The sequence below is a fragment of the Paenarthrobacter sp. NPDC057981 genome (assembly GCF_042886835.1).
Classification (GTDB): Bacteria; Actinomycetota; Actinomycetes; order Actinomycetales; family Micrococcaceae; genus Arthrobacter.
Genome location: NZ_JBHVQI010000024.1, coordinates 1 through 55926 on the forward strand (window position 1 = coordinate 1; position 55926 = coordinate 55926).

General features: G+C 63.3%; 56 protein-coding genes (1 of these 56 only partly in view). 32 read left to right on the plus strand and 24 right to left on the minus strand.

From position 1 onward, the window contains the following. The first annotated feature begins 286 nt into the window (after positions 1-286). The 4 genes from ACFVSI_RS17770 (at position 287) to ACFVSI_RS17785 (ending at position 6084) form a co-directional block, all read left to right on the plus strand. Positions 287-1645, plus strand: coding sequence for an MFS transporter (locus ACFVSI_RS17770; protein ID WP_387826479.1), 1359 nt, complete (start codon positions 287-289; stop codon positions 1643-1645). Positions 1646-1676: 31 nt separating this feature from the next. Then, positions 1677-2933 carry an aminopeptidase P family protein gene (locus ACFVSI_RS17775; RefSeq protein WP_387826481.1) on the plus strand — a complete coding sequence of 419 codons (1257 nt, stop codon included), beginning with the start codon at positions 1677-1679 and terminating at the stop codon, positions 2931-2933. A gap of 86 nt (positions 2934-3019) precedes the next feature. Then, the gene (locus tag ACFVSI_RS17780) at positions 3020-3823 is read left to right on the plus strand and encodes an IclR family transcriptional regulator (protein WP_387826483.1); all 804 of its coding nucleotides are present in this window, start codon (positions 3020-3022) and stop codon (positions 3821-3823) included. A 212-nt stretch (positions 3824-4035) separates the two neighbouring features. After that, positions 4036-6084, plus strand: coding sequence for a glycosyl hydrolase family 28 protein (locus ACFVSI_RS17785; protein WP_387826485.1), 2049 nt, complete (start codon positions 4036-4038; stop codon positions 6082-6084). A 147-nt stretch (positions 6085-6231) separates the two neighbouring features. Here the strand turns inward: ACFVSI_RS17785 and ACFVSI_RS17790 are convergent, their stop codons facing one another. Beyond that, positions 6232-6711 carry a DUF4383 domain-containing protein gene (locus ACFVSI_RS17790; protein ID WP_262276368.1) on the minus strand — a complete coding sequence of 160 codons (480 nt, stop codon included), beginning with the start codon at positions 6709-6711 and terminating at the stop codon, positions 6232-6234. 156 nt (positions 6712-6867) lie between these two features. Here ACFVSI_RS17790 and ACFVSI_RS17795 point away from each other — a divergent pair, with 156 nt between their 5' ends. From ACFVSI_RS17795 to ACFVSI_RS17805, 3 genes are all read left to right on the plus strand, one after another. Then, entirely contained in the window at positions 6868-7839 is a 972-nt protein-coding gene (locus tag ACFVSI_RS17795; protein ID WP_387826487.1) for a hypothetical protein, read from the plus strand. Positions 7840-7932: 93 nt separating this feature from the next. After that, the gene (locus ACFVSI_RS17800) at positions 7933-8298 is read left to right on the plus strand and encodes an ArsR/SmtB family transcription factor (RefSeq protein ID WP_387826489.1); all 366 of its coding nucleotides are present in this window, start codon (positions 7933-7935) and stop codon (positions 8296-8298) included. Continuing rightward, positions 8295-8762 carry an SRPBCC family protein gene (locus ACFVSI_RS17805; RefSeq protein WP_387826492.1) on the plus strand — a complete coding sequence of 156 codons (468 nt, stop codon included), beginning with the start codon at positions 8295-8297 and terminating at the stop codon, positions 8760-8762. The genes ACFVSI_RS17800 and ACFVSI_RS17805 overlap by 4 nt, the downstream gene beginning before the upstream one ends. Here ACFVSI_RS17805 and ACFVSI_RS17810 read toward each other — a convergent pair. Then, positions 8759-9400 (minus strand): LysE family translocator, encoded by a 642-nt coding sequence (locus ACFVSI_RS17810; protein ID WP_387826495.1) that lies wholly within the window; start codon positions 9398-9400, stop codon positions 8759-8761. The genes ACFVSI_RS17805 and ACFVSI_RS17810 overlap by 4 nt on opposite strands. Positions 9401-9502: 102 nt before the next feature. Here ACFVSI_RS17810 and ACFVSI_RS17815 point away from each other — a divergent pair, with 102 nt between their 5' ends. Beyond that, positions 9503-9958, plus strand: a complete 456-nt coding sequence (locus tag ACFVSI_RS17815) for an Lrp/AsnC family transcriptional regulator (protein WP_144662223.1) — start codon at positions 9503-9505, stop codon at positions 9956-9958. Here the strand turns inward: ACFVSI_RS17815 and ACFVSI_RS17820 are convergent. From ACFVSI_RS17820 to ACFVSI_RS17830, 3 genes are all read right to left on the minus strand, one after another. Next, a complete protein-coding gene (locus tag ACFVSI_RS17820; protein ID WP_387826498.1) occupies positions 9955-10581 on the minus strand; it encodes a hypothetical protein in 627 nt (208 codons plus the stop codon). The genes ACFVSI_RS17815 and ACFVSI_RS17820 overlap by 4 nt on opposite strands. Further along, positions 10578-12056, minus strand: coding sequence for a WXG100 family type VII secretion target (locus tag ACFVSI_RS17825; protein WP_387826501.1), 1479 nt, complete (start codon positions 12054-12056; stop codon positions 10578-10580). The genes ACFVSI_RS17820 and ACFVSI_RS17825 overlap by 4 nt, the downstream gene beginning before the upstream one ends. A gap of 94 nt (positions 12057-12150) precedes the next feature. Then, entirely contained in the window at positions 12151-12609 is a 459-nt protein-coding gene (locus tag ACFVSI_RS17830) for an Lrp/AsnC family transcriptional regulator (RefSeq protein WP_387826642.1), read from the minus strand. Positions 12610-13002: 393 nt separating this feature from the next. Here ACFVSI_RS17830 and gluQRS point away from each other — a divergent pair, with 393 nt between their 5' ends. Further along, positions 13003-13890 (plus strand): tRNA glutamyl-Q(34) synthetase GluQRS, encoded by an 888-nt coding sequence (gluQRS, locus tag ACFVSI_RS17835; RefSeq protein ID WP_387826503.1) that lies wholly within the window; start codon positions 13003-13005, stop codon positions 13888-13890. A 25-nt stretch (positions 13891-13915) separates the two neighbouring features. Then, the gene (locus ACFVSI_RS17840; protein WP_387826506.1) at positions 13916-15034 is read left to right on the plus strand and encodes a serine hydrolase domain-containing protein; all 1119 of its coding nucleotides are present in this window, start codon (positions 13916-13918) and stop codon (positions 15032-15034) included. 13 nt (positions 15035-15047) lie between these two features. On the opposite strand, the gene ACFVSI_RS17845 is transcribed toward ACFVSI_RS17840, so the two are convergent. Then, positions 15048-15674 (minus strand): TetR/AcrR family transcriptional regulator, encoded by a 627-nt coding sequence (locus tag ACFVSI_RS17845; RefSeq protein ID WP_387826509.1) that lies wholly within the window; start codon positions 15672-15674, stop codon positions 15048-15050. Positions 15675-15775: 101 nt separating this feature from the next. Between ACFVSI_RS17845 and ACFVSI_RS17850 the strand changes: the two genes are divergently transcribed. Both ACFVSI_RS17850 and ACFVSI_RS17855 read left to right on the plus strand, forming a co-directional pair. Beyond that, positions 15776-16567, plus strand: coding sequence for an SDR family NAD(P)-dependent oxidoreductase (locus ACFVSI_RS17850; RefSeq protein WP_387826512.1), 792 nt, complete (start codon positions 15776-15778; stop codon positions 16565-16567). 80 nt (positions 16568-16647) lie between these two features. After that, positions 16648-17184 carry an HD domain-containing protein gene (locus tag ACFVSI_RS17855; protein WP_387826515.1) on the plus strand — a complete coding sequence of 179 codons (537 nt, stop codon included), beginning with the start codon at positions 16648-16650 and terminating at the stop codon, positions 17182-17184. An 86-nt stretch (positions 17185-17270) separates the two neighbouring features. Here ACFVSI_RS17855 and ACFVSI_RS17860 read toward each other — a convergent pair whose 3' ends face one another. Continuing rightward, positions 17271-18515, minus strand: a complete 1245-nt coding sequence (locus ACFVSI_RS17860; RefSeq protein WP_387826518.1) for a low temperature requirement protein A — start codon at positions 18513-18515, stop codon at positions 17271-17273. A gap of 115 nt (positions 18516-18630) precedes the next feature. Continuing rightward, the gene (locus tag ACFVSI_RS17865) at positions 18631-19938 is read right to left on the minus strand and encodes an ATP-binding protein (protein WP_387826521.1); all 1308 of its coding nucleotides are present in this window, start codon (positions 19936-19938) and stop codon (positions 18631-18633) included. A 161-nt stretch (positions 19939-20099) separates the two neighbouring features. Here ACFVSI_RS17865 and ACFVSI_RS17870 point away from each other — a divergent pair, with 161 nt between their 5' ends. After that, a complete protein-coding gene (locus tag ACFVSI_RS17870) occupies positions 20100-21257 on the plus strand; it encodes an FG-GAP repeat domain-containing protein (protein ID WP_387826524.1) in 1158 nt (385 codons plus the stop codon). A gap of 26 nt (positions 21258-21283) precedes the next feature. On the opposite strand, the gene ACFVSI_RS17875 is transcribed toward ACFVSI_RS17870, so the two are convergent. Both ACFVSI_RS17875 and ACFVSI_RS17880 read right to left on the minus strand, forming a co-directional pair. Further along, positions 21284-22036 (minus strand): SDR family NAD(P)-dependent oxidoreductase, encoded by a 753-nt coding sequence (locus ACFVSI_RS17875; RefSeq protein WP_387826527.1) that lies wholly within the window; start codon positions 22034-22036, stop codon positions 21284-21286. 9 nt (positions 22037-22045) lie between these two features. Further along, positions 22046-22957 (minus strand): fumarylacetoacetate hydrolase family protein, encoded by a 912-nt coding sequence (locus ACFVSI_RS17880; RefSeq protein ID WP_387826530.1) that lies wholly within the window; start codon positions 22955-22957, stop codon positions 22046-22048. Positions 22958-23096: 139 nt separating this feature from the next. Here ACFVSI_RS17880 and ACFVSI_RS17885 point away from each other — a divergent pair, with 139 nt between their 5' ends. Genes ACFVSI_RS17885 through ACFVSI_RS17905 form a run of 5 tightly spaced genes read left to right on the plus strand, consistent with a single transcriptional unit; the run spans position 23097 to position 27824 of the window. After that, positions 23097-24401 carry an L-fuconate dehydratase gene (locus ACFVSI_RS17885; protein ID WP_387826533.1) on the plus strand — a complete coding sequence of 435 codons (1305 nt, stop codon included), beginning with the start codon at positions 23097-23099 and terminating at the stop codon, positions 24399-24401. Further along, positions 24398-25705 (plus strand): alpha-L-fucosidase, encoded by a 1308-nt coding sequence (locus ACFVSI_RS17890; RefSeq protein ID WP_387826536.1) that lies wholly within the window; start codon positions 24398-24400, stop codon positions 25703-25705. The genes ACFVSI_RS17885 and ACFVSI_RS17890 overlap by 4 nt, the downstream gene beginning before the upstream one ends. Beyond that, the gene (locus ACFVSI_RS17895) at positions 25698-26012 is read left to right on the plus strand and encodes an L-rhamnose mutarotase (RefSeq protein WP_387826539.1); all 315 of its coding nucleotides are present in this window, start codon (positions 25698-25700) and stop codon (positions 26010-26012) included. Before ACFVSI_RS17890 ends, ACFVSI_RS17895 begins: the two co-directional genes overlap by 8 nt. Then, positions 25997-26962: an aldo/keto reductase gene (locus tag ACFVSI_RS17900; RefSeq protein ID WP_387826542.1), complete on the plus strand. Its 966-nt coding sequence runs from the start codon at positions 25997-25999 to the stop codon at positions 26960-26962. The genes ACFVSI_RS17895 and ACFVSI_RS17900 overlap by 16 nt, the downstream gene beginning before the upstream one ends. Continuing rightward, complete coding sequence (locus tag ACFVSI_RS17905; protein ID WP_387826545.1) at positions 26955-27824, plus strand: amidohydrolase family protein; 870 nt, start codon at positions 26955-26957, stop codon at positions 27822-27824. Before ACFVSI_RS17900 ends, ACFVSI_RS17905 begins: the two co-directional genes overlap by 8 nt. 13 nt (positions 27825-27837) lie before the next feature. Here ACFVSI_RS17905 and ACFVSI_RS17910 read toward each other — a convergent pair whose 3' ends face one another. The 5 genes from ACFVSI_RS17910 to ACFVSI_RS17930 all read right to left on the minus strand — a co-directional run bounded on the left by ACFVSI_RS17910 (position 27838) and on the right by ACFVSI_RS17930 (position 33571). Beyond that, positions 27838-28509 carry a FadR/GntR family transcriptional regulator gene (locus ACFVSI_RS17910; protein ID WP_306845341.1) on the minus strand — a complete coding sequence of 224 codons (672 nt, stop codon included), beginning with the start codon at positions 28507-28509 and terminating at the stop codon, positions 27838-27840. Between the two features lie 195 nt (positions 28510-28704). Further along, positions 28705-30216: an amino acid permease gene (locus tag ACFVSI_RS17915; RefSeq protein WP_387826548.1), complete on the minus strand. Its 1512-nt coding sequence runs from the start codon at positions 30214-30216 to the stop codon at positions 28705-28707. A gap of 144 nt (positions 30217-30360) precedes the next feature. Next, entirely contained in the window at positions 30361-31776 is a 1416-nt protein-coding gene (gene aspA, locus ACFVSI_RS17920; protein ID WP_387826551.1) for an aspartate ammonia-lyase, read from the minus strand. Continuing rightward, positions 31773-32846 (minus strand): asparaginase, encoded by a 1074-nt coding sequence (locus ACFVSI_RS17925; protein WP_387826554.1) that lies wholly within the window; start codon positions 32844-32846, stop codon positions 31773-31775. The genes aspA and ACFVSI_RS17925 overlap by 4 nt, the downstream gene beginning before the upstream one ends. Next, positions 32843-33571 carry a FadR/GntR family transcriptional regulator gene (locus ACFVSI_RS17930; protein WP_144662263.1) on the minus strand — a complete coding sequence of 243 codons (729 nt, stop codon included), beginning with the start codon at positions 33569-33571 and terminating at the stop codon, positions 32843-32845. The genes ACFVSI_RS17925 and ACFVSI_RS17930 overlap by 4 nt, the downstream gene beginning before the upstream one ends. Positions 33572-33664: 93 nt before the next feature. On the opposite strand from ACFVSI_RS17930, the gene ACFVSI_RS17935 reads away from it, so the two are divergent. The 3 genes from ACFVSI_RS17935 to ACFVSI_RS17945 all read left to right on the plus strand — a co-directional run bounded on the left by ACFVSI_RS17935 (position 33665) and on the right by ACFVSI_RS17945 (position 35362). Beyond that, positions 33665-34171, plus strand: coding sequence for a hypothetical protein (locus tag ACFVSI_RS17935; protein ID WP_387826556.1), 507 nt, complete (start codon positions 33665-33667; stop codon positions 34169-34171). Between the two features lie 69 nt (positions 34172-34240). Further along, positions 34241-34843 (plus strand): hypothetical protein, encoded by a 603-nt coding sequence (locus ACFVSI_RS17940; RefSeq protein ID WP_387826559.1) that lies wholly within the window; start codon positions 34241-34243, stop codon positions 34841-34843. A 27-nt stretch (positions 34844-34870) separates the two neighbouring features. Further along, positions 34871-35362 (plus strand): DUF3817 domain-containing protein, encoded by a 492-nt coding sequence (locus ACFVSI_RS17945; protein WP_387826561.1) that lies wholly within the window; start codon positions 34871-34873, stop codon positions 35360-35362. A gap of 335 nt (positions 35363-35697) precedes the next feature. Here ACFVSI_RS17945 and ACFVSI_RS17950 read toward each other — a convergent pair whose 3' ends face one another. Together ACFVSI_RS17950 and ACFVSI_RS17955 are read right to left on the minus strand one after the other, a co-directional pair. Then, entirely contained in the window at positions 35698-36312 is a 615-nt protein-coding gene (locus ACFVSI_RS17950) for a hypothetical protein (RefSeq protein ID WP_387826564.1), read from the minus strand. A gap of 334 nt (positions 36313-36646) precedes the next feature. Continuing rightward, positions 36647-37159, minus strand: coding sequence for a DUF6318 family protein (locus tag ACFVSI_RS17955; protein ID WP_387826567.1), 513 nt, complete (start codon positions 37157-37159; stop codon positions 36647-36649). Between ACFVSI_RS17955 and ACFVSI_RS17960 the strand changes: the two genes are divergently transcribed. Continuing rightward, positions 37119-37355, plus strand: coding sequence for a hypothetical protein (locus ACFVSI_RS17960; protein ID WP_387826645.1), 237 nt, complete (start codon positions 37119-37121; stop codon positions 37353-37355). The genes ACFVSI_RS17955 and ACFVSI_RS17960 overlap by 41 nt on opposite strands. Before the next feature lie 169 nt (positions 37356-37524). On the opposite strand, the gene ACFVSI_RS17965 is transcribed toward ACFVSI_RS17960, so the two are convergent. The 3 genes from ACFVSI_RS17965 to ACFVSI_RS17975 form a co-directional block, all read right to left on the minus strand. Then, complete coding sequence (locus ACFVSI_RS17965; protein ID WP_387826570.1) at positions 37525-37902, minus strand: RNA-binding S4 domain-containing protein; 378 nt, start codon at positions 37900-37902, stop codon at positions 37525-37527. A 172-nt stretch (positions 37903-38074) separates the two neighbouring features. Beyond that, positions 38075-39178, minus strand: a complete 1104-nt coding sequence (locus tag ACFVSI_RS17970; protein WP_387826573.1) for a sulfite oxidase — start codon at positions 39176-39178, stop codon at positions 38075-38077. Positions 39179-39340: 162 nt separating this feature from the next. Further along, entirely contained in the window at positions 39341-40375 is a 1035-nt protein-coding gene (locus ACFVSI_RS17975) for an aldo/keto reductase (RefSeq protein WP_387826575.1), read from the minus strand. A 278-nt stretch (positions 40376-40653) separates the two neighbouring features. Here ACFVSI_RS17975 and ACFVSI_RS17980 point away from each other — a divergent pair, with 278 nt between their 5' ends. Beyond that, positions 40654-41145, plus strand: coding sequence for a flavin reductase family protein (locus tag ACFVSI_RS17980; protein WP_144662274.1), 492 nt, complete (start codon positions 40654-40656; stop codon positions 41143-41145). 17 nt (positions 41146-41162) lie between these two features. Here the strand turns inward: ACFVSI_RS17980 and ACFVSI_RS17985 are convergent, their stop codons facing one another. Continuing rightward, a complete protein-coding gene (locus ACFVSI_RS17985; protein WP_387826578.1) occupies positions 41163-42029 on the minus strand; it encodes a hypothetical protein in 867 nt (288 codons plus the stop codon). A gap of 184 nt (positions 42030-42213) precedes the next feature. Between ACFVSI_RS17985 and ACFVSI_RS17990 the strand changes: the two genes are divergently transcribed. Further along, complete coding sequence (locus ACFVSI_RS17990) at positions 42214-42621, plus strand: YchJ family protein (protein ID WP_387826581.1); 408 nt, start codon at positions 42214-42216, stop codon at positions 42619-42621. A gap of 1 nt (position 42622) precedes the next feature. On the opposite strand, the gene ACFVSI_RS17995 is transcribed toward ACFVSI_RS17990, so the two are convergent. Both ACFVSI_RS17995 and ACFVSI_RS18000 read right to left on the minus strand, forming a co-directional pair. After that, positions 42623-44587, minus strand: a complete 1965-nt coding sequence (locus ACFVSI_RS17995; RefSeq protein WP_387826584.1) for an acyl-CoA dehydrogenase family protein — start codon at positions 44585-44587, stop codon at positions 42623-42625. Positions 44588-44651: 64 nt separating this feature from the next. After that, a complete protein-coding gene (locus ACFVSI_RS18000) occupies positions 44652-44954 on the minus strand; it encodes a hypothetical protein (RefSeq protein ID WP_387826588.1) in 303 nt (100 codons plus the stop codon). A 291-nt stretch (positions 44955-45245) separates the two neighbouring features. Here ACFVSI_RS18000 and ACFVSI_RS18005 point away from each other — a divergent pair, with 291 nt between their 5' ends. Genes ACFVSI_RS18005 through ACFVSI_RS18015 form a run of 3 tightly spaced genes read left to right on the plus strand, consistent with a single transcriptional unit; the run spans position 45246 to position 51017 of the window. Then, positions 45246-46703 carry a DUF3375 family protein gene (locus tag ACFVSI_RS18005; RefSeq protein WP_387826591.1) on the plus strand — a complete coding sequence of 486 codons (1458 nt, stop codon included), beginning with the start codon at positions 45246-45248 and terminating at the stop codon, positions 46701-46703. After that, entirely contained in the window at positions 46696-47559 is an 864-nt protein-coding gene (locus ACFVSI_RS18010) for a DUF4194 domain-containing protein (RefSeq protein WP_387826594.1), read from the plus strand. The genes ACFVSI_RS18005 and ACFVSI_RS18010 overlap by 8 nt, the downstream gene beginning before the upstream one ends. Continuing rightward, the gene (locus ACFVSI_RS18015; RefSeq protein ID WP_387826596.1) at positions 47556-51017 is read left to right on the plus strand and encodes an ATP-binding protein; all 3462 of its coding nucleotides are present in this window, start codon (positions 47556-47558) and stop codon (positions 51015-51017) included. Before ACFVSI_RS18010 ends, ACFVSI_RS18015 begins: the two co-directional genes overlap by 4 nt. 73 nt (positions 51018-51090) lie before the next feature. Here the strand turns inward: ACFVSI_RS18015 and ACFVSI_RS18020 are convergent, their stop codons facing one another. Next, entirely contained in the window at positions 51091-51582 is a 492-nt protein-coding gene (locus ACFVSI_RS18020) for an FBP domain-containing protein (RefSeq protein ID WP_387826599.1), read from the minus strand. Between ACFVSI_RS18020 and ACFVSI_RS18025 the strand changes: the two genes are divergently transcribed. The 5 genes from ACFVSI_RS18025 to ACFVSI_RS18045 all read left to right on the plus strand — a co-directional run. Next, the gene (locus ACFVSI_RS18025) at positions 51581-51964 is read left to right on the plus strand and encodes a hypothetical protein (RefSeq protein WP_387826602.1); all 384 of its coding nucleotides are present in this window, start codon (positions 51581-51583) and stop codon (positions 51962-51964) included. The two genes, ACFVSI_RS18020 and ACFVSI_RS18025, sit on opposite strands and share 2 nt — an antisense overlap. 56 nt (positions 51965-52020) lie before the next feature. Further along, on the plus strand, positions 52021-53091 hold the full coding sequence (locus ACFVSI_RS18030; protein WP_387826605.1) for an iron-siderophore ABC transporter substrate-binding protein: 1071 nt from the start codon (positions 52021-52023) through the stop codon (positions 53089-53091). Between the two features lie 5 nt (positions 53092-53096). Further along, on the plus strand, positions 53097-54215 hold the full coding sequence (locus ACFVSI_RS18035; RefSeq protein WP_387826608.1) for a FecCD family ABC transporter permease: 1119 nt from the start codon (positions 53097-53099) through the stop codon (positions 54213-54215). A 65-nt stretch (positions 54216-54280) separates the two neighbouring features. Continuing rightward, entirely contained in the window at positions 54281-55336 is a 1056-nt protein-coding gene (locus ACFVSI_RS18040; RefSeq protein ID WP_387826611.1) for a FecCD family ABC transporter permease, read from the plus strand. Between the two features lies 1 nt (position 55337). Beyond that, on the plus strand, positions 55338-55926 hold the 5' portion of the coding sequence (locus ACFVSI_RS18045; protein WP_387826613.1) for an ABC transporter ATP-binding protein. Its footprint extends 236 nt past the window's final position; 589 of the gene's 825 nt are visible here — the first part of the coding sequence; its start codon is at positions 55338-55340; its stop codon lies beyond the right edge, outside the window.

Genomic DNA, 55926 nt, shown 5'->3' on the forward strand with positions numbered 1-55926 from the left:
ACCCAGGCCGGGTGCCGACGTCGGGCTTTTTTGCTTTGCGTGACTGAGCGTTGGGTTGAAGGTCGGGAGATGTGAGTGAGGGTGGAGGTCATTTGGGCGTTGGTCGCAACCTTGAATCGTTGACTGCAACGAGAAGTCACTTTCAGCCATGGGTCGTTCTCACCGTGGCATTGCCCGCCTCGAGCCAGCCGCACTGACAAATGACCTCTTGACCGTGATCCACCACACACGTAGTCTGATGCAACAGCGTTGCGTTGAATGCAACCCAAATGATTTTGGTGGACACATGAGCAATGAATCCTCTGTGGCAGCCGAGCAAGGCATTTCACCCGCCTCCGGCCACAACCACACCCCCAGCCCCAAGAACACGGTCAGCAAGAACACTCGACGGCGAGTTGTCACTGCCAGCTTTATCGGCAATTTCGTCGAATGGTTCGACTACGCCGTATATGGATACTTGGCTGGCATTATCTCCTCAGTTTTCTTCCCCGAGTCCGACCGCCAAACGGCACTCCTGGCGACCTTCGGTGTCTTCGCCATCAGTTTCTTCGTGAGGCCACTCGGCGGTTTCATCTGGGGCCACATCGGTGACAGGATCGGACGCAAACAGGCGTTGTCCTTGTCCATCCTCCTGATGTCAGTTGCCACGTTCTGCATCGCGCTGATTCCGGGCTACGCAACGATCGGCGTCATGGCGCCCATCCTGCTCCTGCTCGTCAGGGTGGTCCAGGGCTTCTCGGCGGCCGGCGAATATGCAGGTGCGTCCGCGTTCCTTGTGGAGTACGCGCCGGCCAATCGGCGCGGACTCTATGCCGCCGTCGTGCCAGCAAGTACCGCAGCGGGACTGCTGCTGGGCTCCTTGCTTGCCGCCCTGCTGAGTTCAGTCCTGACCGCTGAGCAGCTGAACGAATGGGGCTGGCGCCTGCCCTTCCTGCTCGCAGCACCCATGGGTCTGATCGGCCGCTATATCCGGACCAAGCTTGAGGACACGCCTGCTTTCCGCGAACTGGCGGAGAAGGACACTGCTGTCAAAGCGCCCGCCTTTGCCATGTTCAGGACTTACCGAAAGCAACTCATCATCGCCACGGGTGCTGTGTTGCTGAACGCCGTGGGCTTCTACGTCATCCTCAGCTACATGCCGACGTACCTTTCGGAAGAGCTGGGCTTCGGAGCCGCGGAGTCATTCCTGGCCACCACCATTGCTCTGGCGAGCTACATCGGTTTCATCTTCTTGACCGGTATTGCCTCGGACAGATTCGGCCGCAAGCGCATGCTCCTCACCGCGTCCGTCCTGTTCGTGCTGCTGACTGTGCCGGCTTTCATGCTCTTGGATACGGGAAACTTCCTCGTGATCGTGCTGGTGCAGATCCTGCTGGGCGGGATGCTCACTCTCAACGACGGCACCCTGCCGAGCTTCCTCGCCGAACTCTTTCCCACCAAGGTCCGCTACACCGGCTTTGCCGTGAGCTTCAACCTCTCCAACGCCCTGTTCGGTGGTACCGCCCCGTTCATGGCAACACTCCTGATTGGCATGACCCACAACCAGCTGGCCCCTGGCTGGTACCTCGTGGCTGCCTCCCTGGTTTCCCTCGTCGCAGTCCTCTTCGCAGCAGAAACGTCAAAGAAGCCGCTGCAGCAGGACTGAGAAACAACCACACCCATTGAAAGGAATCACCATGACCATCACCCAAAACGAGTCCGTCAACGACGTCGCCAAGCTCGAGCGCACCAAGGTCCTCAACAACGGCGAAAAGGTCTCATTGACCTTCTCCGATACCGAGTTCGAACGCCGTCTCGCAGGCCTCCGCAGCATCATGGCCGAGAAAGACCTCGACGCCGTCATCCTCACCAGCTACCACTCCATCAAGTACTACTCCGACTTCCTCTTCACCTACTTCGGCCGCTCGTACGGCATGGTGGTCACCAAGGACGACACGGTCACCATCACGGCAAATATCGACGCCGGTATGCCTTGGCGCCGCAGCTACGGCGAGAACCTCGTATACACGGACTGGCGCCGTGACAACTACATCCACGCCATCCAGGAAGTCCTGCGGACCCGCGGCATCAACCCGCGCCGCATCGGCGTCGAAGATGATTCTCTGCCATTGGATAACCGCAACAAAATCCAGGCGGCCTTCTCCGGAGCAACGCTGGTTGACGTTGCCCAAACGGCAATGCGGCAGCGGATGATCAAGTCGGAGGAGGAGATCGCGGTCATCAAACACGGCGCCCGCATCGGTGACCTCGGCGGCGAAGCCATCCGCAACGCCATTACCGCCGGGATTACGGAGTACGAGGTAGCGCTGATCGGCACCGAAGCCATGGTCCACGAAATCGCGCGTACGTTCCCGGATTCCGAAATCCGTGACACCTGGGTGTGGTTCCAGTCCGGGATCAACACCGACGGCGCCCACAACTGGGCCACCACCCGCAAGATCCAGGAACTCGACATCCTGTCCCTGAACTGCTTCCCGATGACCAGTGGTTACTACACCGCGCTTGAGCGCACCCTGTTTTACGGTGAACCCGACGCCCGTTCTCTTGAGCTGTGGAACATCAACGTTGAGGTCCACAAGCGTGGGCTGGAGCTCATCAAGCCCGGCGCCGTGTGCAAGGACATCGCCGCGGAGCTCAACGAGATCTACATCAGCCATGGACTGCTGGCCAACCGGACCTTCGGCTACGGCCACTCGTTCGGAGTGCTCAGCCACTACTACGGCCGCGAAGCCGGCCTGGAACTGCGCGAAGACATCGATACTGTCCTTGAGCCGGGCATGGTGGTGTCCATGGAACCTATGATCACTGTGCTGGACGGCCAGCCGGGTGCGGGCGGCTACCGCGAGCACGACATCCTGGTGGTGGGCGACGACGGCGCGGAGAACATCACCAAGTTCCCGTTCGGCCCTGAGTACAACATCATCGGAGCGTAAGTGATGCGGCCGGTGGGCGCAGTGCACGGCGTCCACCGGTTCCAGCGCCGCAACGCCAGCAGCCCGCAGCGAAATATAGTGAACCCATGACTCCCTCCGAATCCAGCGACGCTCCAAATAACGGTGACAACAAGAGCACCTCGGTCATCGTGAACGCCATTGCCGTGCTGCGTAGCTTCTCTGCGGACGAACCCCTCCTTGGAGTCACGGAAATCGCAGGCCGCATTGGTCTCCACAAGAGCACCGTCTCGCGGATTTTGGCCACTTTGGAGCAAGAGGGTTTGGTGGAGCGCGACGTCGATTCGCGCAGGTTCCGCTTGGGGCTGGGCATGATCGCAATGTCGGGCCCCCTCCTGGCGGAACTCGATGAGCGGCGGGTTGCCTACCCCGTTTTGCAGGAGTTGACCGAACGCACCGGCGAGACCAGCGCGCTCATGGTGTGGAACGGCGTCGAATCCATGTGTGTGGAGCAGATCCCCAGCCGACACCAGGTCAAGCATCTTGCTCCGCTCGGGGCCCGATACAGGGAAGCGCTGAGCTCCTCCGTGCAGGTTTTTCTGGCAGCCGAAGACCCGGAACGGGTCCGTCACCTGCTCCGTGGCGGGTCCATCACGTTGCCTGGGCTGGATGAAGCTTCTGTGGAGACGTACCTTGACCGGCTCAAGGAAAGCGCGGCACGCGGATGGGCCGTGAACTTCGGTGAAACGTCCATCGAAGAGGTTGGTGTTGCCTCCCCGGTGTACGACCACCGTGGAAACATCGCGGCGTCAGTCTTGATCCCGGCTCCAAAGTTCCGCGTTTCGCAGGAAGTCCTGGCCGGCCTCGGCGAGGCTTGCGCGGCGGCGGCGGCCAAGGTCACGACCCGCCTGGGTGGCCGCACCCCTCAGTAGGCGGGGCATCGCTTCGTCGAGATGCCAGTTAATGGCAATCCCGCGCCCCCACATTGTCATTAATTGCCAAGTCGGCGGGTGCGGTTCTTGACCGCGCCCACTCCTTCCTAGGGTGATCTCAGAAAACGTTTTCTTGCCTTTCTCGACACCCACTGGAGAGCTCTGTGCCTCCAAGTACTGGGGTACATCGTTGTGCCCCGGGAAGGATTTCCATGAGATCGACCCGAAGAAAACCGCAATCCCGGCACCGTGTGGCGAGCACCATGCTGGCAGCCGTAGTGGGGATGACGTCTGTTGCCGCCGTCGTACCGCCGGCAAATGCCGCCCCCGCAGGAAAGGGGGACAGCCCGGCGTGCTCCAGTACCAGCATTCTCCTGAGCGGCGGAAGCAGCAGGGTCCCGCAAAACCTGTGCGTTCCGGCGCAGGCGACGGACAGTACCAAGACGCTGCTGGTGTGGAACAAGCCGGACATTTACGACGACGTTGTGGACTACCGCGTCTACCTGAACGGACGCGCTGTGGGAACCGCCGAGGAAAACGCGCGGACGTTCTCGCCTGCCCAGGAATACGTGGCGGCATTCCGCGCCGCCGACCAGGACGGATTCCACGTTCGGACCGTTGCCCACAATTACACCGTGACGGGCTTGTCTCCGCGCACCAGCTACGAGTTCACTGTCACCGCCATCAGGACCGACGGCAGCGAGTCTGCCGCGAGTGGACCCATCACCGTGACCACCACGCCGGTACGCCACGAAGTGAACATCACAGATCCCGCCTACAAGGCTGTGGGCGATGGGACAAGCCTCAACACCAAGGCCATCCAGAAGGCCATCGATACCTGCCGGACGCCTGGCTGTACTGTGGTGGTTCCCGCCGGAACTTTCAAAACCGGTGCGCTCTTCCTGCACTCGGACATGACCCTTGAGCTCCGGGAAGGAGCCCGTTTGCTCGGATCGGACAAGGCGGAGGACTATCCCCTGGACAAGGGCTACTACCTCTATCCAGTCCCCGACCCCCTCCCAACCGAGGCCGAATACCGAAACTACCGGAGGCCGCCGTCGCTCATTAACGTGCTTCCGGACGACAACGGCAGATCCGCCGGAAATCGCGAGCCCGGCGCGGTTGCAAGCAATGTGCGCATCGTCGGCAAAGGCGTGGTGGACGGAAACGGCTGGAAGCGGACCGCCGACGGATCGATAGTCGACGAAGCCGGCAACGAAATACCCCAATATGTGGCCAGTTCCGCAAGCAAAGTCCTGGACGACGGCGTGCTTGCCGCCGATCAGTTCCGCAAAGCCAAGGAAAATCCGGTAGCCCTCACCGGCGTCATCAACAAGCCTGAAACGCTGGATGACTCCGTACTCTACGGGCAGTACCGTTCAAGCCTGATGACCTTCATGGGAGTGAAGAACCTGTACATCGAGGGGGTCACGGCGGACAACCCGGCGTTCCACGGGGTGATGATCCTGGATACCGAAAACAGCACTGTGAACGCGATGCGGCACACCACCTATAACGCCAACAACGGTGACGGGTTGGAGTTCGGGGGTGCCAACAACGGGATCGTCCTGAACAATTTCTTTGACACCGGCGATGATCAGGTCAACTTCGCGGCAGGTCAGGGCAAATATGGAGCCCTCGGCAGGCCGAGTGAGAACGTGTGGATCTTCAACAACTACATGCGCATGGGCCACGGCGGTGTTGCCGTCGGTTCCAACACTGCGGCTTGGGTGCAGCGTGTGCTCGCTGAAGACAACGTCATGTACAAGGTTGAAACGGGAGGCCTCCGGATGAAAAGTACCTCGGACATGGCCGGCGGCGGGCGTGACTTCCTCTTCCGGGACACTGCCATGGCATGCATGGGGAGCAGCGCGTTCATCATGACGCTGAGCTACAACCAGTCGCCGTCGGGATACCTCGCTGCGGATTCGGCCACGTTCAAGGATGTGCGGGTCCGGAACGTTTCGGTGGACGGCAACAATTCGCCCACGTGCGGTATGGCCGTGTCCGACAGCAAGCCGGTCATCGACATCCAGGCAGGTCCCGCGCTCGGCGAAGGAACGGCGACCCTGAGTGCCTTCACCTTCCAGGATGTGGTGTTCCGCAACGTCAACCCGGCCAACATCAAGGGCCTGACGGATTCCTCCTTCGACAACGTGATGTTCCAGAGCGTGCGGAACAACGCCAACCCCTGGCGCTTGGACCAGTACTCCACAGGCAACACTTTTACCAATGTGAGCCCTGCACCGCCCGGGAAGTGACCACGTATTCCTGCGCCGACTTGGCATTTAATGACAATCGCGGGCATCAACATTGTCATTAAATGCCATCTCGGCGGAACGGAACAGAACGGCGGCCGCCCCCGCAAAGGGGCGGCCGCCGTCGTTGTTTCCGCAAATATCGAGGGTTTACATCTTCCTTCGAGTCGCGGCTGTTTCGTCCATGACATCCCTGCCGAGCCAGACGCCGAGGCCGATCATGGCTACGCCAAGGATCAGGTGGAGCCAGTTATCGGCCGTGTTGAACGGGATGAAGTTGGCGCCCGTTCCCTGGTTGATGACCAGGCCGTAGATCCAGAGGACGATGTACACGGCGCCGCCGCCCAGAAGGAACAGGCGGGCCATGCGGTCGTTCCTTGCCATGGCCAATCCGGCCGCGCCGAACAGCAGGTGAACGATGTTGTGGAGTATGGACACTTGGAAGACTCCAAGCAGCATGGCGCCGGATTCATGTCCCGCAAAGGTCATGGCGCCGTAATTGGTGGTGATTCCCGGGATAAAGCCCAGGACGCCTACCAGCAGAAATACTATGCCAACGCCCATGGCGGTGTTGCGAAGTGTCAACCCCATCATGTGGTGGTGTTCGGCAGGGTGCGAAGCGGTGGTCATCAGTCCTCCCTTTCACGCGGTTATGCGGCTCTTCTCCTGGAGAGCCGGCCTGCGGCAAGGGGTGTGGCAAAACCTTGCCGACGCCGCCATAATACTCCTGAAATGCTCCGGATAGCAGGGGATCGGCCCGGTTCAGGAGCCGGTTAGCATGGATTCATGAGCCAAGTGCCGAACGGTCGCGTGCACACCATTTTTCATGATGTCCGGGATCTGACGCCCTTCCGTGAGGGCTACGTCCGGACGCCTGTGCGTGGCCTGGCTGACGGCGTGAATGATGTCCTTTCGGGAGTCCTCAGTGGCCGGGACCATGCACGTTTGTCCGTTGTGGGCAGCGTCCCCAGGCTCAAGATACTGTCCTCGAAGACGGCGAAGGCCATGCACGAGGCCGTCTTCTCCTCCACGGAACCGGATCGCCTCCTCGCCTTCGCGCGGACGAACCCGGGATGGGCCGGGTTGTGCCACATCATGGCCGGGCTGCTGGTCTACAAGCACGGCGGATACTTGCGCGCGTCCGAACTGCTGCAGCGCGGGTTGACTACCAGGATCGACGACGACGCCAGCCAGTTCTCGGCCATGTACCTTGGGCAGGTGGTCACCCGGGTTGAGGTCGCCGAACGCATCGAGGTCCCCGTGCTGTTCAGCGAGGAATCCGTGTTCCTGGCGCTGGCCCATTGTCTCCGGGAAATGGGGATGACCGAGGCCGCCCTTGAAGCTGTGGTGGGTTTGCCGCCGTCGTTGCCTTCTGCCTTGGCCCGCTGCACAGCGGCGTTTTCCCTGGAGCGCCACCGTGACGTGGTGGTGTGGACCGAGGGTCTGCTGAATACCGACGACCTTTCGGCCGCTTTGTTGCTGATCCGGGCGAGGTCGCAGCGTGCCAGGGGTGATTTTGAGTCGGCCCAGACTGCCCTGAAGGAGGTCCTTCGCCGCAGGAAGACCAATCTGGCATTGAAGAATGATGCCCTGACGGACCGGGCTCTCCTGGCCTTGGACCAGGGGCGCCGGACCTTGACGCCACGATCCATGCGGCACGCTCCGCCGGCTGAGCTGGAATCCATGGACGTTATCCGCAAAGACGCCGAAATGCGGCGTCTTTGGGAGAACGACTTCCGGCAACTGGGCGGCGAATAGGGACTATTGTGCTGACCTCGGAAGCGGCGTACGCTCTTAATCAACCAAATCATTGATAAAGGATTTGGTTGATTACGGAAGGTTTGAGGGTAGATGGCACACGACGCTCCAGGTCCTGACACCTTGGACAGAGCCTTCATGGCTCTCGCGGATCCGGTCCGGCGCGCCATCGTTGCCCGGCTCTCCCGGGGGGATGCCACCGTCAACGAGCTCGCGGCACCCTTCGCCATTACCAAGCAGGCAGTCTCCAAGCACATACAGGTCCTGGAGCACGCGGGCCTGGTGACCCGCTCCCGGGACGCCCAGCGCAGGCCCGTCCATCTGGACGCCGCTGCCCTGGAACGCATGACGGCGTGGATTGACCAATACCGCCTGATCGCCGAGTCCCGTTTCAGGAGACTCGACCAACTGCTCGCCACCTCCCAGCAGGAACAAGAAAAGAAAGAGGAACTGAAATGAGCAATCCAACCACCATCACCGCAGATGACGGCGTCCCGTTCGTTGACACGGTCCGGGAATTCGACGCGCCCGTCAGTGCGGTCTTCAAAGCCCACGTTGACCCCGACCTCCTCGGCAAATGGCTGGGGCCGCGCAATGCCACGCTGAACGTCACCAAATACGACGCCACCACGGGCGGCAGCTGGCACTACGAGAGCGGGCACGAAGACGCCATGTTCGGTTTCCGCGGCATCTTCCACACCGTCGAAACCGACGCGCTGATCATCATGACGTTCGAATTCGACGGCGCCCCCAATCAGGTGGGCATCAGCACCACCACCTTCGAGGAAACCGGGGGCCGCACCCGGATCGTGGCCCACGAGGTCTACCCCACTGTGGAAGCGCGCGACATGGCTCTGGCCACCGGCATGAATTATGGAGTAGTGGAGGGATACGAGCGTCTCGACGAGCTGCTTGCCGCTTAGACGTGTGGCAGCAGCGGCAGCAGCTGCTCCGACAACAGCACGGTCCCCAGTCCGATCATGATGATTCCGCTGGTCAGCGTCACAGCCCGCGCGGCACCGGGCCGGGACGCGAGCAGCTTCCTCGACGCCAGGGCAACAGCCGTGTAAACCATGCCGGCAAGCAGGACGAAGGTCAGTCCCAACAGGCCGGACTGGACCGGCACAGGCAGTGCGGCCTCGGGACTGACGAATTGGGGCACCAGGGCGACGAAGAACAGGAGCCCTTTGGGGTTGATGCCGCTGGTGCCCATGCCCTGGAAGAACGTGCGGAGCTGGTTACCGGAATGCACGACGCCGTCTTCCGCACTGAAGCTCGCGCCTCGCCACGAGCGGATGGTGCCGATGCCCAGCCACAGCAGGTACGCCGCGCCGGCGATCGTCAGCCACCCCAGAAGGCCGGGGACGCCGGCGAGGAGCGCGGCCAAGCCAGCGGCCATCAGGAAAGTGTGGATAACGTAACCGCTGCAAAGGCCGGCAACTGCGGGCACGAAACTGCGTTGACGCAAACCGGCTGAAATCGAGTACGCCCAGTCGACGCCGGGTGTGCAGGCCAGCGTGGCTGCCACGATGATGAAGGCGAGGAACAATTGCGGATTCACGATCTCTCCAGGATTGGTTGGTAGGGAAAACTCTAGGGAAATTAAGCCCGTAAGTGTTCGCCTATTTAGCTCTGGGGAGTGCTGGCCGCGTAAGATTATTGCGTGATTGACGGTATTGATAGAAGTATTTTGCGGCACCTCAAAGAGGATGGCCGGATGACTGCCACAGCCTTGGCATCCAAGGTAGGTTTGACGGTGGCTCCCTGCCATCGAAGGCTCCGCGATCTCGAGTCGACCGGGGTCATACGGGGTTACCGCGCGGACATAGATCCGGCGGCGGTGGGGCTCGGGTTCGAAGCGATCGTGTTCGTTACTTTGCGGCAGGTTGACAGGGGAACCATGGCCGCCTTCGAGGCCAGGGTCACGGCCAACCCGAACATCGTCGAGGCCCAGCGTCTCTTTGGTTCACCCGACTACCTGTTGAAGGTCATAGCCGCGGACCTGCCTGCGTACCAGCGCTTCTACGACGACGAACTTGCCGCCCTGCCCGCGGTGGAGCGGCTCACGTCGACATTGGTCATGAAGAACCTGAAGACCAACATCGGGCCGCCGGTTTAGCTGACCGGAGTCACATGGACGATGATGACCTGGGTTTCCTTGGAGCCATCGAAGCGGAGGTCGTAATTGACCTCCAGTCCGGTGCTGGTGCCCGAGGTCAAGGAGTAGTCGCTTTTTGCGGATGAGTCCTTGCTGGTGGAGGAGATCCATCGCTCGGCGTCGTCGGCATCGATACCGTACTTTTCCACTCCGTCACGGATCAGCGCAGCGAAGTCCTCTGCGGAATCCGCCGTGAGGAAGTAGGTGACTTCGGTGAAATCAGGACGGGCATCGGTGGTCTTGAACCGGATGCGGTCTGTTTGCGCGTGGATCTCTCCACTGGGTCCCACAATGGTTAGCTCGATCTTTCCCGAGTCCTGGGTGTTGATCTCCGGGCCGTAGCTGTCGTCGCTTACCCGCACAGCCGATTTCTGCAGCGCCCCGCTGCTCATGTCCAGCTTGGCCCGTTTGTCTGTCCTGATCCGGTCAACACCTGCGGCATCAAGCGTGGAAAATTCCGAGGTAATCACTGTGCTCCCTTGGGACGTTGATGGTGAAGCGGGGACGGGGACCTGGCAGGCCGTGGTGGTGAGGATGCCCGCGCACACGGCTGCCAGTCCCAGGACTCTCATGATCCGGGTCATTGGTGGACCTCCGCGTCGAAGCCGTCCAGGAAACGGTCCATGATGCCCGGAATGTTGTTGGTTGGCCTGTACTGCTCAACGCGGTCGTTGAAATCTGAACCGACGATGTCCCGGGCCTGCTGGGGATTGTTGGCCAGTAGCTCCTGGTATGCCGGGAGGGTGTCCTGCTTGATCAGGGCCCAGCGTTGATCGGCATCGGCAATGTTGCCGTCCGGGAATCCGGTGGTGAAGTCCGTGCGGAACTGCGTTGGGTTGTCCCAGTTGGTGAAGGGGATGTTTTCCGGCCCGGGGCTTTCCACGCTGAACTTGTACGGGAACACTTCGGGGTAGCTCTTTGCTCCGGGAATGGAGGGTTCACCTGCCAGGGTGACCATGTAGGTCACGGCTTCCCCTCCAGGATGGCTGCGCATGGTGTCGTAATCGTCGGCGATGATCTCGTTCTGCTCCCGGTACAGCAGGGCGGTGTTGCCTTCCTTGACCTGCGCCGGGTCGCCGGAATCAATCTGTGCCCACGCCTTTGCGGTAGCTGGGTCGATTGCGCCGGAGTCCCGGAGGCGGTTGATCTCGTCAATGCCGCCGTTCATGTAGGCCTGGTGCTGGCGGGCCTGGTCCAGGAAGATCTCCTTGTTCATGTCCAGCATGGACGTCTCGTAGAACTTGATCTCGGCGTCAGTCATGCCCGCGAGCTGCTCGATCTGGTCGAGTACCGGGATGGGGACATCGGAAGCCGGGTTATCGGCGATCTGCCGGGCCAGATCGCGCAGCATGGCCATGTCCTTGAATCCGCCGGCGAAGGAAGGGCCGATCATGTTCGCCATGCCGGCCCACTGGAGGTCCGGATTGGCAAGAAATGCCTGACCGTAGAAGTCGTAGACCTTCTTGATGGTCTCCCAGTTGTATTCAGTGCCCTTGCTGGTGTCCCAGGTGGAGGGGTCTATGCCCATCTCGCGCATGGCCTGCTGGTTCCAGTAATCGCTGAGGAACTGGGAGTACTCGGGAGATTTCTTCTCGATGAGTCCCGAGTCGGCTGCCGCGTCCATGGCGGCTTTGGCTTCCTGGGGGTGCTCGAGCGCCCACTTCTTGAACTCATCGCTGCGAAGGTACTCCGCGCGTTCTTCGGGAGTCATCCCGTTTAACAAATCCGTGAGCTCCTGGCCGTTTCCGCCGGAACCGGAGCCTCCGGAGCCAGCACCGCCCGCTCCGCCCTGGGTGCTCGCGGCTTCCTGTTCCCCGGCGTTCTGCATCAGACTCCGGGAGGCTGCCTTGATGCCGGAAGCCGCGCTCTGGAGGGCGCGCAGGTGCGAGCTGTTCCAATCGTGACGGAAGCGGTCGCCGTCGTTCCCCCGCCACTGACTGTTGGTGATGGTGCCGGACAGCTGTTGGCCCAAATTCGTGAGACTGTCCGCGTTACGGGCAAGCTCCTTGGCCAACTGCCGCAACTGTGCGACGTCCGCGCCATAGAAGTTACCCGCCACGTTGCCCCCAATGTAGTGTGCCGTTGCCTGCCCCCATCCTAGGCTGGCGCCGCAACCGGGCACATGGGGACAACTTCCCTATGTGCATAAGTGACTACCCGCTGAGCAGGCCCGTGGTCCGGTAGGGAATCACTTCCCGGAGGAACATGCTGGTGGACGTCCGGACAATGCCGGGGCACAAACGGATTTCCTCCGACACGCGGTAGAGATCGTCAGGGCTCTTGGCCACCACCCGGATGATGAGGTCGGTATCCCCGGCGGGGGCGTGGCATTCGAGGACTTCCGGAATCTCGCGAAGGGCTGCGATGGCCTGGTTCAAATGGCTTTGGTCCAGTTCTGCGCTCACTGCCGCAGCCACTCCGCGCCCGAGTGCCGACGGCAGGACGCGGCTGCTGTTGGCCCGCAACGCACCGGACGCCGTCATCCGTTCCAGGCGCGACTGCACAGTCCCGCGTGCCAAGTGCAATTTCTGCGCCAAGACCATGATGGGAACACGGGGATCGTCGTCGAGTGCGGCCAGAATCCGGCGGTCTGTAGCGTCGAGTTCCTGCAAAATGACCACTTCCTGTCCTGTTCTCTAGAGATGAGTAGTCAGATCGACCAATAATTCAGAGGACTATTGCTCCTACTGTACGTCTGCTGCTGAAATAGTGGCAACGAAGCAGGACGAGGCTACCGCCGAGGCCCGCCGGCACCAGGCCCCCGGAACACCACCCGGAGTCCTGCACAGGTTTCCCGCAAGGAAGCAGCCGCTGATTGACTCTTGTTCACAGCATTGTCATTCTGCACTCGCCCGCTGGTCGGGCAGCACAGCAAGAGCCCCTGAGCCACCGGATCGTTGCGGTAGCTGAGGGGCTCTTGTGTTGTCTGCGCCGGCCCACGCCCGGCCGAGCGGCCCGCCACGGCGCCCGGCCGGTGGTCCCGCCTGGGCGCATAGGCTTGGACCATGACTTCCGCCGGGCGATTTGCCCCGAGCCCTTCGGGTGAACTCCACGTTGGCAATCTCCGTACGGCCGTGCTGGCCTGGCTGTTCGCACGTTCCAGCGGCCGCGATTTCCTGCTGCGGGTGGAAGACCTTGACCGAGCCAGATCCGGCGCCGAGGCCGATCAGCTCCGCGACTTGCAGGCCATCGGCGTCATCTGGGATGCCGATGTCGTTCGCCAGACGGAGCGCGCGGGCCTCTACGACGAAGCAATCCAGCGACTGGCGTCGGAAGGGCGCACCTATGAATGCTTCTGCACCCGCAAGGAAATCCAGGAAGCGCCATCGGCCCCACATGCTCCCCAAGGGGCCTACCCGGGCACGTGCCGGCGGCTTTCAGCTGCCGAGCGGGAGATACGGCGTGCTTCGCGTCCAGCATCCGTCCGCCTACGCGCGGACGTCGCCGAGTGGGCTGTTGAGGACCAGTTGCACGGCACTTTTGTGGGGATGGTGGACGACTTTGTGCTGCGTCGAAATGACGGCGTCACCGCCTACAACCTGGCCGTGGTGGTCGACGACGCCGCACAGGGAATCGACCAAGTGGTGCGCGGCGACGACCTCCTCCCGTCCAGCCCGCGACAGGCGTACCTCGCCACGCTTTTGGGCCATCCCGTCCCCGAATACGCGCATGTTCCGTTGGTGGTAAACCACGACGGCGTGAGGCTGGCAAAGCGCGACGGTGCCGTCACGCTGGACGACCTCGCCGCCGTCGGAATTCCTCCCGAGCGGGTGCGGGCCCTGATCCTTGAGTCCCTCGGCTTGCCAGGCGGGACCTTGCAGGAGGCGCTTCCGGCGTTCGACCCGCAGCGGCTCCCCCGGGAGCCTTGGGTGTGGATAACTCCGCGTGCTTGAAAGGTCCACCACGTAGGCTGGCTGGATGCATGCACAGATGGTCGCCCCAGGTTTCGAACCCGTCGCCGAACTTTTTGGCCGTTTCCTGGATCAGGATCCCGAGTACTCGGCCCAAGTGGCTGCGTATCATCGCGGCGTGAAGGTGCTGGACCTGAGCGGTGGTCCGCACATCCGCCCCGACTCGGTGACCGGCGTGTTCTCCTGTTCCAAAGGAATGGCCGGTCTGGTCATGGCCTTGCTGGTGGAGGAAGGGCAACTGGACCTCGACGCCGAGGTGGTCAAGTACTGGCCGGAATTCGGGGTGGAAGGCAAGGCCGCGATCACCGTTGCCCAGCTCCTGTCGCACCAAGCCGGCTTGTTGGGTCCGGAGGGTGGCCTGACGCTGGAAGAGGTTAATGATTCCAGGCTCGCCGCCGCCAAACTCGCCAAACTGGCTCCCTTGTGGAAGCCCGGTGCCTCCTTCGGCTACCACGCCCTCAGCATCGGGATCTTCATGGAGGAGCTGTGCCGGCGGATCACTGGGGCAACCCTTCAAGAGGTTTTCGAGCACCGCATCCGGGCGGTAACCGGCGCGCATTTCTACCTTGGGCTGCCTAAGTCCGAAGAATCCCGTTTCGCACCCTTCCGTTGGGCAGCTGATCCTTCGTGGCCTTGGGTGGACCCGGCCAGTCACTTCGGCCTGGCAGCCAACGCGGCCGTGGGTGACATTCTGGATTTGCCGAATATCCCGGAAGTACGGGCTGCCGGTTTGAGCTCGGCGGCGGGCGTGTCCAGCGCGGATGGTATGGCGAGGATCTATGCAGCCGCGCTCACAGGCCTCGCCGGGGATGCCGACGTCGCACCCCTTCTAACGGAGGAAACCATCCGGACAGTGACTGCCGAGCAGGTCTTCGGCATCGACAGGGTCTTCGGTGAGACGGGTTGCTTTGCCACCGTCTTCATGAAATCGCACTCCCGGATGCCCTTCGGCAGCTACCGCGCCTTCGGGCACGACGGCGCCAGCGCATCCTTGGGGTTTGCCGATCCTGTCTACGAACTCGGCTTCGGTTATGTACCCCAGCAGGCCGAGCCCGGGGGAGTGGGGTGCCGCAACTTCCAGCTGAGCTCAGCCGTGCGGGAGGTCATCGCCGGGCCGGGGGTGTAGCCCGGTAGTTCAGTTACCCGGGCAGTACATCGTGTGCTTGGGCTGCCGGCACGCCCGCAACCATTCCTGCCCACAACGTATCCGTGGTTGCTGCCAAGGCATCATCCACGGGCATTCCTTCCAGGTGCTTGCCTGCAGCGAGGATAGCGGCACCGTGGAGGCTGACGAAGCAGACCATGGCCAAGGTGCCGGGGTCGCCGGGAGCCAGTTCGCCGGCCTCCTGGGCCTCGACGATCATTCCCTGGGCTATCTCGATTCCCTGACCGCCCGTGTTTCGCAGCTCGGCACTTGAATCCGGGTGGTGCTTGGTGGAGTACATGATGCTCAACAGGGCCGGGTGTGCAACCGCAAATCCCACGTACGCCTTCGCGACGCCGATGAACCGCTCCCGCAGGCTGCCCCCGGCCTCCGAAGCGGTCTGGATGCGGCTGTTCATCAACTCGAAGCCAGCCATGGCCAAGGCGTCGATCAACGCCTGCTTGTCCCGGAAGTGCTTGGCCGGTGCCCCATGGCTGACGTTGACATCCCGGGCGAGCTGCCTGAGGGAAAGCCCGTCAACGCCGGCCTCTTCAATGGTGTCCATGGCACGCTCCAGGAGGGCTTCGCGGAGTTTTCCATGGTGGTAGGGCTGCTCGGTCATGCTTCAAGTCTAGAGCAATGTAGGCATTGACAACAATGTAGTCGCTGCCTACCATGTAGACAGCGACTACATCAGTCCCCCACACAACGACGGGAACCATCATGACCATGACCTACTCCGGCACCACCGCGCTCATCACGGGAGCAAGTTCCGGGCTCGGCGCCGAGTTCGCGCAGCGCTTCGCCGCCCGTGGCTCCAACCTTGTCCTGGTTGCCAGGCGGGTGGATCGCCTGGAAGACCTGGCACAGCAACTGCGAAGCGAATATGGCGTCACGGTGACGGTGCTCCCGATGGACCTCGGTCGACCAGGCGTGGGGGCGGAGCTTTTCAATGAACTATCCGTACGCGGCATCGCCGTGGACACCCTGATCAACAACGCAGGCTTCGGTACCCATGGGCCCTTGGTGGAGGAAGATCCGGCGGTCATAGCCTCCGAAATCTCGCTCAATGTTGCTGCCCTGGTTGATATCACCCGGGCTTTCCTGCCCGCAATGCTCACGTCCGGCAAGGGCGCGCTGGTGAATGTGGCCAGTACGGCGGCATTCCAGCCGATCCCCGGCATGGCTGTCTACGGCGCAACCAAGGCCTTCGTCCTGAGCTTCACCGAGGCCGTAGCCCACGAAACCAAGGACTCAGGGCTCAACGTCCTGGCACTGTGCCCGGGGGCTACCAAAACGGAGTTCTTCGACGTACTGGGGAGCCAGTCGGCGGCGGTCGGCCCCATGCAGACCTCGGCCCAGGTGGTGGAGACGGCCCTCAAGGCGCTCGACCGCAAGGTAACGCCCGGCAGCGTCGTCTCAGGATGGATGAACCGGGTGGCCGCAGGATTCGCCCAGCGTTTACCTCGGGCAGTTACCGTGGCAATCGCCGCGCGCGCCGTTCAGGATTGGTAGACGGTACATCCTTACCGCTGACGACGGATAGCCTGAGTAAGGGGTCACCCCGAAAATCCGTTGCCGAGTCGGAGGCCAGAATGACTGAACCACGTTTCACAGTAGAGACTGCCCAGGTTCTGGCGGAGGTGGCCCACAACCGCCAGAAGGACAAACTCAAGCGGCCGTATCGGGAGCACGTCCTCGCCGTAGGTGACGCCTTGGCCGACTTTGACGACGACATCCGGATTGCGGGCTACCTCCACGACATCGCCGAAGACACGCCCATCACCCGGCAGGCGCTGCTGGAGATGGGCGTTTCCGAGCGCGCCCTCGCCATTGTCGAGCGCGTCACCCGCCGCTTCCACGACGATCCTGATGATTACGACGCCGGCATCCGGTACGTCGCGGAGGACCACGACGCCACGTTGGTCAAGATCGCCGACAATGCCCACAATTCCCTGCCCGAACGCGTCCAGGCGCTCGCGGAGAAGTGGCCGGACAAGCCGCCGGTAACGCGGTACGCCGATGCCCGCCCGGTGCTCTACGTAGCCGTTCCCAAGGAAGAGGTCCGGATGATCCTGCAACGGATCAACCCGCACCTGCTCGCGGAGCTCGACGACATCGTTCCCGAGTAGTTGTTCCGGAGTAGTTGTAAGGCCCGATCTGCGTGACCCAGGGAAGATTCAGGGCGCAAAGCGGGCCCCGCAACTTTGGGTTGAGTTTAGCCAGCCGCGGTTTCCAGCCGGCGGAGCGCCGCAGCCCGGCCCTTGTGTCCGCGCCGTTCGTCGTAAGCAATGGAGAGGCCCAGGACCAGCATCATTTCCAGCATGCAGAGGGGCACGGATGCTCCCGCAGCGGCCATGGCGATACTTGCGGCCAAGCCGAGCACCACAACGGTGGTGCTCCACAGCAGCTCGCGGTCCGGGTTGAGCATGATGCTGTAGAGCGTAGTGAGGGAGACCTTGAAGAGAATGATGGGGATGGCGATTGAGGCCACGGCTGCTGCCCCACTGATGCTGGCCTCATGGTCGATGTAGTACGCGGCAATGTGGAGTCCGGCGCCGGTGGCAGCGATGGCGGCGAAGATGAACATGTGCCCGTAGCCGAACACCCATGAGCGGTGCCGTTGGAGATGGAGCGCGGGCCCTGCCGGCAGGATGAAGTAGATCCACCACATGGCGAAGGCCAAGCCTGTCCCGCTGAAGCCCACCAGTGCGGCATCCAGGGTCCAGCCGTGCAGGGCAACAATCGCCCGGAGAGTCTCAATGGCGCCGATCAGGCACTCACCCAGGGCAATGATGGCAAGGAGCCCGTACCGCTCGGCAATATGGTGTGCATGCCACGGCGTCCGGGCTTTGCGTTCGGCGAGCCCGGGAACTGACATCTCCAGGACGAACAGCGGTGCTGCCAATAAGAAAGTAGTGAGCACATCCGTCTCGATCACCAACGCGGCCACCCAGCCCAGCTGTACCAAGGCAAGATACTTGGCGTAACGCAGGCACGTCTCCCGGCGTTCGGGATCCTGGCGTGCAGCGCGCAGCCATTGGAAGACCAACGCGACGCGCATGATGATGTAGCCGATGAGGATGGCCACGTTGTTGACATGGTCGCCCTCCACCAGGGAGTGGAACATCGGCTCGATGCCCATCGCGAGGATGAGGACGCCCACCATCTGGACCATGGTGACCACGCGGAACACCCAGTCGTCGGTGTCGTAGGCGCTCGCGAACCACGTGAAGTTCACCCAAGCCCAGATCACCGCAAACATGGCGTAGCAGAATCCAAGCAAGCCCGGTCCAACGTGGGCTTCGGCCACGGCGTGGGCGAACTGGTTGCCTGCCACACCGAAGGCGATAACGAAAGTCAGGTCGAAGAACAGCTCAAGCGGGGTGGCGGTGCGGTGTTTCTCGTGGGGATCGCGCCCGCCCATCCGGGAGAGGGCATGGCGGAGGGGGTTCGTGGACATGGCTCAAAGATTACCGTTGCCGGCGATCCTGCGCCGGGTTCGCGGGAATGCGTCCAGCTCGACCGGAAAATTCCGGCGATCTGGCAGGGTTCCCGCGAACTCGTTGCGCAGACCCCTAAACGCGGCCCAGGACGTCGATGTCTTCCAGGAAGTCCTGGTGCACTTCGGGGCTGACGGTCGTGCGGGTGTCCGCGATCGCGTCGAGGTAGTCCTGGGTGACGGGGCCCTTCCGACCATTGGCGCCTTCCGAGGCAGGGCCGGCAGCGCCGTCGTCGTACACGGCTTTTTCCAAGGCCCGCTGGGAGGCACTGCGCGCCGCGAACTCGATATCCGCCGGCGAGAAGCCTTCGGTCCGCTCGACCAACTGGGCAATGTCCACGGAGTCCACCACGGAGGCCGGGATGAACCGTTGCCACATGGCCTCACGGGCATGGACGTCCGGAAGGCCAATGGGGATGACGTAGTCGAAGCGCCCATGGCGGAGGAACGCAGTATCCAGTGCACGGATGAAATTGGTGGCGCACACCAGCAAGCGGCCGGGCTGTTCGCGGAAAGCCGGGATGATCTTGAGGAGCTCGTTGGTGACGCCCTGCAGCGGCGACGGCGGATCACCGGCACGCTGGGAAGCGATCTCCTCCACCTCGTCGATGAACACCACGGCGTGCTCCAGCTCAGCGATCTCCAGGAATGTCTCCCGCAAGGCACCCGCCAAACCCTTGGGATCGGAGGCCAGGCGCGAGGGGAACACCTCCACGAACGGCCACTCCAGGCGTGAGGCGATGGCTTTGGCGAATGTGGTTTTTCCTGTGCCGGGCGGACCGAACAACACCACCGCGCGCGGCGGAACAACGCCGTATTCGTCGGCGAGGTCGGCTTCGGCCAGGGGGAGCACCAGTCGGCGCTCCAGCAGTTCCTTCTCGCGGCGCATGCCGGCCACGTTCTCCCACAGATCGCGCGCCAGGACGCGCCCGCCGAGAAGTCCCAGCGCACCAAGTTCCTGGCGCTGCACGGGAATGGTCCGCTCAAAGTAGCGCAGGTTCTTCTTCACCACGAACCCGCGGCCCAGGAACGCCTCGACCCGCGTTTCGGTCTCCGGCATCAGCGCGGAGAGTTTATTGAGGCCGTGCGGAGCCATCCGGTTTTCGACGGCGGCCAGCAGCGAGGTGCCGATGCCCCGTCCGCGGAACTCGGGAAGCGTCGCCAGGAAGACGATCCAGCCTTGGTCATGGGCGGCACGTCCCACGGCGGCACCCACCACTTGCTCGCCCTGAACCGCGACCACGGCGTGGTCCTTCTCGCAGGAAGCCAGGACTTCGGACAGGGCGTAGACGGGCTCCACGCCGTCGGCCTTGAGGGACTCCCAGAGGTGCAGTATCCCGTCGAGATCAGACGAGTGGAAGTCCCGGATGCGCCAATTGGTCATGAGTTCTTCTCCTGGGGCTGTCAGTGAGTCGCCGTTGATTCCTTGGAGTTGAGCATAAGGGAACCGCCGACGTTGAACGTTGCGGCTCCGTTGCGTTACGTAGTCTGACCCCGCGTCTAGGATGAGCACAGGAAACACCCAGCACGTTCAAGGGAGAAACGGTGGGAACATTCAGGCACATCCGGCGGACGCGGGGCTCCGTCAAGGCTGCGATCTTGGCGGCTGTCCTGCTGGCCGCCATGCCGGTTCCCGCCGCACACGCAGTGACGCCGGACGGGTTCAGTATCAGTGGCCCCACGTATGTGGGCAACGGATTGTCCGTCAGCGGGGCTTACGAGTACTTCTCCGCCTGCGACCCTGACCCGCAGCACGGCTATTCAATCCAGTGGCTTCGTGACGGCGAGCCGGTGATACCGCAATCGACCTTCTCCTCGTTCTACGAGCTGCGCATGGAGGACGTCGGCTCCCGGATCTCGGCTGTGGTCACGGGTTCCCAAGCCTGCAACCCCTCGCAGGTGGTGGTGAAGGAATCCGAGGTGGTCAAGAGTCAGCCCCCACGCGCTGAAGGATTCACGGGCCGGGGAGTATTTGAGCTGCTGGGACGCCGGCATGATGGTGCCCTGATGCTGTACCCGGGCCTCGACAGTACACAAGGGTGGAAGCCGCCGCGGCTGATTGGCGCCAACTGGGCTGCATATAGCAGGATCATCGGTGCCGGCGACCTCACCAGCGACGGCAAGACTGAGCTCCTGGCAACGGACGGGGCGGGCAGGCTCTGGATGTTCTGGGGAAGGGGAGACGGAACCTTCCCTTCGGAGGCCTATCCATCGGAAATCGGCTGGGGCTGGAATGCCATGGACAAAGTGGTAGGCCCCGGCGATTTCGACGGCGACGGGTACAACGACCTCCTGGCCACCGAACCCAACGGCAACCTCTACCTCTACCCCAAAGCCGCCCGGGGGTGGACACCCCGCGCCCACGTGGGCCAGGGGTGGGACGTCATGGACCTGCTCATCACGCCCGGTGATTTCAATGGCGACGGCACGGCGGACCTCCTGGCCAAGGACAAGGCCGGACGCCTGTTCCTCTATGGCGGCAATGGGAGTGGCGGATGGTTGGCGCCACGCCAAGTAGGCCAGGGGTGGAATGTCCTGAGCAAGGTGGGCAGTGTGGGGGACTTCAACCGTGACGGTTTTGCCGATGTCCACGGGGTCAACAGCTCCGGTGAATTGCTGATGTACTACGGCGATGGACGCGGCGGTTGGAAGGGCGTGGAAACCGTTGGCTGGGGATGGAACATCTTCAACGGGCTCTACTGACGCAACGCCTCTCCTGACGCAACCCCCTAGTGAACCGGACGAAGCCGCAGACCCTGCATGCCGCCGTCGACCGCCAGCGAGGTTCCCGACGTCGAGCCCGACAGCGGACTCGCCAGGTAAGCGACCGCGCCGGCCACTTCGGCAGGATCCACCATGCGTCCGTGTGGCTGGCGGGCATTGAGGGCTGCGCGCTCGCCGGCGGGATCCGCCGCCGAGTCCAGCAAGCGGCCTACCCACGGGGTGTCCACGGTGCCGGGATTGACGCAGTTCACGCGGATGCCCTCGCGCACGTGGTCCGCGGCCATCGCCAATGTTAGGGACAGGACCGCGCCCTTGGACGCCGAGTACAAAGCACGCTGCGGCAGGCCCGCCGTTGCCGCGATGGAGCAGGTGTTGACGATTGACGCCGCCGGTGACTCACGCAGGTACGGCAGCGCTGCCCGGCTCACGCGCGCGATTCCCACCACGTTAATGTTGAGGACGCGCAGCCATTCGTCGTCATTGTTCGCGGCAACGTCACCTTGCGCCCCGATTCCGGCGTTGTTGATAAGGATGTCCAGACGGCCGAACCGCTGGGCGACATGCTCGACGGCGGTACGCACCGAGGCGTCATCGGCCACGTTGCACTGCACGCCAAAGTGCGGGCTGGCTTCCGGTGTGAGGTCCAGGACCGCTACCTGGGCGCCGCCAGCGGCGAGGCGGTCCGCGATGGCCGCTCCGATCCCGGAAGCCCCGCCTGTGACGATTGCCGCGAGGCCATCAAATTCCTTGGTGGTCATGGTCCGGCCTCAGGCGTTGGTGCCGGCGACGGCAACCGGGCGGGCTGACCCGGCATGTGCCCGGAAGTACTCCTGGCGCTGGCGTCCCAGCCCATCAATTTCCAGCTCCACCACGTCACCGGGTTGGATGAACGGGAAGCGGCCGGACAACGCAACGCCCTCGGGGGTCCCGGTGATGATCACATCGCCTGGTTCGAGGACCATGTACTGGCTGAGGTGGTGGACGATCGTGGCAGGGTCGAAGATCATGTCCGAGGTATTGGAGTCCTGGCGGGCTTCGCCGTTGACCAGGGTCCGGAGGCGAAGGTTGCCCGGATCGATCTCGGAGGCGGGGACCAGCCAGGGACCCAGGGGAGTCGAGCCCGGGAGCGACTTGCCCTTGGTCCACTGTCCGGCAGCCCCGGGGATCTGGTACTCACGCTCGGAGAGATCGTTGGCCACCGCGTAGCCGGCGATGCTGTCTTCCGCTTCTTCCAAGGTGGAAAGGTATGACGCTTCCTTCCCGACGATGATGGCCAGTTCCACCTCCCAGTCGTACTTTTCCGACGCCGGCGGGATGGGAGCGGCGTCGTACGGTCCGGCGATGGTGTTGCTTGGTTTCAGGAATACGACGGGAACTTCGGGCGGTGTCGCGCCGGATTCGGCTGCGTGCGCGGTGTAGTTCAGGCCGATGGCGATGACGGATCCAGGGCGGGCGACAGGCGCGCCGATGCGCAGTCCTTCGGCCGGAATTTCGGGGAGTTCCCCTCTGTTCAGGGCTTCGCGGGTGCGTCCGATACCGTCCGAGGCGAGGAAGCCGCCGTCGAGGTCCTTGGTCAGGGGCGCAAGGCTGTAGTACTTCTCGTTGCCTTTGGCATCCTCGGCGATGACTGCCGGTTGTTCGTTTCCGGCCGTGCCCAGCCTGGCGAATTTCAAGGTCATGGCTTCCTCCGTGCGTTCGGGACTAACATCCGAGCTCTAGTGTGATGTTTCCTCCCATAATACGGAAATGTGACCCATTGACAAGCCATACATCGGATGTTTAGCTTCAACGGAGAACAGCTACCCAACCAGGAGCCCCATGAGCATCATCACCGACGTCGAAACTTTCGATATCCGCTTTCCCACCTCCCGGGATCTCGACGGCTCCGACGCCATGAATCCGGACCCGGACTACTCAGCCGCCTACATGATCATTCGCACGGACGCCGGTGATGGCCACGAGGGCCACGGCTTCGTGTTCACCATCGGCCGTGGCAACGAGGTGGAAACGGCAGCGATTGAGGCACTCCGTGGACACATCCTTGGGCGATCTGCCGAAGAACTCCTCGACGACATGGGAGCCACCTGGAAACTCCTGGCCCACGATTCCCAACTCCGCTGGCTCGGGCCCGAAAAGGGTGTCATGCACATGGCGATCGGGGCCGTCGTCAACGCGCTCTGGGACTTGAAAGCCAAGCGCGCCGGACTGCCCCTGTGGGAACTGCTTGCAGGCATGGCGCCGGAAGAAATCGTGGCGTTGGTCGACTTCCGCTACCTCACGGACGCCCTCACCCCCGATGAAGCCCTGGGCATCCTCCGCGCCGCCGAACCCGGAAGGTCGCAGCGGAAGGTGGCACTGCGCGCCGAAGGCTACCCCGCGTACACCACGACGCCGGGCTGGCTGGGTTACAGCGACGAGAAGCTGACGCGGCTGGCCAAGGAAGCCGTGGCTGACGGATTTGCGCAGATCAAGTTGAAGGTGGGGGCGTCCCTGGAGGACGACATCCGGAGGGTCCGGACTGCCCGCGAAGCTGTGGGACCTGACATCAAAATCGCCGTGGATGCCAACCAGCGTTGGGACGTGCAGGAGGCCATCGACTGGATGGCCCACCTGGCCCCCTACGACATCGCCTGGATCGAGGAACCCACCAGCCCGGACGATATCCTGGGCCACGCAGCGATCGCCCGGGCTGTGGAACCCATTCCAGTGGCAACAGGGGAGCACGTGCAGAACCGGGTGGTGTTCAAACAGATGCTGCAGGCGGGCTCGCTGCAGGTCCTGCAGATTGATGCGGCGCGTGTGGCAGGCGTCAACGAGAACATTGCCATCCTGCTCTTGGCCGCCAAGTTTGGTGTCCGCGTCTGCCCGCACGCAGGCGGGGTGGGACTGTGCGAGGCCGTGCAGCACTTGTCCATGTTCGACTACGTCGCGGTGTCCGGGACCAAGGAGGAACGGACCATCGAGTTCGTGGACCACCTCCACGAACACTTCGTTACCCCGGTGAAGGTCGACAACGGCGCGTACTGGCCGCCGTCGTCTCCTGGTGCCGGCAACGAAATGCTCCGTGAAACACTGACCGCATACAGCTTTCCGAACGGCCCGATATGGAAGGAAGACCTGTGATCCAGCACGCCGCGTGGTTCGAAGAAGCACGCTTCGGGATGTTCGTGCACTGGGGCATCTACGCCCTCCCCGCACGGCACGAATGGGTCATGAACAGGGAAGAGATCACCGTAGAGGAGTACTCGAAGTACTTCCGGCGCTTCGATCCTGACCTGTACGACCCCCGGGAATGGGCGAGGGCCGCCCGCGCCGCCGGAATGAAGTACGTTGTCCTCACCACCAAGCACCACGACGGGTTCTGCCTGTGGGACTCAGCCCTGACCGATTACAAAGCCACGAACACCCCGGCCGGCAGGGACCTCATCCAGCCGTATGTCGAAGCACTCCGTGCCGAGGGACTGAAGGTGGGCTTCTACCACTCGCTTGTTGACTGGCATCACCCCGACTTCACCATTGACGGCGTACATCCCCAACGCAACGCGGCCGACGTCGAACGCTTGAACAGCGGCCGGGACATGGCCCGCTACCGTGAGTACCTCCACGGCCAGGTCCGCGAACTCCTCAGCAACTACGGCACGATCGACTACCTGTTTTTCGACTTCTCCTATGCCGGACTGGGCAACGCTGAGTTCTGGGGTGGCAAAGGGCGCGAGGACTGGGATTCGGATTCACTGCTCGCGATGGTTCGCGAGCTGCAGCCGGGCATCGTGGTCAACGACCGCCTGGACATCCCGGGAGACTTTGTCACGCCGGAGCAGTACCAGCCGGCAGCTCCCATGGTGCTCGACGGCGAACCGGTCACCTGGGAGGCCTGCCAGACGTTGAACGGCAGTTGGGGGTACGACCGGGACAACCAAAACTACAAGTCCGTGGACCTGCTCATCCGGATGCTGGTGGACGGAGTGTCCAAGGGCGGAAACCTGCTGCTCAACGCAGGCCCAACGGGGAGGGGCACCATCGATCCGCGGGCACTGCAGTCACTTGAAGGGATAGGGGTGTGGATGAAACTGCATTCCCGCTCCATCTACGGCGCCGGGGTCTCAGCCTTCACAGCGCCCTCCGACATCCGTTACACCCAGCGCGGGGACCGGCTCTATGTGCACTTGTTCGCCTGGCCGTTCGAATACGTGCACCTGCCTGGCTTGGCCGGGAAGGTGGAATACGCCCAGTTGCTCAACGATGCTTCGGAAGTGTTCCTTCGCGAGGTTGACCCGGACCAGCAGGCCATGAACATGACACCGGGAGGCCAGCCGCCGGGAACACTCACCATTAAGTTGCCTGTGCAGAAGCCCGATGTCGCAGTCCCGGTGCTTGAACTCTTCCTGAAGCCCTCCGCCGTGGAACCGACGGAGAACCATGGTTGAGAGCATCGCCCTGCACACCAGGCTTAAGCCCGGAACGGAAGAGGAGTACGCCGACGCCCACTCGAACATCCCTCCGGAACTCGTCTTGGCCCTGAAGGAAGCCGGGGTACGGAACTGGCGGATCTGGCGCAGCGGACTCGACCTCTTCCATGTCGTGGACGTGGACGACTACCAGGCGATGCGGCATGCGCTCGCCGAACATCCCGCCAACGTGCCCTGGCAGGCCCGGATGGCTGAACTTTTGGACGTCCAGGACGATTACTCCGGGACGGATACGGGTATCCCGAAAGTATGGGAACTGCCATGAACTCAGTTGACCTCCACAGGCTGGGAAGACTCGGCTTCGGCGGGGCCGGAATTGGAAACCTTTACCGGGCCATCCCGGACGGCGAAGCCCTTGCCACCGTGCTGGCGGCCTGGGATGCCGGAGTCCGTTATTTCGACACCGCGCCGCACTACGGACTGGGCCTGTCGGAGCAAAGACTCGGTGCCGTCCTGCGGGATAAACCCCGCGATGAATTCCTCATCTCTACCAAGGTTGGCCGTTTGCTGGAACCCAACCCCGCAGGAGGGCGCGACTCCGAGGGCTTCGACGTCCCCGCCACCTCCCGGCGGATCTGGGACTTCAGCGAGGCAGGCATCCGGCGCAGCATCGAGGAGTCGCTGGAGCGGCTTGGGCTAAGCCACGTGGACATCGTTTACCTGCATGATCCCGACGTCCATGACCTTCATGCCGGAATCACGCAAGGGCTGCCCGCGCTGGAAAAACTCCGCTCAGAGGGCCTTGTCTCCGCCATCGGCGTCGGGACCAACTCCGCCGAAGCCGCGCTGGAGTGCGTCGAAGCGGCCGATCTTGACCTGGTGATGCTCGCCGGACGCTACACCCTGCTGGAGCAGCCCGACGTTCCCCTGCTTGAACGCTGCAGGGAGCGCCGCACCGGCGTCGTAAGCGTCGGCGCCTATAACTCGGGCCTGCTGGCCCGTCCCGACGTCCCGGACGACGCGCACTACAACTATGGGCAAGCACCCTCGGCTGTGCTGGAGCGGGCCCGGGCGCTCGCGGCCATTTGCCGCGATTTCGGCGTGGAACTTCCGACGGCGGCCCTCCAGTTCCCGCTGCGGCATCCGGCCGTGGTGAACGTGACCGCCGGGGCGACATCCCCTGAACAAATGGTCACCAACGCTGAACGGATGGACCAGCCTGTTCCCCAGGAACTGTGGGCGGCGTTGCGTGCCGAGGGGTCTGCCGGTGATTGATTCACATCTGCATCTGTGGACCTTGGACACTTTCGTCACTGGAGGGGAGCGCCCCTATTCCTGGCTCGGCCCGCAGCATGGGGCCTTGTTCCGCAGCTTTGGCGAGGACGAAGCGTGGGAGACGCTCGATGCCGCAGGGGCCAGGGGTGCAGTACTGGTCCAGGCCGATGACACAGTTGCCGATACCGAGAGCATGCTGACCGTGGCTTCCCGGAACCCCTGGGTTATGGGGGTGGTTGGCTGGATCCGGCTTGATTCTCCGGGCGAGGCGGCTTCCCAGCTGGACCGCTTCGCAGCCAACCCGGTGTTCCGCGGCGTACGGCACCTGGTGCATGACGATCCCCGGCCGGATTTCCTGGACCTTCCCTCTGTCCGGGAATCACTGGCGTTGGTGGCGGGCCGTGGCTTGGCATTCGACGTCCCGGACGCGTTCCCGCGGCATCTGGGGGCGACGGTCCGGCTCGCCCGGGAGCTTCCGGAACTGATCGTGGTCCTTGACCACCTGGGCAAACCACCTTTGGCCGATGCTGCGCTCATGGACTCCTGGCGCAAGGACTTCCTCGCTTTGGGACGTGAGCCGAACACCGTGGCGAAACTGTCCGGGCTTCACGTCGCGGGGCAGCCGTACACCAGCGAGGCATTGCGGCCTTTGTTCGAGACAGCCATGGAGGCTTTCGGGGCCGGGCGATTGATGATCGGCGGCGACTGGCCGGTGAGCACCCTCGGGGCGCCGTATGGCCGGACCCTCGATGTGCTGCTGGAACTCGTCTCGTCGCTGAGCCCGGCTGAGCAGGACTCGATTCTGGAAGGGACAGCGATCCGTACCTATGGGCTGGCAGCCAACCCGATGGTGGATGCCTAGAGAGCTTGGATGACTAGAGCGCTTGGCGCAGCCAGTTCTCCACGCCGCTGATGTGCACAGTGACCAGTGCGCGGACCAGCTCCGCGTCCCCGCGCTCCAGTGCGTCCGCGATCGCCCGATGCTCCGCCAAGGTGTGTGACACAGCCTTCTCTTGGGTCAGTCCGCGCCAGATCCGGGCCCGCACTGTGCTGCTGGACAGGGCCTCCAGGAGGCTGCCGAGGTAGTCGTTCCCGGCGGCTTCGGTGATGATGCTGTGGAATTCGAGGTCGTGGGCGACGAGTTCCTCTACGTCCGTGGTCTCGTCGATTCCGTCCATCGTTGCGCGCAGCGCCAGGAGTTTCTCGGGGGTGATCTTCGCCGCTGCAAGATGCGCTGTGGCAGGTTCAAGGATTCGTCGGACCTCGAAGAGCTCAAGGATGGAGCGGTCCTGGTGCAGGTCCACGACGAACGCTACGGCTTCGTTGAGCAGTTTGGCGTCGAGGCTGGTCACGTAGGTTCCGTCACCGCGGCGCACATCCAGCACCCGGATCAGCTCCAAGGCCTTCACCGCTTCGCGCAGCGAGCTTCTGGACAGGCCGAGCCGCTCGCTCAGTTCCTTCTCCGGCGGAAGCCGATCGCCGGCCTTGAGTTCGCCCCGGATCAGCATGTCCTTGATCTTGCTGATCGCCTCGTCTGTGACAGCCATGGACCAATAGTAGCCACGAATGATCGGATGTCTGTCTCCGCCGCGTCCGAACCCAACTGGGGGACAGCAAACGTCGTATTGAGACGTCATTGCGACATGTGCTGTCCCCTGGTTGGGGCGTTAACGGACGACGGCGGCACCCAAGGTTCCGCTGGTACGGAACCCGGGTGCCGCCGTCGTGAGTCAGGCGTTGCTTTACTTGTCGCCGCCGCCAGGCAGCGGGCGGTTGGCGATCACCGGAGCGCTGCCGGTGTAGCCATCGCGGGTGGCAGCAAGCTCGTGGATCTGCTTACGGCACAGGAACCAACCCCAAACCATCAGCGCGCAGGCGATTGCCGTGACCAGCATGGTGAGAGGCGACTCGATGAACACCATCACCAGGACGCCGGCAAGGAAGAGCAGCGACAACCAGCCGGTGTACGGGGCACCGAACAAGCGGAAGGACGGGCGCTTGACCCAGCCCTTGTCCGACCAGCGCTTGAGCTGCATCTGGCACAGGACAATGGTGGCCCAGGTGACGATGATGCCCACGGAGGCGACGTTCAACACGATCTCGAAAGCGTCGGACGGGACGAGGTAGTTCAGCGGAACACCGAGCAGGGAAACGCCCGCGGTGATGGCGATTCCGCCGTAGGGCACGCCGGCCTTGTTCATGCGCTGTGCGAACTTCGGAGCAGAACCTGCAACGGACATGGAACGGAGGATACGGCCCGTGGAGTACAGCCCGGCGTTCAAGGAGGACAGTGCGGCGGTGAGGACAACGAGGTTCATGATCACGTCAACGCCCTGGACACCGATTGACCCGAAGAACGTCACGAACGGGCTGACACCCTTCTCGTAGGAGGTGTACGGGAGCAGCAGGGCCAGCAGGATGACCGAGCCGACGTAGAAGACCGCAATACGGAAGACCACGGAGTTGATCGCCTTGGGCATGATCTTCTCGGGTTCCTTGGTCTCGCCCGCCGCGGTGCCGACGAGTTCGATGGAGGCGTACGCGAACAGGACACCCTGCATGAGGATGATCATGGGGAGGATGCCGTTCGGGAAGATGCCGCCGTTGTCCGAGATCAGGCTGAAGCCGACTGTTTGGCCATCAACCGGCGTGCCGAAGATGACGAAGTAGGTGCCCACCAGCAGGAACGCCACCAGGGCAGCAACCTTGATCAGCGCGAACCAGAACTCCATCTCGCCGAAGACCTTGACGGAGACCAGGTTCAGGCTAAGCACCACTACCAGGGCGATAAGTGCCCACGCCCATTGAGGCACGGCGCCCATCCACGGCACGTATTTGCCGAAGAAGTTCATGTAAAGGGCTGCGGCCGTGATGTCCACGATGGTGGTGGTGGCCCAGTTGATCCAGTAGAACCAGCCCGAGACGAAGGCTGCCTTCTCACCGTAGAACTCACGGGCGTAGGAGACGAACGATCCGGACGAGGGGCGGTGCAGCACCAGTTCGCCCAGTGCACGGAGGATCAGGAAAGCGAAGAAGCCACAGACGGCGTACGCGATCACAAGGGAGGGGCCGGCTGCGTTGAGGCGGCCACCTGCGCCAAGGAACAGGCCGGTGCCGATGGCGCCACCGATAGCGATCATCTGGATCTGACGGGGCTTGAGGTCCTTGTGGTAGCCAGTGTCCTCTTTGTGGAGGGCTTTCTCACTGGCGTGCGCTTGGGCCGGAACCGTGTGGTCAGTGATGGGATTGGTCATTGGAATCCTTAGGAGTGTCCTGTTGGGGTTGTCATGGGCGCAGCCGGTCGGGGTTCCGGGCACACAAGACAGCGCCTCGATTGGGGTATGCCTCATCGGGCGGGACGGCTGAATGAAGCCGCTGGGCTTTTGGCCGTTGTGGGCCTATTTGCTCAAGTTGGCCAGACGTTCTGGACTGAGCAATTCTTCGAGCTGGGCAGCGGTCAAGAGGCCGTGCTCCAAAACAAGTTCTGCCACACCCTTGCCCGTTGCCAGCGCCTCCTGGGCAATGGCGGTGGCGGAGGCGTAACCGATGTGGGGGTTCAATGCCGTGACGAGACCGATCGACTGCTCCACGGTAAGCCGTAGCCGTTCGGTGTTTGCGGTGATGCCCCGGACGCAGCGTGCCGTAAGGGTGCGGCACGCTGCTTCCAGGTGGGAGATGCTCTTGTGCAGGCTGTGCACAATGATCGGTTCGAAGGCATTCAGCTGAAGCTGGCCCGCCTCCGCGGCCATGGTGACGGTGACATCGTTGCCGATGACTTCGTACGCCACTTGGCTGACCACTTCCGGGATCACCGGATTGATCTTGCCGGGCATGATCGACGAACCGGACTGCACTGCCGGAAGGTTGATCTCGCCCAATCCCGCGCGCGGTCCGGAGGACAGCAGGCGGAGGTCGTTGCAAATTTTGGAAAGCTTCACTGCCACTCGCTTCAGTACACCGGACAGGTGGACGAACGCTCCCACATCCTGGGTGGCCTCGATGAGGTCAGCGGCAGTGAGCAGAGGCAGGCCCGTGATTTCGGCCAGGTGCCGGCAGGCGGCTTCGGCGTAGCCAACCGGGGCATTCAGGCCTGTGCCGATGGCCGTGGCGCCAAGGTTGATCTCGTGGATGAGCATGTGGGACTCGTCCAGGCGTGCGCGGTCCTCGCCAATGGTGACGGCGTAGCCCCCGAATTCCTGGCCTAAAGTCATCGGAACGGCGTCCTGCAACTGCGTACGGCCCATCTTCACGACGGTGCGGAACTCGCGGCCCTTCTCGGCGAAGGCCTCTTCGAGCTCCTCCAGCGCTGCCAGGAGTTCCTTCACTGAGAAGATCGTGGCGAGGTTGACCGCCGTCGGGTAGACGTCGTTGGTGGACTGGCTCAGGTTGACGTGGTCGTTCGGGTGCAGCTTGGAGTAGTCGCCCTTGGGGTAGCCCAGGATCTCCAGAGCACGGTTGGCGATGACCTCGTTGGCGTTCATGTTGGAGCTGGTGCCGGCTCCGCCCTGGATCACGTCCACCATGAACTGTTCCTGCAGCTTGCCCTCCAGGATGTCCTGGCAGGCCTGCTCTATGGCATTGGCACGTTCTGAGTCCAGAAGACCGAGCTCGTGGTTGGTTCGGGCGGCTGCCTGCTTCACTGCAGCCAGCCCGCGGACCAGGTGCTTGTTGGTGGAGAGCGGCTGCCCGGTGATGGGGAAGTTCTCGATGGCACGCAGTGTGTGGACGCCCCAGTAGGCTTCCGCGGGTACATCGCGGTCGCCCAGGAGGTCGTGTTCGGAACGGAGGGGGATCGCCTGATCGACGGTGGTCATAGCTGTCCTTGGTTGATTGCTGAAAAATCTGATGCGCGGAGTTCGCCGACCGGAAGGCCGCCACCCAGCACAGGGGGGCTTTGAAGCGTGTGCAGGCTGCCGCCGTCGACACCCAGACGGCGGAGGACCTCAAGGGTGACGGGCATGCGCGCGCGGTCGCCGCCGTCGGAAATCTTCACTGCCAGCCCGGTGCCGTCCGGAAGGCCGACGAGCTGGAGTCCTTCGAAGCCGTCCTTGGCGAGCAGGCCCGGTACGGCGCGCATGAGGGCGGTGACGTCGCGGCCTTCGCCGGCCACCATCTCCGGGAAGCGGCGCATGGCGTGGGCCACCTTGCCTTCGAGGGTGTCCTCGTCCGCGGCGGCCAGACGGCCATATGCGCGGGCCATGCCGTGCAGCGAGTGGGCGAACAGCGGGGTACCGCAACCGTCCGTGCTGACGGCGGCAGCCTCCTCACCGGTCAGCTCGGTGATGGTGTCGCGGACCAGCACCTGCAGCGGGTGCTCCGGGTGCAAGTATCCCTCCACAGGCCAGCCGTTGATAACGCAGACGGCGGTCATGGAGGCGTGCTTCCCGGAACAGTTCTGCGTGATGTGGGTGGGGCCATTGCCGGCCCGGAGCCAATCCTCGCGCTCTGCGACGCCGTAGGGAAGGTCCGTGCTGTTTGCCAGGGCCGCGTCGGTGAGGCCGTGGAGCTTCAGGATTTCAGTGGCGCCGTCACGGTGCATTTTCGCGCCGGAATGGCTGGCAGCTGTGAGGGCCAGGAGGTTTTCGGGGATGTCCAGGCCGGCCTTGAGCAGCGCGACGGCCTGCAACGGCTTCAGGCTTGAACGCGGGTACATGGGGGCGTCGGGCTGGCCGGCTTCGACGATGCTGCTGCCGTCAGCGGCAAGCGCGATCAGCGAACCGTAGTGGACGCTCTCCACCAGTCCGTCGCGGGTTACTTCGACAAGGGGGACGTGGTTGGGGACCGTCGCTTTGTGGGCGGCAGGTTCCGGTGCCGGGGGTGCCGTGGCTTCGTGTGCCGGTGCTTTGGGGGCGGGCATGGTGTCGGTGTCCTTTGGATGTGTCATTTACTGAGGATTGTGTCCAGTGCCACGCTGACGGCCTGCAGGTGGGCGGCCATCGCCTTGCTTGCGGCGTGGGAGTCGCCCGCCTCGATGGCGTCGAGGATGGCGACGTGTTCCTCGTCCGAACGGTGTTGCCGGTCAGCGACGAGGTTCAAGGTTTCGGACTGGTGGGCCAACGCTTCGCGGATGTCCGACACCACGCTCGCGAACACCCGGTTCCCACTGGCCCGCGCAACGGCCGAGTGGAAGCTGGCATCCAGGTTTACCCAGGCTTCGGGGTCGTTCTCGTTGAGCATTTCCTGGATGATGTCCTTCAGGTGCTCGAGTTCTTCTTCCGTCCTTCTCTCAGCCGCCAGGCCGGCAGCCGGGATCTCGATGTGAGGACGTGCTTCGTTAAGATCGCGCGCGCTGTACTGGCCCAAGGTAAGGTCATTAGCAACCTTGTTGGCCACAATGAAAGTGCCCTTGCCGGTTTTGGTGACAGTGAGGCCCAAGGTGTTGCACGACCTCAGCGCTTCCCGGATCACCGAACGGCTGACGCCATACTGGGCAGCCAGGGTCGCTTCAGAACTCAGCTTGGTGCCGATGTCGAACTGACCGCCTTCGATGGCCCGGCGGAGCGCGGCAAAGACAGCCTCAGCCGCGGAAATCCGCGAGATAGGCATATGCGCTGAGTGGCCGCTCTGGGACTCTTGCTGTCCGGCTGTCCGGCTGTCTGACAGGTTCACGTTTCGAATATGGCACGGGTCACAAGATGCTGTCAACGCTGAAAGGCTTGCTTCATGGTTTGGGGGCTGGTAAGGGCGTCAGCACAATGGATCATGCTCTTCACCAGAAAGTCCCTCACTGAGGACGGCTTCACCGGCTTTCGTCCCCTCGACGAACTCGACCCCATGCGAATCCCCCAAGGGGCGGGGGTGTTCGTGATCCTCCGGAAGGGCGACTTTGAGCCTGTTTTCCTCAGCAAAAGCGCGGCCGGGACCTTCAAAAAGAAGGACCCGTCGCTGAAGCGTGAAGCGTTGGAGGCCCAATGGGTTGCCGACGCTTCCGTGTTGTACATCGGCAAGGCCAGCGCCGGCAGCCAAGGGAACAGGGGCCTGCGCAAGCAGATCCAGGAGTTTATGGATTACGGCCGCGGCCGGCCGACCGTTGTGTGGGACGCGCGCCTCATCTGGCAGTTGCGCGATGCCCTGGACCTGATCATCGCCTGGAAGGAGCTCCCCGCTTCCGAGGTCAATGCTGCCGAAGTCGGCTATCACGCGGCTTTCGTTGCGGCCCATGGGCGGCTTCCGTTCGCGAACCTGGTCCAGGCGCGCGCCAGGAAATAGCTCGGGGAGGCCGACGGCGGGAGGCGGGTTCCGCCGTCGGCCTCCCGTTGGGTGCGTGATCGGCGCATAATGGCGTCCATGACGGCCAGCAACCCCGACAAGCCGCGCATCACCGTTGAGGCGCCGGTTCTGCGCGTTGGTGCAGGAACCGCTGACTATCAGGGCCTTGATCGATTCGTTGATTCACTGCGCAAGCCCCGAGGACTGCACATGACCTTGCTGCATGTGGGAATCCTGGATGAACTCGTCGGGGACATTGCCGCGTGGACCAAAGGCAGGGCGGAGCCTGGGAAGGTGCTGCCCGAGGTCACCAGTTGGCTGACCGAACTGCCGGTGTTGCAGGGTTTTCTGGGTAAGTCGGACAAGCTGGTGCCCCTGGGTGGCGGCCGACTTATGGGACTCGAAGTTGACGTTCCCCAGGACGTACACGATTACCAGGCCCTCCTGGTGCAGGGCCTGCACGTGTTGCTTGATGAGCTGGGCCTCGACAACATCGACGACTTTATTCTGGGCTCACCCGCATTGGGGTACAGGTCGCCGCGGTGGTTGCCGCATATTGCCGTGGGGAGGGCCCGGTCCCGTCACGAACCGCCAATGGAAATTTCTCCGGTGGCCATCGAGTTCGGCGATTCACGGATCCGTCACCGGGAGGCGTTGCCTGCCGATTCTTAGCCACTGGTCAGTCACGGTAGGTTGGAGATGTCTCCCGTTTCCTACCCGAGGACTCCCATGCAACCCCGCGCCTTGTTCCGTACCGTCGCTTTTGCCGAGGCCGTGACATGGACGTTGCTGCTGATTGGGTTGTTCCTTAAGTACGTCACCCGGACCACCGATGTGGGCGTGAGCATCGGTGGAGGCATCCATGGATTCGTGTTCCTTTGCTACGCAGCGACGGCCGCCTTCACCTGGATCAACCAGAAGTGGACAGTGCGCACGGGCCTCCTTGCCATCTGCTCGGCTGTGATTCCGTATGCCACCGTCCCCATGGAAAAGTCGTTGGATCGCCGCGGCCTTCTTGCCGGCGGGTGGCGCTTGGCCGCCGACGGAGATACGCCGCGTGGGGGCGTTGAAAAGGCCCAGGCTTGGGTGCTGCGGAATCCGATCCTTGCTGTTGTGGTGACGCTGGTTGCCGTGGGGGTCGTGTTCAGTTTCCTGCTGTTCATGGGCCCTCCAGGGACGTGGTTCTCCTAATGTTTGCCGCTGGGAAGCATCAGTTCTTCGGAACTGGTGCTTTCTTCTTTTAACCCGCAGTTCCCGCCTTTGGGCGTGCGGCCAGCACCGACTTTGGCACTGTGATGGCCTGGACGCGCCGTTGGAGTGGTGTGTCACCGGGGGGTTGGCGGTCAAAGTGGGTGGTGGCGGCCCGATTCCGTCCCGAGGAAGTTAGTGTCGGTGGCTTGGTGGCGGCACGGGTCTGGACCTCGTGTGGCTTCCTGACCTTGTTTGAGGCCGTTTTGCGTGATTTTCCGGCGGTTTCGAGCTGTTGCGGGTTTAAGCGGGTCAGGAAGTTGCGGTGCCTCGGGTCTCTACTTGGCTTCGGTGCCGGGGCAGCCCCAGGATTGGGGGTTTTGTTGGCAGGTGTCGGCGACGAGGGCTCGTTCTGTTTTCCAGACTTGGATGGTGATGGGCGGGGTGGTGAGGTTCAGGGTTCCGTTGATGGGCAGGGGTGGGCCGTTGTTGACCGAATAGGTGCCGGTGAAGGTTGTGGTGACGGTGGCGGGGTAGTTGCCGGTGTTTGTGTAGGTGTGGCTGGTGCGGGTTTGGGTGGTGAGCCATTCGGTTTGGGGGATGGAGTATCCGGTGGCCGGTGTTGGTCCGAGGGTGGTGCCGTCGCCGAAGGTGTAGGTGTAGCTGGTCGGGGTGGCGGTGAGGTGGACTGCTTGGCCGAGGATGGTGACGTCGAAGGTTTGTGCGGTTGTGGTGGTGTAGAAGTTGGTGGGTGCGCCTTTGAGGGTGTGGGGGAAGGGCTGGGCTTGGAGGGTTCCGGGGTTGACGGGGAGTTGCCGGAAGTCGGTGAGGATCCGGGCAGCGATGTCGGCCAGGACGTTCTGGGGCTCTGCGTCATAGAGGCACGCAGGTTTACCGTCCGCAGGCTGCCAATCCGTGAATGTCGGGTTAGTGACGGCTTTCGGTGCTTTCAACCAGATAACCGGTGAACCCTCTTTCCCTCCGGGTGTTGTAGGTGGGCATTCAAGGGTCAGACAGCCCATTTCACGTGCCCCGGGGCCACCTAGAGTGCAGCGAAAGTCTGGCTTGTATTGGTAGGGATCACCTGCTGAAGTGCCAGCGCCCCCGAGGCTGGGACTGGATATTCCGGTGGATGAATCGAGAACCCAGCGAGCTCCCACATCGATGGTTCCGGCTGCTTTGTTCGCAGTTACCCACTCTTCATCTGCCTGAGCGACTTGAACTGACATCGGGATGACGAGCAGGGCAGCGGATAAACCAAGGCCTAGAATTCCGCGATGGGCCCGGTTAACGAATAACACCGGCGTCCACAACTTTCCACGTCGAATCGAAACTAGCGACGATAATAAACGCGTCATTCGTTGCCGCGTCTGCCGGGCGTCCTTCCGTCCCGTCTGCGTTGTAGTAGGTAGCTGCCTCCTGGATAACTTGGACTCTGGCTTGGTGGGTGGTGTCCTCAGAGTTCCAAGAAACCTCAATCCTTGGGGTGCTCACTTTCCCGCCTACAATCCACCGGCCATTTTTAGAGCCATCTGCGGCAGCCTTCTGGAATTGGGTACAGGCCTTACATTCGGGAGTGCTGAGAGCGATCAGGCCAGAAACATCGCCGGTCTCATCAGCGTAATTTCCGACGGCGTACCAGTACCCAATAAACGCCTCCAACCCCGCCTTGGAGTTCTCTTTCGCCAGCTCAGGCATCACCGGAACCGGAACGTTCTGTGCCTTACCCTTCGCATCAGCGGGCTTGTAGGCACCAGAGGTGGACGAAGTAGGCGAAGCAGCCGGAACCGAAACGCTCACGGTGGGTGACGCCGTCGTCGAGCCTGTCCCGGAAGGGGAGCCGCTGGCTGTTGCGGAGCTCTGGCAACCACTGAGAAGCACAGCGGCCCCGACGGTGAGCACCACCACCCGTCCTCGTAAAGACAACAAAGCGGCAAACGTAACGCGTGACATAAAGCTCCCCAAAGCTGTTCCGGCGGTGTGGCGGCCAGTCTAAGCAGCGGGCGCGAGGGGATTCACGTCAGAAAAATGCTCCTGTGGATAAGTGCCAGGTAATTTCTGCTGGATGATCGGGACGTTGATGTCGCAAAAAGCTTGGGATTCCGCGGTTTCTGGCGGGCGCCCAGCCTGATGATCCAGCAAAATTTGCGCTGAACACCGCAAGGTCAGCCGCGGAGCTTCTCCATGTCGCGGCGATCCTTCTTGGTGGGTCGTCCGGCGCCGCGGTCGCGCTGGGGCAGACCGAGCTTGGGTGCGACCGGCCGTGGGGGCGTGTGGTCGGTGAAACAGTGCGATGCGGCCTCGGCTCCAACACGCTTGGCGATGAGTCGCCGGACTTCGAGGATCCGTTCCCAGCCCGACTCACGGATGCGAATGGTGTCGCCGATGATCACGCTCTGGGAGGCCTTCACGGGGTTTCCATTGATCCGGATATGCCCGGCGCGGCAGGCAGCAGTGGCCGCGGAGCGCGTTTTGTAGGCACGGATGGCCCACAACCAGGCGTCGATCCGGACGTTCGCAGGGGATGAGGACGGAATACTCATGATTAAAACGAGTCTAACCGGGTAGTCCGCGCACGACGAGGACGCGGGAAAGCGTCGAATTCGCTGGAACGTTCCGGCTTGTTCGCAGTGTTCCAGCGAACTCGGCGCACACCCATCCAGCGAACTCGGCGCACCCCCACCCAGCCAAAGCGGCGCACCCCGCGCAAGCAAGCTACCGCACCGTCACCTCTACCCGCTGCGCCATGTTGTTCCCCAGTCCTTGGTAGTTCCACACCTGTTCAGTCGACTGCAGTGCGCCCGATGTGTCCATTGCCCTGCACCGCAGCACATGCTCGCCCGGACTGGCCACCCACACCATGGACCACCGCCGCCATGCGAAGTCGCCCAGTGCCGGTTCGAGGTGCGCGGGCATCCATTCCCCGTCGATTCCCACTTCCACCCGTTCCACTTCGCCGTGGCCGGACCATGCCCGCCCTTCCAGCATCACCGGACCGCCATCCACAACTCGACGTCGCGTGAAAAAGTCAGGTATTCCCGGCGGCACCATCAGTGAACGAACCCGGATGTGGGAAACGGGCAGACCAGGTCCATCTGGGCCTTGCAGATAGTGGTACGCCACAGACTGCTGCCACCCCATGAACCGCGACCGCACTGCCTCAATGGAAGCCAGCCACTTCACACTGGCCATGCCGTACCACCCCGGCACCAGCAACCTCAGGGGGAATCCGTGCTGCGGCGGCAACGGTTGGCCGTTCATGGCGTAGACCAGCACGACTTCGGGATGCATGGCCTCTTCGATCGATAGGCTTCGGGCATACGGCTCTTCAACCCCGCCTTGGATGCCGCTGTCGGCGCCCGTAAAAACGAGTTCGACGGCGTCACTCGCCAAACCTGCCTCCTCCAGCAGCGGCGCCAAGGGGGTCCCGGTCCACTCGGCCGTGCCCACGGCACCGAGTACCCAGGGCTGACTCAGGGGCCGCGGCTGGAGGAGGGAACGGCCGTTACCGGCGCATTCAAGAGTTACGGGCATGGTGACGGCGGGCCGGGCTTTGATGTCCTCAAGGCTCAACTCCATGCTGCGGTCCACGGCACCGCCCAGCCTCAACCGCCAGGACTCCGCAGACACCTGAGGAATGTCGAAGTGGATCAAAAGGTAATGCAGGCCGGCAGGAGTGATGTCCTCGTGCAAGGCTTCCAACGGCATGGAGTGGTTGCGCCCGGAGAGTTGGAGTTCCTCGTGGGTGAGGGGGCCTTCGGTGGGTTGCCCTGACGTGGCGGCCCGTGCAGCCTTTTGCTTGGTGTGATTCTTGGACATGGACGGCGGCGTTCTACTGGAAGCGAAACGCTGCGGAGTGCCGCAGCACTTAGCTCAAGGATCACGCCACGGCCAAGACCCGTCAATAGCTCGTTGCGGGGCCTGCTTTGCGCGCCAACCCACGAATGGAGCGCGCAAAGCGGGCCTCACAACGGATGGTGGCTACCGGCGTCGTAGTTCCGGGTACTCAAGGTGAGGGGCCACCGTGCCGGCGTCGCGCTCCAGGAAGTTCACGGCCGGGGCAACGATGTCGTCGATCTCGTCGAGGATTGCTTCGCTGAGCACCACATCGGCTGCCTTCAGGTAGTCCGTCAGGTGGTCCTCCGTGCGTGGTCCAATGATCACGCTGGTCACCGCGGGGTGGTTCAACGCAAAAGCAACCGCCAGCTGAATGAGGGTCAGGCCGTGACGTGCTGCGAGCTGTGCCAACGCGTCTGCTGCGTGCAGCTTGCCCTGGTTGAAGGGCGCGGTCACGTCGAAGCGTCCGGGAAGTGCGGAGAAGCGCGAACTCTCGGGCTGCCCGGCTCCAACCCGGTAGCCGCCGGCGAGCCAGCCGCCGTCGAGCGGTCCGTAGCTCAAAACTCCGACGCCGTACTGCTGGGTGATGGGGAGGACGTCGCGTTCGTTGGCGCGCACCAGGAGCGAATAGGGAACCTGGTCCACCACCGGCGGGGTCAGATGGTTGGTGTTGGCGATCCATTGCGCTTCGACCAACTGGGCCGGGCTGAACACGGACGTTCCGTAGTACAGGATCTTGCCTTGGCGGATGAGGTCGTTGAGGGCGGTGATGGTTTCCAGCAGGTCGGTGTTGTAGTCCGGCCGGTGCGCTTGGTAGAGGTCGATCCGGTCGGTGTTCAGGCGTCGCAGACTGTCCTCGACGGCACGGACGATCCAGCGCCGGGAGTTGCCGGCGTGCGCGGGGTTGGAACCCATTTGGCCGTGGAACTTGGTGGCGAGGAACACGTCGTCGCGCCGGCTGTGAATGGCCTGGCCCACCACGGTTTCGGACTCGCCTTGGGAGTAGATGTCGGCAGTGTCGATGCTGGTGATGCCCGCGTCGAGGGCGGCCTTGATGATCCGGATGCTTTCTGCCGGACCCGTGGGCGCGGCGCCTGTGCCGAAGTTCAGGGTACCCAGCGTGAGCGGGCTGATCAGGGCGCCTGTGCGTCCAAGCGTTCGTAGCTCGTTGAGGCTCATGTCGGCTTCCTGTGGGGGATAGTGCTGGTGTCCAAGCCGGGGGCGTTGGCCATGGACGGGATGTTCAATCGAGGCTACACACGGCGGGGTGGGGCATAAACGCAAATGGTAGAAGTTCTTCGTTTTTCGTCTTGCGGAGTAACGGAAGGGGCCACACTTCGCGACATTTCTTGACACACGGCAACACAAATGACTTGCGAATCAACAAATATTGCTGTTCCTCCAAGCACGTGAATTATGGGAAAGGAACTTACGAAACGCACGAAAGGGACAGCGGGATGACACAGACCACAGTGGAAGAAACGGCGGCCATCAAGGCGGCCTTTGCGCAGTTCCCGTCGGGAGTGGCAGCCTTCAGTGCGATGGTGGACTTCACGCCGGAAGCCCTGGTGGCGTCGTCCTTTACCGTGGGTGTTTCGCTCGAGCCGCCGCTGGTCATGTTCGCGGTGCAGAACTCCTCCACCACCTGGCCCAAGCTTCGGCAGGCCCAGCGGCTTGGCGTTTCTGTCCTCGCAGAGGGACAAGAGGCCCACGCACTCCAGCTGGCGTCGAAGACACGGGACCGCTTCGCCGGTCTCGATACCAGCGTCAGCGACTCAGGCGCTGTACTGATAGATGGTGCGGTGCTGGGCTTTGAATGCGAAATCGTCTCTGAAGCACCCGCCGGAGATCACGCGATCGTGGTTCTGGAAGTCAAGGCGATCAACGTCAACCTTGAGTCCAAGCCGCTGATCTACCACGGTGCCGCGTTCCGTCAGCTCGCCGCCTAGACCCCAGCCGTCTCGCGCTAGGAGTTGCGGGCGACGCCGCTGAGCGAACCTTTTTGGGCAGCACCTTTTTTGCCAGGACCTTGAGGCTTTCCTTGTGAGGAAGCCCCGGGGTTCTGTTCTTTGGCCGCGGTGGCGGGCTTGGCCGCGCTGGTCGGGTTCGCAGCACCGGCTCCGGACGGCGCCTTCTGGCCGTTCGACGACGGCGCGGGCTCGTCGAGGTCGCGGACCGTCACCTTGATGGGCGGCGGCTGTTGGGCCTTGGAGCGCTCGGCCTCCCGGCGGTCTGCTTCAGCAACTGCGTCGGCCCAGTCTTTCGCGAGAACGGGCGGTTCTTTGGTGGCCGCCACGACGATGGGGTGGTGCGCAGTCTGGTGTTCGACGGCCGACTTGACCTCCGCCGGTTTTGGCAGCTTTCGCGGATCCACTTTGCTCTTCCATTCACCGTCCTTGACGGCTGCAGAAGCACCGGAGATCTTGCGGCGGGCCCCTCCGAGCAGGTCCCGCTTGGGAGCGGCGGGAGCGGCCTGAGCGGTGGCCGCGGGAGCCGCAGCGGTGGCGCCAGTAGCCACAGGCTCCCCGACGGCAGGCGCAGCAACGCCGGCCGGTACAGGAACAGGCGCCGCGTCCGGTTCCAAATCTCCGGCCTCGTCAAAGGTGGGATCCGGGGCGTAACCCGGCCGCGGAGGAAGGTGGACGATGGGCGTGTTGTCCTTCTTGGGGAAAATTCCGATCAACGCCAGGAGGATGACAGACACAAGCCGCCCCACCCCGGCAACCACCAGGGTGATGATGACGATCATCCCAAGGCCCAGGAACATCAGCACTGCCAGGCCCAGCGTCCCCAAGTACGTCAGGTTGATGGCGAGTGTTGTCGGATCCTCCACTTAGCCTCCCCTGGCCGTCGTCTTGCGATGCGCGCAGTGCCCACCAACTTGCTTATCCAGCCTAAGGTCCGACACCGACGGAATCACGCGCCGAGGCCCACTCCGGCAGGGTTGTTTTGAAGCTGTTACATGGCATGGGAAAATATGTTGCCCAGCTCTCATTTCCAACCCGGATTGGCGCGTCGTGACTCCTGATACCACCCGGCTCCGCAACGGCGCATGCCCCTGCCTTTCCGGCGAACAGTACAACGACTGTTGTGGCCGGTTCCATCGCGGTGACGCTGACGCACCGACCGCTGAACAGCTCATGCGCTCCCGGTATTCAGCATTCGTGGTCCTCGACTCCGAATACCTGATCCGCACGTGGCATTCGAGTACCCGTCCCGCCTCCATGGACCTCGACCGGGACCTCGAATGGCGCCGGCTGGACATCCTCGGCACGAGCGACGGCGGACCATTGGACTCCGCGGGGGCCGTTGAGTTCGCGGCTCACTACAGGTCCGACGGCGAACGCGGAGTCCAGCGCGAAATCAGCCGTTTCGTGCGGGAAGACAAGCGTTGGTACTACGTGGACGGGGACGTCCGGCAGTAGGTCACCGATACTTGCGGTGCAGGTTCGCCTTGGTGGATGCCCCTGGTGCGGCATCGCCGATCCAAGGACCGGTTCCTTCGGACTGATCGAGTATCCCGGCCTCCAACCAGGTGTAGTCGCCGGCCAGGACCTTGCGCGAGAGGTCGTGGTCGCCGTCGTCGGTATTCCTCCACAGTTGATCGAAGTATTCGTCAACCCGCACGCGGGCCTGTTCGCAGAAGGCCTCGGCCAATTCAAAGGCTGCCGCGCCTTGTTCAGGATGGGTCCGCAGCAGTGCCTCGGCGCGTGAGCAGCACGCCGCCATGGCGAACAGCTCCGCCCCGATGTCCACGATCCTGCCCAGGAACGCCTGCTTGTACTCGAGCTTGGCTTGCCACCGGCCCATGCCATAGAACGTTTGCCGCGCCAACCGCCGCGAGGACCGCTCAACGAACCGCAGCTGCTTGCCGAGGCGTCCGAACTCGGCGAAGGAGCGCGGGTCCATGCCCGCGCCGGCAACCAGCTTCGGCAGCCACCTCGCGTAAAACCCGGAAGCCCCGACGGCGGCCCTCGCCTTGTCCTGCAAGCTCGCATCCACCGAGGCCAGGTCACCGGCTGCGGCAAGGTGCGCGTCCACGGCCTCGCGGGCAATCAGCAGTTTCATGATCTCGCTGGAACCCTCGAAGATCCTGTTGATACGAAGGTCGCGGAGCAACTGTTCGGCAGGCACTGCCCGCTCGCCACGGGCCTCCAGCGAGTCGGCTGTTTCGAAACCCCGGCCACCACGGATCTGCACCAGTTCATCGGCGATCCTGCAGCTCAGTTCGGTGGACCACAGCTTGGCCAAGGCGGCCTCGATTCGGACGTCCTTCTGTCCGGCGTCGGCCATCTCGGCGGAGAGCTCAAAGACGGCTTCCAGTGCGAAAGTGGTGGCAGCGATGAACGCGATCTTCTTGCCAACGGCCTCGTGCTTGCCCACCGGCTGGCCCCACTGCGTGCGGGCGTTGGACCATTCGCGGGCTATTTTGAGGCTCCACTTCCCGGCGGCCACGCAGAGGCCCGGGATGGAAAGCCGCCCGGTGTTGAGCGTGGTCAGGGCGATCTTCAGTCCTTGACCTTCGCGGCCCAGCCTGTTTGCCACAGGCACACGCACTTGGTGGAACCGTGTCACGCCGTTCTCGATGCCGCGAAGCCCCATGAAGGCGTTGCGGTTCTCCACGGTGATGCCGGGCGAGTCCATCTCCACAACGAACGCCGTGATGCCGCCCTTGTGTTCAACCCCGTCGGCATCCGTGTGGGCGGGTACGCGGGCCATGACCACCACGAGTTCGGCAATGACACCGTTGGTGGTCCACAGTTTCACGCCGTCCAAAACGTAAGAACCGCCGTCGTCGGACAGTACGGCAGTGGCGCCCATGCGCGCCGGGTCGCTGCCGACGTCGGGCTCTGTCAGGAGGAACGCCGTGATGGCGCCGGCGGCGCAGCGCGGCAGGTATTCCTTCTTCTGTTCGGGCGTGCCGAACTCTTTGACGGGTTCGGGAACGCCGATGGATTGGTGGGCTGAAATCAATGCACCCAGGCTCGGATGGACTGAACCCAAAAGGGCAAGCGCACGGCCGTAATAGACCAGGGAAAGGCCCAGGCCTCCGTATTCGCGCGGGATTTTCATACCGAACACGCCAAGCTCGGCCAGTCCTGCAAGGTATTCGTCCGGAATCCGGGCGTCGCGCTCAATCACCCGGCCGGACAGGGTCTTGGCGAATGCGAGCAACCGTGCCATGAACTCTTCGCCGCGTTCCACGTCCTCCGTCTTGGCTTGTGGCCAGGGGTGGATCAGGCTGAGGTCGAAACTGCCCAGGTACAAGCCTTTGGCGAAGCTGGGCCGGTTCCATTCGGTGTCGCGCGCGGCTTCGGCGACGGCGCGGGCTTCTTCTGCTGTGGCGTTGACGCTGGCGGCGGTGAGGCTGCTGTCAGTAGCGGACGTCATGGGAGAACTCCTTTGACCGGTTGTGCCGGTGGTGGAGCCAGGGTCCGCCGTGGGTGGGAACCCTTCAGCTGTCCCTCAATGCTACCCGCGGGTAGCTACCCGTGCCAGAGGAAACCTGCGGCTGGAATTCTGCCGGAATTTCCACTTGTCCAGCGTGGTGAACCAAGCGGTCCCACGCAAAGTTAATGCCGTGGACAAGGCCGCCCAGGACACCCTTGACGGTGTACCAGACCATGCCCATGGCGCCGATAAGAACAATCGTGACCATCGCCGCGGCCGCAATGAATGCAGCCAGAATGACAGCGAAGAACAACGTCCCAATAACTACGTACGTGCCCGTTTCAAGCGCAGTGACATCGAAATCCATGGTTCCCCCCGGAGCGACATTGCGTGGGTCGACGCGGCGTCGTTGCGTCGATGATCTGACATTAGGGGCGGGGGTGCTTTCCGGCCAGCGTTGACGCGCGCCATTCCGGCGTTGATATCCGATCGAAACAGTACCGAAGGGTAAGTCACGGAATGGTTGCGGCCGGCGTGTGGCAGGCGCCCGACGGCGGCACTTCCGGGCCGCCCGAACGCCGCCTCGACGCTCTGCGTTAACCTTGTACGGGGCAGTTTCCGCTGCCAGCCAGGTTTCGCAGCAGCTGAAGGAGAGTAGTTGTCCCGTTCAGCCATGTCCTCGGCCGATGCCATAGGCGCGAGGCTCCGCGACCTCGAACAGCTGACGAAGGGCCCTGCATGGGCTCTGACGCGCTCGGCGCCGTGGGTCATCGCCGTCCTCCAGGCTTCGTTTACCCGCACCAGGCCGCAGCTTCCGCTCGAAGAGTTCCACGCCGACGTCGACGCTTTCCTTGAGCAGCTCCGTCGCCAGGATCCCGCGCTCGGCGGGCAGCAAAACGGCAAGGCCTTCGGCGATGAATGGACGCGCAAACAGTTCCTGACCCGGCGCAACCAGTCCGGCCAGATCGTTTACGAAGTCACGGAACCGGCGGCCCGCGTGCTCGCGTTTCTGGACAGCCTGTCGAGCGAGCGGTCCACGCTCAACGGTTCGCGACTGGGCACGCTCCTCGGCGACGTGGAGAAGCTGGCCAACGAAACCAACCCGGACCAAAGCGCCCGCCTGGAAGCCCTGGAAGAGGAAATCCAGGAGCGCCAGCAGCTTGTGGAAGACATCAGCTCCGGCGAATTCGATGGCTTGCTGGATGACGAAGAGGCCGTGGAAGCCGCTGGCAACATACTTGACCTGGCCGCCAGCCTGCCCGCGGACTACAAGAAGATGCGCGACCGCATCGAGGAACTGGTGGGTGAACTCCGCAACCAGATCATCGAAGAGTCACTCAGCAAGGGCGCCACCATGGCACAGGTCCTGGAAGCGGACAAACGGCTGCGGCAGAGTCCCGAAGGGCGCACGTTCCGTTCCTTCACCGCTTTCCTGGAGGACCCGCAGCAGCAGCTTCGTTTCCGCTCGGCCATTGGCGAGGTCCTCAGCCGGCAGTTCGCGGATGATCTGTCCCACGAGGACCGCGAAACGCTGAAAAACCTCGTGGCTGAACTGCGTTACCAGCACAGCCAGATCCAGCGGATTTACGGCAAGCTCTCGGAGAGCCTCAACACCTATATCCAAAGCGACGACATCCGGCAGTCGGTCAGTCTCCGCAAGGTCCTGGCCGAGGCCGAGCAAGCCATCCGTTCCCTGCCCTACGAGCGTGACAGGCCCGGCCTGGTGCCCGGACCGGTTCTCTTCAACGCGGGGTTTGAATCACTGGCCATGGTCAAGCTCTTCGACCCGGACGAGTTCGCAACACCCCCACGGCTTGCGGATCCCATCGCCTTCAGTGACTCGGACCGGGTCCGTTCCGCCCGCACCGGCAAGGCGAGGCCCGCCGTCGTCCGTGCTGCCATGGCGGGTTCGGCAACCATTGCTGAGGCGTGGGAAAACCTGCCCGCCGAAGAACGGCACATCAACAGCGTCCGGACCCTCCTGTCCATGGCGCTTCAGGGCGGCGCAGCCTTCGATCGCGCCGCATGGGAACACATCGACTTCGAACAAATCGACGGCAGCATCCGCACGGCATACCTGCCGGTCGTCACGCTGAATGAGGATTCCAATGACTGAGGACATCACGACGACGGACGTCACCTTTGAGGAGGACGTCACCGTGGCTGAACAGGACCCGGTTGAGGTCCCCGCAGAGGCGGCCGACGTCGTTGAAGCCGAGTCCGGGCACCAGCCGGACCCGTTCCGCATCACGCCCCGGGACACCTTCGTGGACGGCGCCGCACTCTTCCCGGGCGACACCGGCGTGCTCCCCATGAAGGTCCGCCATGCCTTGGTGAAGCTCCTCAAGGGTCCCTACATTGACGGTGGCCGCGACGAGAAACTGTGGACCTCGCTCCTGGACAACCAACAGATTCTGCGCAGCCGCCTGTCCGAGCTCTTCCTCACGCTCCAGTTGGACCACGACCGCAAGATCGCTGTCCTCCGACCCGTTGATCCGGAAATCGTCGGGGCGAGCTCCCGCTCCAGCATTCTTCGCCAGCAGCGTGCTTTGAGCCGCGTTGAAACCATCGTGCTGCTCCGCCTGCGCCTCCTCCTTGACCGCCACGTCACAGCCCAGACCGACCCCACGATCACCCGCGAGGAGATCTCCGACCTCGTGGCCAACTACACCCCGGCCGGCCAGCAAGATGCCCTGCGCGACTCCGACGTCGTGACCCGCACCATCACCAAACTCCTGGCCCGCCAACTGCTGTTACCCACCCCCTTGGACGACTCCTACACGATCAGCAACGCCCTCCCGCTGGCCCTTCCGTTCGAAAACATCGGCGACATCCCGGCCCACATCGAAGCCCTGGTGGCAGTGGGAACAGACGAATCCGGTACGGAGCCGCTGCTTGAGCTCTCCGATTCGGAATCCGAAGAAGACGACGCATCCTCGAACACGAATGACGCTGAAGGGACCACGAAGTGACCATCGCAAGCATGCTCCCGCTCGGCGAACTGACAAACCCCGGCCAGATGCGTTTGGCGTTGGTCCAGGTGGTCAACTGGGGTACGTTCCATGGCGCCCACACCATGCATGTGGACCGCAAGGGCACGCTGCTGACGGGTAACTCGGGTGTGGGCAAGTCGACGCTTTTCGATGCCATGCTCCGCGTTTTCGATGCCCGTCCGCGCTCCAATGAGGCCGCTGCCCAGCGTGCCGGCGGTGCTGTGGAGGACAAGAGGACCACCTTCACCTACATGCGCGGCAAAGTTGGTGATAAGGCAGTAGGGGACAGCTCAGCCAGTGCCTTCCAGCGCCCCGGTGCCACCTGGTCCGCCGTCGCCCTGACGTTTGATAACGCGGCCGGCACGAAGGTGACTATATCGGCGCTGTTTGACCTGCCAAAGAACGGCACGGAGTCCAGCGTCGGGCGTTTCTATGTGATTGACAGCAAGCCGCTGGATCTCGAGGCGATCGAGGGGATCGCGCAGAAGAGGTTTACCAAGGGCGCTTTGGAGGGGATTTTCCCTGAGGGCCAGGTTTTCGACGTCCACAAGGCGTTCGCTGAACGCTTCCGTCGCTTGCTCGGTATCAACTCCGACCAAGCACTCCCGTTGTTGCGCGTGATCCAGGCGGGCAAGGGCTTGGGCGGCAGCGTCAACACGTTCTTCCGTGACCAGGTCCTGGACGCCCCGGCTACCTTGGCCGCGGCGGACGATGTGGTGGAGGAATTCAGCAACCTGATGTCCATCCGGCAGCGGCTGGAGGACGTTCGGCTGCAGCGCGACCAGTTGGCGCCCGTGCCAGCCCTCAACAAGGAGTACGCGCAGGCTTTGCTGGACGCGAACCGCCTCCGCGAACTGGCCGGCGAGGAGTTCGAGGCCTACAAGCAGCAGCTCGCCGTCACGGTGCATGCCAAGACACTGGCCCGTTTCAAGGAGCTGGCGCAGTCCAAGGCGCAGGAGCTTGCCGCGGAGCGCGTGGTGCGTGACGCCTTGGCCAAGGAACTGCGCGACCTTGAGCTGGATTACAACAACCGGGGTGGCAACGCCATCTCGGCCATTGAGCAGGCTCTGGAGAACGCCAAGGTCGGTCTGAAACTGCGCAAGCAGGTTGAGGATTCGGCCAAGAAAGCTTTGACGGACGCCGGGTTGAACCTGGAGTGGTCGGCCGGGGGCTGGGACCAGGCGCACGAGCAGGCTGCGGCCCGCTCGATCGAGTTGAAAGACGATTCGGAAGCGCTGAAGGAACTCCGTTTTGAGGCTTTTGATGGCCACGCAACCAGGAAGCGGGAACTTGCTGCGGCCCAGCAGGAGCTGTTGTCCCTGCGGTCGCGCAAGTCCTTGCTGCCGCCGTCCAGCATTGAGAACCGGGCCGCCATCGCGGCCGCCACGGGCGTTCCCGAAGAGCGGATGCCGTTCGGTGGCGAGCTGATCGACCTCGCCGAGGGGCAGGACCAGTGGCGGCCAGCCGCTGAGCGGGCACTGCGGAACCTCGCCACCACGTTGCTGGTTCCGGGGGAGCACTTCGCCGCAGTGACACGGTATTTGAATGACAACACTGTCCGTGGCGCGCTGCGCGCGGTTGATGTGTCCAAGCCGTTCGCCGGTGGCGCACTGGCTGTGGAGGACGTGTCCGACGGCGACCTCTTGACCAAGCTGAGCATCCTCACCTCGGGTCCCAACGCCGACGCCGGGGAATGGATCCGCGAGCGGATCGCCCTGGACTTCGCCTACCCGTGCGTCGAAAACCCGGACGAGCTCGCGTCGATGGACAAGGGCCTGAGCCTGGGCGGCGTGGTCAAGCGGAACCGGCACACGGTGGAAAAGGACGATCGCTTCACCAGCCGGCAGGACTACGTCCTGGGCTTCGACAATGCCTCCAAACTGGAACTGGTGGCGGCCCGCGTTGGCGAACTGGAAAACGAGCTTGCAAAGGCCGCGGAACTGGCGCAAAGCCGCGAGGATTCGCACCAGGGGATGGCACGCCAGCTGGAGGCCCTGCGTCGCGTGGCTGAAGATGAGCGGCCTTGGGAGCAGGTTTCCGCCGATGTTGCAGCTGAGGAGCTGGCCCGGATCGAGCAACGCCTCGTCGATGCCCTGGCAGCCCAAGCCGACCTTGAACCCCTGCGCGCCAACATCGAAGCGGTCCGCGAAAAGCACCAGTCCTCCACAGGGGTGGCGGCTGTGCTGCAGAGCGAATACAAAACGCTCGATCACCAGATGACCACAGCTGACGGCCTCCTCGATGCGGCGAGGCTCAAGCTCGAGCAGTCACCGCCGTCGGCCTCTACCGTCACCGCGCTGGAACCGTACTTTGCCGGCGCCGCGGACGTTTCCGAACTGCATGAGCTGGATAACCTGGCCAACAGTGTCCGCAACAAGCTCCTTGACGAGCTGCACGCCGCGGAATCCCGGGGCCAGGCCACCGCCGAACGGCTGACGCGCATGTTCGAGGCGTTCGTCCGCGACTGGGGGAGCGCCATCAGCGCCGACCACGGCACCTCAATTGCCGCGGCCGGGGACTTCGAGGCCCGCTATCACGCGATCGTCAGCGATGGCCTGCCCTCGCAGGAGGCCGAGTTCCGGCTGTTCTTCAACCAGCGCACCCACGAGTCCTTCAGCACCCTCCTGCATTTGCTGGATGAGGAGCGGCGCAGCATCACCAGCCGCATCCTTCCCCTCAACGGCATCTTGTCGGAGGTCAATTTCCACGAGGGCAGCTTCCTGGAATTGGACATCAAACAGACACTGCCCGCAACGGCCAAGGTGTTCAAGGATGCCATCCAGAACGCCTTGAAGACCAAGCACACGCGGCCGTCCCGCGGCGCCGCCGCCGGTTCGGCTGAAACGGACGACGACGCCGAGCTCACCGCCCGCTACAAGTCGCTGGAAACGCTGGTGAAGCGGCTTGGGTCGCAGACACCTGAGGATCGACGCTGGCGTGCCGAGGTGCTGGATGTTCGTGGGCACGTCTTCATCCAGTGCAAGGAACACCGCGAGGTTGCGTCGGGTAAAGCGGGTAAAGCCGGCAAGAAGAAGACCGAAGTCTTCATGCATGCCGATACCGGCTCGATGTCCGGCGGTGAGCGCCAGCGGTTTACCGCGTTCATCATGGCGGCGGCGCTGAGCTACCAGCTGGGCATCGCCGAGCAAGGCTTCACCACGTACGGCACCGTGATGATGGATGAGGCTTTCGTGCTGGCTTCCGAGGAATTCGCGGGTGCAGGCATCAAGGCGCTTCACGAGTTCGGCTTCCAGTTGCTGCTGGCCGCTCCCGAGAACGTGATCGACCTGTCCCGGCACCTCGGCTCAGTGACGGAGATCCTGCGGGACAAGCGCACCAACCGATCGGGCGTGCTCACGGCTCCGGTCATTTCCGGGCAGGGCGAGCCCGGAGCCTGGCGCTCCGAGGCCAACCCCGTGGATATCGTCCTCCGCTAGAAGCAACGCGGGGTCACTTATGGCCCTTTGAGCGCCCCATTATGGGCCAAAAGTGACCCCGCGTTGCTTTGCTCTAGCTGCGGACGCGGTCCAGGAACTGCCCCGTCCGGGTCTCCAGCCCTGCGATCTGCTTCAGGACCACGGCTGCCGGTTCCGGGTTGATCTCGTTGACCGGCGGTTCCTTGCGCACGTTGGCACTGCAACCGAACTCGGCGCAGATCAGGGTGCCCACGGTGTTGCCGTCCTTGCCGGATTGCCCGGCCTTCCTGGCAACCCAGAGGTAGACGTCGTCCTTGGAGAACACGTCCCTGCACAGTTCGCAGAGGACTGCACGCTTCTTCCCGGACCCTCCCTCAGGAGCTCGGAGCATGATCCCGGTGAGCTTTCCCCGATAGGGAACTACGAGGTAACCGCGCTGGGGCATCTTCTCGTCGCGCCACCCCAGGAACTCGAGGTTTTCCCAATCGAGGGTGTCGAAATCGCGCGGAAGGTTGGCCTTGGCCGCCTCTGAGCGGCTGGCGTTGATGAACGATGAACGGATTTGTTGGGCAGTAATTTTCTGCATGGCAATGCTTCTTTCGAAAAAGGTCGACGTCGGCAGCGCGCCTGGCGCTGCGGGTGGCACTGAAGCGTCGGTCACCGAAGAGGGCACGCCAAAAGAAGCCCAACATTGTGTTGGTGTTTTTGAGTGCTACTTGGCTGGTACCGACGCGCAGGGGTGTGCCAAGCAGGCCAAAGCGGCCACCTCGCCAACCATGGCGGCAGCAACTGAAATGCGCACGCTCATCCCCTCGTCATTTTCCAAAGAAGCGGTAGTCCGCCCTCAACATCCTAACCCCACCAAAAAGCAACGCGGGGTCACTTATGGCCCATGGAAGCCCCGAGCATGGGCCATAAGTGACCCCGCGTTGCAGGTGAAGAGATTACGTGACGCAAACGTTTCGTAATTATCCAGAGGGTAGGCTAGCCTTACTTAGGTTCGATCACTTACCTAAGGAGTCCCGTGGCATCCCTTCTTCCACGCCGCGCCCTGCTCAAGACTGCAGGTACCGCGACGGCCGCTTTGGCCGCCGTCGCCCTTTCCCTCACCGGCTGCTCCACTGGTCCGGCCACCTCGACGCCGGCGTCCGAGCAGGCTGCGTCCGCCGCCTTCCCCGTCACCATCAAGAACGTCTTCGGCGAGACCACCATCAAGGAACAGCCCAAGCGCGTCGTCACCGTCTCCTGGGTCAACGACGACGTCGCCCTCGCCCTGGGCGTAGTGCCGGTCGGCGTTCCCAAGAACGAGTGGGGCAACAACGACAAGGGCTCCACGCCGTGGAAGGACGCAGCCCTCGAGAAGCTCGGCGCCGGCTTCGGTACCGATAAGGCCCCGGTCCAGTTCTCCGAGGCCGACGGCATCAACTTCACCGAGATCGCCAAGCTCAACCCGGACGTCATCCTGGCCGCGTACTCGGGGCTGGAAGAGGCTGACTACAAGAAGCTCAGTGAGATCGCCCCAGTCGTGGCCCAGCCGGAGCTGGCCTACGGTACCCCGTGGCAGGAAAGCACCACCCTGATCGGCAAGGCATTGGGCAAGGAAACCGAAGCCAAGAAGCTGATCGAAGACACCGAAGCCACCATCAAGGACAAGGTATCCAAGTACCCGCAGATCAAGGACAAGACCTTCATCTACGGCAACCTTGAGCCCGCCAAGGGCGACGGCGCCAACGTCTACACCGCCATCGACAACCGCCCCCGGTTCCTCTCCGAGATCGGCATGAAGCTGGCCCCCGTGGTCACCGAAAACACCAAGTCGAACACGGAATTCTTCATCCCGTGGTCCGCTGAGAAGGCCAACGAACTCGCATCCGACATCTTCGTCACCTGGGTTCCTGAAGCCGCAACGGCCGACGCCATCAAGGCGGACCCCCTGCTCGGCCAGATCCCGGCCATCAAGAAGGGCGCCCTGGTTGCCGATTCGGACCAGACCCTGACGCTCTCCATCTCCGCTTCTTCGCCGCTGAGCCTGCCGTGGGCGCTGGACAAGTTCCTGCCCCAGCTGGGCCAGGCCGCTGACGTGGCGGGCAAGTAACCGCAATGAAACTGAGTACGACGACGGCGGCTACCGTGGGGCGGGTTGGTGGCACTTCGGTGCCGGGTAACCAGCGAGGCATCGCGCCCGGTAGCAGCGACGCGGCCGGACGGGGAACCCGGCCGCGCAGCGCAGCCAAGCGGACCGCCTGGCTGCTGGTCGCCGTCGTCGTACTCGCCGCGGTGAGCGCCGCATCCTTGGCGATCGGCGCCCGCGGCCTTCCCCTGAACACCGTGTGGGAAGCCATCACCCACTTCAATCCTGCAGATGGCAACCACGCCGTGGTGGTGGCCCGCGTTCCCCGGACTGTCCTTGGCCTGCTGGCCGGAGCCGCACTGGGCCTGGCCGGCGCCGCCATGCAGGGCGTGGCCCGCAACCCCCTTGCCGATCCCGGGATACTGGGCCTCAACGCCGGCGCAGCACTGGCCGTGGTTGTTGGCATTTACGTCTTTGGTATCGGCTCCCTGACGGGCTACATCTGGTTCGCTTTCATCGGCGCCGCGGCAGCCGCCGTCGTCGTTTACGCCATCGCCTCCCGCGGACGTGACGGTGCGACGCCGGTCAAACTCGCCTTGGCGGGTGCGGCGCTCAGTGCGGGTTTGTTTTCGCTGATGAACGTCATCCTCGTTTCCAGCCAGGACACCCTGGACCGCTTCCGTTTCTGGCAGGTGGGAAGCATCGGCGGGCGCGACTGGTCCGTGCTGCTGCCCGCGCTGCCATTCCTGGCCATTGGCGCGCTCATTGTGTTGGGCGCGGGACGTGTCCTGAACAGCCTGGCCCTGGGGGACGACATCGCCCGCGGCCTGGGCCAGAACGTCGGTTTGGCCCGTGGAATCACGGCCTTGGGCATCGTGCTCTTGTGTGGCTCGGCAACCGCGCTGGCTGGACCCATCGGCTTCCTCGGCCTGGTGATCCCACACGCCGTTCGCCTGCTGACAGGCCCGGACTACCGGTGGATCCTCCCGTTCTCCTTGGTCTCCGCACCTATCCTGCTCATTACCGCCGACATCATTGGCAGGGTGATCCTCCTCCCGGGCGAAGTCCCTGCCGGCATCATGACCGCGATCGTCGGTGCACCCGTGTTTGTCTGGCTCATCCGTCGGGGGAAAGGGGCCGGACTGTGAGTGCCCTCAAATCCGCACGCGAGCTGGCAGTTAATGACAATGCTGGGCCCAAACATCATCATCAAATGCCAACTCGGCGCGCGTTCCGTGCCTGGGTCCTGGTGAGCCCCACGTTCTTCCTGGCCCTCGCTCTGTTGGTCATGTTTGCCGTGTATGTGCTCCTCGGCAGCTATACAGTGACCATCCCGGACTTTTTCAGGATCGTCATCAATCACTTGACCGGCGGCGAGAAGATCCCGGGTGCCAGCTTCATTGTCATGGAGCACAAACTTCCCCGCGCCGTGGTGGGAACAATGATCGGCATAGCCTTCGGACTTGCCGGCGCGCTCTTCCAGACGATGCTGCGCAACCCGTTGGCCAGCCCGGATATCATCGGCATCAGCTATGGTGCCAGTGCGGCCGCCGTGACGGCCATTGTGGTTTTCGGTGCTTCCGGAGCCGTGGTGTCGGGGGCAGCCCTGGGCGGTGCGCTCGGCGTCGCGGCCATCATCTACGCGATTTCCCGCAGCACGGGTTCCGGCGCAGGCAGCGGCCGCGGCAACGCTGCGGGCAACCGCCTCATCCTTGCCGGCGTGGGAATCGCCGCAGCCCTGCACGCAGTGGTCAACTTCCTGATGACCCGCGCCGATATCCGGACCGCGGCCGACGCCCTTATCTGGCTCAACGGCTCGCTGAACTCCGCGACGTGGGACCGGGCGGGCGTCCTGACGGTCTCCTTGCTCATCCTGATCCCCGCTGTGATTGCCCTTGCCGGCCCGTTGCGCATCCTCGAACTCGGCGACGACGCCGCTGCCGGACTGGGCATCAGGGTCAACGCGACCCGGCTGGGACTCGTGCTGACCGCCGTCGCACTTGCCGCCGTCGCAACCGCCGCCGCCGGTCCGGTAGCCTTCGTTGCCTTCCTCGCAGGCCCGATCGCCCGCCGCATTGTGCGCAAACCGAGCCTTCCGGCGTCGGCCCTGACGGGTGCGCTGATCGTGTTGGCCGCCGACTTCTTTGCCTCCAACATCGCGCCGGTGGTCCTGGACGGAACAGTCCTCCCGGTCGGCGTCATCACTGGCGCCCTCGGCGCACCGTTCCTGCTCTGGCTCCTCCTCACGTCGAACCGAAAGGAAGCCTGACATGGCCCTCCTTCATGCCAAGGACCTGACACTGCAATACGAGCAGCGCAAGGTTGTTGAGGGACTCTCCACGGAGATCCCCGAAGGCAAAGTCACCATGATTGTCGGCGCCAACGCCTGTGGAAAGTCCACGTTGCTCCGCGGTTTGTCCCGGCTCCTGAAGCCAAGCGGCGGCGCCGTGACGCTTGACGGCAAGGATATCCACACCCGTCCTGCCCGCGAACTTGCCCGTACGCTGGGCCTGTTGCCGCAGCACCCTACCGCGCCGGACGGCATCACCGTGCGCGACCTCGTGGGCCGTGGGCGATACCCGCACCAGGGCTTCTTCCGGAGCTGGAGCGCCAACGACGACGCCGCGGTGCAGCGCGCGCTCGATGCCACCGACACCCTGGGGCTCGCTGAGCGCAGCATCGACGAACTGTCCGGTGGACAGCGCCAGCGTGTATGGATCGCCATGGCCCTGGCCCAGGAAACTGACGTCCTGCTGCTCGATGAGCCCACCACGTACCTGGACCTTGCCCACCAAGTGGAGGTCCTGGACCTTGTCACGGACCTCAACCGCAGCCGTGGCACGACGGTCGCGATCGTCT

Excerpts from the sequence above, each read along its gene's own strand:
- ACFVSI_RS17975 (WP_387826575.1), bottom strand. The coding sequence starts at position 40,375 with ATGAGCCTCAACGAGCTACGAACGCTTGGACGCACAGGCGCCCTGATC.
- ACFVSI_RS17790 (WP_262276368.1), bottom strand. The coding sequence starts at position 6,711 with ATGACCACCGCTTCGCACCCTGCCGAACACCACCACATGATGGGGTTG.
- ACFVSI_RS18040 (WP_387826611.1), top strand. The coding sequence starts at position 54,281 with ATGCCAACTCGGCGCGCGTTCCGTGCCTGGGTCCTGGTGAGCCCCACG.
- ACFVSI_RS18035 (WP_387826608.1), top strand. The coding sequence starts at position 53,097 with ATGAAACTGAGTACGACGACGGCGGCTACCGTGGGGCGGGTTGGTGGC.
- ACFVSI_RS17795 (WP_387826487.1), top strand. The coding sequence starts at position 6,868 with ATGAGCCAAGTGCCGAACGGTCGCGTGCACACCATTTTTCATGATGTC.
- ACFVSI_RS17980 (WP_144662274.1), top strand. The coding sequence starts at position 40,654 with ATGACACAGACCACAGTGGAAGAAACGGCGGCCATCAAGGCGGCCTTT.
- ACFVSI_RS17935 (WP_387826556.1), top strand. The coding sequence starts at position 33,665 with ATGCTCTTCACCAGAAAGTCCCTCACTGAGGACGGCTTCACCGGCTTT.
- ACFVSI_RS17780 (WP_387826483.1), top strand. The coding sequence starts at position 3,020 with ATGACTCCCTCCGAATCCAGCGACGCTCCAAATAACGGTGACAACAAG.
- ACFVSI_RS18020 (WP_387826599.1), bottom strand. The coding sequence starts at position 51,582 with ATGCAGAAAATTACTGCCCAACAAATCCGTTCATCGTTCATCAACGCC.
- ACFVSI_RS18000 (WP_387826588.1), bottom strand. The coding sequence starts at position 44,954 with ATGGATTTCGATGTCACTGCGCTTGAAACGGGCACGTACGTAGTTATT.
- ACFVSI_RS17855 (WP_387826515.1), top strand. The coding sequence starts at position 16,648 with ATGACTGAACCACGTTTCACAGTAGAGACTGCCCAGGTTCTGGCGGAG.
- ACFVSI_RS17785 (WP_387826485.1), top strand. The coding sequence starts at position 4,036 with ATGAGATCGACCCGAAGAAAACCGCAATCCCGGCACCGTGTGGCGAGC.
- aspA (WP_387826551.1), bottom strand. The coding sequence starts at position 31,776 with ATGACCACCGTCGATCAGGCGATCCCCCTCCGTTCCGAACACGACCTC.
- ACFVSI_RS17900 (WP_387826542.1), top strand. The coding sequence starts at position 25,997 with ATGGGAACTGCCATGAACTCAGTTGACCTCCACAGGCTGGGAAGACTC.
- ACFVSI_RS17865 (WP_387826521.1), bottom strand. The coding sequence starts at position 19,938 with ATGACCAATTGGCGCATCCGGGACTTCCACTCGTCTGATCTCGACGGG.
- ACFVSI_RS17860 (WP_387826518.1), bottom strand. The coding sequence starts at position 18,515 with ATGTCCACGAACCCCCTCCGCCATGCCCTCTCCCGGATGGGCGGGCGC.
- ACFVSI_RS17850 (WP_387826512.1), top strand. The coding sequence starts at position 15,776 with ATGACCATGACCTACTCCGGCACCACCGCGCTCATCACGGGAGCAAGT.
- ACFVSI_RS17885 (WP_387826533.1), top strand. The coding sequence starts at position 23,097 with ATGAGCATCATCACCGACGTCGAAACTTTCGATATCCGCTTTCCCACC.
- ACFVSI_RS17940 (WP_387826559.1), top strand. The coding sequence starts at position 34,241 with ATGGCGTCCATGACGGCCAGCAACCCCGACAAGCCGCGCATCACCGTT.
- ACFVSI_RS18025 (WP_387826602.1), top strand. The coding sequence starts at position 51,581 with ATGGCAATGCTTCTTTCGAAAAAGGTCGACGTCGGCAGCGCGCCTGGC.
- ACFVSI_RS17820 (WP_387826498.1), bottom strand. The coding sequence starts at position 10,581 with ATGACCCGGATCATGAGAGTCCTGGGACTGGCAGCCGTGTGCGCGGGC.
- ACFVSI_RS17880 (WP_387826530.1), bottom strand. The coding sequence starts at position 22,957 with ATGACCTTGAAATTCGCCAGGCTGGGCACGGCCGGAAACGAACAACCG.
- ACFVSI_RS17805 (WP_387826492.1), top strand. The coding sequence starts at position 8,295 with ATGAGCAATCCAACCACCATCACCGCAGATGACGGCGTCCCGTTCGTT.
- ACFVSI_RS17915 (WP_387826548.1), bottom strand. The coding sequence starts at position 30,216 with ATGACCAATCCCATCACTGACCACACGGTTCCGGCCCAAGCGCACGCC.
- ACFVSI_RS17845 (WP_387826509.1), bottom strand. The coding sequence starts at position 15,674 with ATGACCGAGCAGCCCTACCACCATGGAAAACTCCGCGAAGCCCTCCTG.
- ACFVSI_RS17895 (WP_387826539.1), top strand. The coding sequence starts at position 25,698 with ATGGTTGAGAGCATCGCCCTGCACACCAGGCTTAAGCCCGGAACGGAA.
- ACFVSI_RS17945 (WP_387826561.1), top strand. The coding sequence starts at position 34,871 with ATGTCTCCCGTTTCCTACCCGAGGACTCCCATGCAACCCCGCGCCTTG.
- ACFVSI_RS17925 (WP_387826554.1), bottom strand. The coding sequence starts at position 32,846 with ATGACACATCCAAAGGACACCGACACCATGCCCGCCCCCAAAGCACCG.
- ACFVSI_RS17970 (WP_387826573.1), bottom strand. The coding sequence starts at position 39,178 with ATGTCCAAGAATCACACCAAGCAAAAGGCTGCACGGGCCGCCACGTCA.
- ACFVSI_RS17840 (WP_387826506.1), top strand. The coding sequence starts at position 13,916 with ATGCATGCACAGATGGTCGCCCCAGGTTTCGAACCCGTCGCCGAACTT.
- ACFVSI_RS17800 (WP_387826489.1), top strand. The coding sequence starts at position 7,933 with ATGGCACACGACGCTCCAGGTCCTGACACCTTGGACAGAGCCTTCATG.
- ACFVSI_RS17910 (WP_306845341.1), bottom strand. The coding sequence starts at position 28,509 with ATGGCTGTCACAGACGAGGCGATCAGCAAGATCAAGGACATGCTGATC.
- gluQRS (WP_387826503.1), top strand. The coding sequence starts at position 13,003 with ATGACTTCCGCCGGGCGATTTGCCCCGAGCCCTTCGGGTGAACTCCAC.
- ACFVSI_RS17875 (WP_387826527.1), bottom strand. The coding sequence starts at position 22,036 with ATGACCACCAAGGAATTTGATGGCCTCGCGGCAATCGTCACAGGCGGG.
- ACFVSI_RS17775 (WP_387826481.1), top strand. The coding sequence starts at position 1,677 with ATGACCATCACCCAAAACGAGTCCGTCAACGACGTCGCCAAGCTCGAG.
- ACFVSI_RS17965 (WP_387826570.1), bottom strand. The coding sequence starts at position 37,902 with ATGAGTATTCCGTCCTCATCCCCTGCGAACGTCCGGATCGACGCCTGG.
- ACFVSI_RS17770 (WP_387826479.1), top strand. The coding sequence starts at position 287 with ATGAGCAATGAATCCTCTGTGGCAGCCGAGCAAGGCATTTCACCCGCC.
- ACFVSI_RS17995 (WP_387826584.1), bottom strand. The coding sequence starts at position 44,587 with ATGACGTCCGCTACTGACAGCAGCCTCACCGCCGCCAGCGTCAACGCC.
- ACFVSI_RS18010 (WP_387826594.1), top strand. The coding sequence starts at position 46,696 with ATGACTGAGGACATCACGACGACGGACGTCACCTTTGAGGAGGACGTC.